General features: G+C 56.6%; 46 protein-coding genes and 3 pseudogenes. 18 read left to right on the top strand and 31 right to left on the bottom strand.

What is annotated here, in order from left to right:
• A pseudogene (locus A1355_RS26170) lies at positions 1 to 216 on the bottom strand (hypothetical protein); the annotation flags it as partial.
• A 344-nt stretch (positions 217 to 560) separates the two neighbouring features.
• On the opposite strand from A1355_RS26170, the gene A1355_RS14010 reads away from it, so the two are divergent.
• Entirely contained in the window at positions 561 to 1727 is a 1167-nt protein-coding gene (locus tag A1355_RS14010) for a sigma-54 interaction domain-containing protein (RefSeq protein WP_269454758.1), read from the top strand.
• On the opposite strand, the gene A1355_RS14005 is transcribed toward A1355_RS14010, so the two are convergent.
• The 8 genes from A1355_RS14005 to A1355_RS13970 form a co-directional block, all read right to left on the bottom strand.
• On the bottom strand, positions 1724 to 2569 hold the full coding sequence (locus A1355_RS14005) for an amidohydrolase family protein (RefSeq protein ID WP_231883671.1): 846 nt from the start codon (positions 2567 to 2569) through the stop codon (positions 1724 to 1726). The genes A1355_RS14010 and A1355_RS14005 overlap by 4 nt on opposite strands.
• A gap of 42 nt (positions 2570 to 2611) precedes the next feature.
• Positions 2612 to 3751 carry an FMNH2-dependent alkanesulfonate monooxygenase gene (ssuD, locus tag A1355_RS14000; RefSeq protein WP_064029157.1) on the bottom strand — a complete coding sequence of 380 codons (1140 nt, stop codon included), beginning with the start codon at positions 3749 to 3751 and terminating at the stop codon, positions 2612 to 2614.
• Positions 3748 to 4977, bottom strand: coding sequence for a bifunctional 3,4-dihydroxy-2-butanone-4-phosphate synthase/GTP cyclohydrolase II (locus A1355_RS13995; protein ID WP_064029156.1), 1230 nt, complete (start codon positions 4975 to 4977; stop codon positions 3748 to 3750). Before A1355_RS13995 ends, ssuD begins: the two co-directional genes overlap by 4 nt.
• 8 nt (positions 4978 to 4985) lie before the next feature.
• Complete coding sequence (locus tag A1355_RS13990) at positions 4986 to 6167, bottom strand: acyl-CoA dehydrogenase family protein (protein ID WP_064029155.1); 1182 nt, start codon at positions 6165 to 6167, stop codon at positions 4986 to 4988.
• Positions 6167 to 7270: a dimethylsulfone monooxygenase SfnG gene (sfnG, locus tag A1355_RS13985; RefSeq protein ID WP_231883670.1), complete on the bottom strand. Its 1104-nt coding sequence runs from the start codon at positions 7268 to 7270 to the stop codon at positions 6167 to 6169. Before sfnG ends, A1355_RS13990 begins: the two co-directional genes overlap by 1 nt.
• 84 nt (positions 7271 to 7354) lie before the next feature.
• Positions 7355 to 8536: an acyl-CoA dehydrogenase family protein gene (locus A1355_RS13980; RefSeq protein WP_064029154.1), complete on the bottom strand. Its 1182-nt coding sequence runs from the start codon at positions 8534 to 8536 to the stop codon at positions 7355 to 7357.
• Between the two features lie 12 nt (positions 8537 to 8548).
• The gene (gene msuE / locus A1355_RS13975; RefSeq protein ID WP_064029153.1) at positions 8549 to 9118 is read right to left on the bottom strand and encodes an FMN reductase; all 570 of its coding nucleotides are present in this window, start codon (positions 9116 to 9118) and stop codon (positions 8549 to 8551) included.
• 52 nt (positions 9119 to 9170) lie between these two features.
• A complete protein-coding gene (locus tag A1355_RS13970) occupies positions 9171 to 10454 on the bottom strand; it encodes an OmpP1/FadL family transporter (protein ID WP_231883669.1) in 1284 nt (427 codons plus the stop codon).
• A gap of 857 nt (positions 10455 to 11311) precedes the next feature.
• Between A1355_RS13970 and A1355_RS26165 the strand changes: the two are divergent.
• Positions 11312 to 11740: pseudogene (locus tag A1355_RS26165) on the top strand (transposase); the annotation flags it as partial.
• Positions 11741 to 11743: 3 nt separating this feature from the next.
• Here A1355_RS26165 and A1355_RS13960 read toward each other — a convergent pair.
• Positions 11744 to 13633, bottom strand: coding sequence for a twin-arginine translocation signal domain-containing protein (locus A1355_RS13960; RefSeq protein WP_064029149.1), 1890 nt, complete (start codon positions 13631 to 13633; stop codon positions 11744 to 11746).
• A 423-nt stretch (positions 13634 to 14056) separates the two neighbouring features.
• Between A1355_RS13960 and A1355_RS13955 the strand changes: the two genes are divergently transcribed.
• Both A1355_RS13955 and A1355_RS13950 read left to right on the top strand, forming a co-directional pair.
• Positions 14057 to 14566 (top strand): GNAT family N-acetyltransferase, encoded by a 510-nt coding sequence (locus A1355_RS13955; RefSeq protein WP_082885546.1) that lies wholly within the window; start codon positions 14057 to 14059, stop codon positions 14564 to 14566.
• Between the two features lie 87 nt (positions 14567 to 14653).
• Positions 14654 to 15127, top strand: coding sequence for a 2TM domain-containing protein (locus tag A1355_RS13950; RefSeq protein WP_064029145.1), 474 nt, complete (start codon positions 14654 to 14656; stop codon positions 15125 to 15127).
• Positions 15128 to 15549: 422 nt separating this feature from the next.
• Here the strand turns inward: A1355_RS13950 and A1355_RS13945 are convergent, their stop codons facing one another.
• From A1355_RS13945 to A1355_RS13890, 13 genes are all read right to left on the bottom strand, one after another.
• Positions 15550 to 16254, bottom strand: coding sequence for a transglycosylase domain-containing protein (locus tag A1355_RS13945; RefSeq protein ID WP_064029143.1), 705 nt, complete (start codon positions 16252 to 16254; stop codon positions 15550 to 15552).
• A gap of 76 nt (positions 16255 to 16330) precedes the next feature.
• Positions 16331 to 16546: a hypothetical protein gene (locus A1355_RS25265; protein WP_157197888.1), complete on the bottom strand. Its 216-nt coding sequence runs from the start codon at positions 16544 to 16546 to the stop codon at positions 16331 to 16333.
• A 54-nt stretch (positions 16547 to 16600) separates the two neighbouring features.
• Complete coding sequence (locus A1355_RS13940; protein WP_064029141.1) at positions 16601 to 17689, bottom strand: glycosyltransferase family 4 protein; 1089 nt, start codon at positions 17687 to 17689, stop codon at positions 16601 to 16603.
• A gap of 7 nt (positions 17690 to 17696) precedes the next feature.
• Positions 17697 to 18074 carry a 6-pyruvoyl trahydropterin synthase family protein gene (locus A1355_RS13935; RefSeq protein WP_064029139.1) on the bottom strand — a complete coding sequence of 126 codons (378 nt, stop codon included), beginning with the start codon at positions 18072 to 18074 and terminating at the stop codon, positions 17697 to 17699.
• Positions 18075 to 18154: 80 nt separating this feature from the next.
• Positions 18155 to 19195, bottom strand: coding sequence for a zinc-dependent alcohol dehydrogenase (locus tag A1355_RS13930; protein WP_064029137.1), 1041 nt, complete (start codon positions 19193 to 19195; stop codon positions 18155 to 18157).
• Positions 19192 to 19905 (bottom strand): RibD family protein, encoded by a 714-nt coding sequence (locus tag A1355_RS13925; protein ID WP_064029135.1) that lies wholly within the window; start codon positions 19903 to 19905, stop codon positions 19192 to 19194. Before A1355_RS13925 ends, A1355_RS13930 begins: the two co-directional genes overlap by 4 nt.
• A complete protein-coding gene (gene ribA, locus A1355_RS24635; protein ID WP_082885548.1) occupies positions 19883 to 20539 on the bottom strand; it encodes a GTP cyclohydrolase II in 657 nt (218 codons plus the stop codon). Before ribA ends, A1355_RS13925 begins: the two co-directional genes overlap by 23 nt.
• A 410-nt stretch (positions 20540 to 20949) precedes the next feature.
• Positions 20950 to 21540: a cytochrome c gene (locus tag A1355_RS13915; RefSeq protein ID WP_157197887.1), complete on the bottom strand. Its 591-nt coding sequence runs from the start codon at positions 21538 to 21540 to the stop codon at positions 20950 to 20952.
• A gap of 68 nt (positions 21541 to 21608) precedes the next feature.
• A complete protein-coding gene (locus A1355_RS13910) occupies positions 21609 to 22082 on the bottom strand; it encodes a DUF6644 family protein (RefSeq protein WP_064029129.1) in 474 nt (157 codons plus the stop codon).
• A gap of 2 nt (positions 22083 to 22084) precedes the next feature.
• The gene (locus tag A1355_RS13905) at positions 22085 to 22582 is read right to left on the bottom strand and encodes a DUF6644 family protein (protein WP_064029127.1); all 498 of its coding nucleotides are present in this window, start codon (positions 22580 to 22582) and stop codon (positions 22085 to 22087) included.
• Positions 22583 to 22587: 5 nt separating this feature from the next.
• Complete coding sequence (locus A1355_RS13900; RefSeq protein WP_064029125.1) at positions 22588 to 23655, bottom strand: hypothetical protein; 1068 nt, start codon at positions 23653 to 23655, stop codon at positions 22588 to 22590.
• Between the two features lie 21 nt (positions 23656 to 23676).
• On the bottom strand, positions 23677 to 24474 hold the full coding sequence (locus tag A1355_RS13895) for a hypothetical protein (RefSeq protein WP_064029123.1): 798 nt from the start codon (positions 24472 to 24474) through the stop codon (positions 23677 to 23679).
• Between the two features lie 25 nt (positions 24475 to 24499).
• Complete coding sequence (locus A1355_RS13890; RefSeq protein WP_064029121.1) at positions 24500 to 24940, bottom strand: DUF6152 family protein; 441 nt, start codon at positions 24938 to 24940, stop codon at positions 24500 to 24502.
• Between the two features lie 409 nt (positions 24941 to 25349).
• On the opposite strand from A1355_RS13890, the gene A1355_RS13885 reads away from it, so the two are divergent.
• The 3 genes from A1355_RS13885 to A1355_RS13870 all read left to right on the top strand — a co-directional run bounded on the left by A1355_RS13885 (position 25350) and on the right by A1355_RS13870 (position 29739).
• A complete protein-coding gene (locus A1355_RS13885) occupies positions 25350 to 26612 on the top strand; it encodes an OmpP1/FadL family transporter (protein WP_064029119.1) in 1263 nt (420 codons plus the stop codon).
• A 73-nt stretch (positions 26613 to 26685) separates the two neighbouring features.
• Positions 26686 to 27840, top strand: a complete 1155-nt coding sequence (locus A1355_RS13880; RefSeq protein ID WP_064029117.1) for a pyridoxal phosphate-dependent aminotransferase — start codon at positions 26686 to 26688, stop codon at positions 27838 to 27840.
• A 558-nt stretch (positions 27841 to 28398) separates the two neighbouring features.
• Positions 28399 to 29739: a glycoside hydrolase family 5 protein gene (locus A1355_RS13870; RefSeq protein WP_064029113.1), complete on the top strand. Its 1341-nt coding sequence runs from the start codon at positions 28399 to 28401 to the stop codon at positions 29737 to 29739.
• A 102-nt stretch (positions 29740 to 29841) separates the two neighbouring features.
• Here the strand turns inward: A1355_RS13870 and A1355_RS13865 are convergent, their stop codons facing one another.
• Both A1355_RS13865 and A1355_RS13860 read right to left on the bottom strand, forming a co-directional pair.
• Positions 29842 to 30840 (bottom strand): lysylphosphatidylglycerol synthase domain-containing protein, encoded by a 999-nt coding sequence (locus A1355_RS13865; protein WP_064029111.1) that lies wholly within the window; start codon positions 30838 to 30840, stop codon positions 29842 to 29844.
• Complete coding sequence (locus A1355_RS13860) at positions 30840 to 31958, bottom strand: CDP-alcohol phosphatidyltransferase family protein (RefSeq protein WP_064029108.1); 1119 nt, start codon at positions 31956 to 31958, stop codon at positions 30840 to 30842. Before A1355_RS13860 ends, A1355_RS13865 begins: the two co-directional genes overlap by 1 nt.
• Positions 31959 to 32120: 162 nt before the next feature.
• On the opposite strand from A1355_RS13860, the gene A1355_RS13855 reads away from it, so the two are divergent.
• Positions 32121 to 33755: a sulfatase-like hydrolase/transferase gene (locus tag A1355_RS13855; RefSeq protein ID WP_064029106.1), complete on the top strand. Its 1635-nt coding sequence runs from the start codon at positions 32121 to 32123 to the stop codon at positions 33753 to 33755.
• A gap of 170 nt (positions 33756 to 33925) precedes the next feature.
• On the opposite strand, the gene A1355_RS13850 is transcribed toward A1355_RS13855, so the two are convergent.
• Both A1355_RS13850 and A1355_RS13845 read right to left on the bottom strand, forming a co-directional pair.
• Positions 33926 to 34597, bottom strand: coding sequence for a class II glutamine amidotransferase (locus tag A1355_RS13850; protein WP_157197886.1), 672 nt, complete (start codon positions 34595 to 34597; stop codon positions 33926 to 33928).
• Positions 34598 to 34646: 49 nt separating this feature from the next.
• Positions 34647 to 34844 (bottom strand): DUF6316 family protein, encoded by a 198-nt coding sequence (locus A1355_RS13845; RefSeq protein ID WP_064029101.1) that lies wholly within the window; start codon positions 34842 to 34844, stop codon positions 34647 to 34649.
• Between the two features lie 486 nt (positions 34845 to 35330).
• On the opposite strand from A1355_RS13845, the gene A1355_RS13840 reads away from it, so the two are divergent.
• The 9 genes from A1355_RS13840 to A1355_RS13800 all read left to right on the top strand — a co-directional run bounded on the left by A1355_RS13840 (position 35331) and on the right by A1355_RS13800 (position 44648).
• Positions 35331 to 35948 carry an ATP-binding cassette domain-containing protein gene (locus A1355_RS13840; protein ID WP_064029098.1) on the top strand — a complete coding sequence of 206 codons (618 nt, stop codon included), beginning with the start codon at positions 35331 to 35333 and terminating at the stop codon, positions 35946 to 35948.
• Entirely contained in the window at positions 35945 to 37204 is a 1260-nt protein-coding gene (locus A1355_RS13835) for a hypothetical protein (RefSeq protein ID WP_064029096.1), read from the top strand. Before A1355_RS13840 ends, A1355_RS13835 begins: the two co-directional genes overlap by 4 nt.
• Positions 37205 to 37233: 29 nt before the next feature.
• Positions 37234 to 37704, top strand: a complete 471-nt coding sequence (locus A1355_RS13830; protein WP_064029174.1) for an HAD family hydrolase — start codon at positions 37234 to 37236, stop codon at positions 37702 to 37704.
• Positions 37705 to 37993: 289 nt separating this feature from the next.
• Positions 37994 to 38467: a (2Fe-2S)-binding protein gene (locus A1355_RS13825; RefSeq protein ID WP_064029094.1), complete on the top strand. Its 474-nt coding sequence runs from the start codon at positions 37994 to 37996 to the stop codon at positions 38465 to 38467.
• Positions 38464 to 40716 (top strand): xanthine dehydrogenase family protein molybdopterin-binding subunit, encoded by a 2253-nt coding sequence (locus tag A1355_RS13820; protein WP_064029092.1) that lies wholly within the window; start codon positions 38464 to 38466, stop codon positions 40714 to 40716. The genes A1355_RS13825 and A1355_RS13820 overlap by 4 nt, the downstream gene beginning before the upstream one ends.
• Positions 40717 to 40722: 6 nt before the next feature.
• Entirely contained in the window at positions 40723 to 41856 is a 1134-nt protein-coding gene (locus tag A1355_RS13815) for an XdhC family protein (protein ID WP_064029090.1), read from the top strand.
• Positions 41857 to 42015: 159 nt separating this feature from the next.
• Positions 42016 to 43089 carry a sigma-54 interaction domain-containing protein gene (locus tag A1355_RS13810; RefSeq protein WP_064029172.1) on the top strand — a complete coding sequence of 358 codons (1074 nt, stop codon included), beginning with the start codon at positions 42016 to 42018 and terminating at the stop codon, positions 43087 to 43089.
• Positions 43090 to 43268: 179 nt separating this feature from the next.
• Complete coding sequence (locus tag A1355_RS25740) at positions 43269 to 44282, top strand: RHS repeat-associated core domain-containing protein (protein ID WP_064029088.1); 1014 nt, start codon at positions 43269 to 43271, stop codon at positions 44280 to 44282.
• 96 nt (positions 44283 to 44378) lie between these two features.
• Positions 44379 to 44648, top strand: a complete 270-nt coding sequence (locus A1355_RS13800; RefSeq protein ID WP_157197885.1) for a hypothetical protein — start codon at positions 44379 to 44381, stop codon at positions 44646 to 44648.
• A 428-nt stretch (positions 44649 to 45076) separates the two neighbouring features.
• On the opposite strand, the gene A1355_RS13795 is transcribed toward A1355_RS13800, so the two are convergent.
• Both A1355_RS13795 and A1355_RS13790 read right to left on the bottom strand, forming a co-directional pair.
• Positions 45077 to 45391 carry a hypothetical protein gene (locus A1355_RS13795; protein WP_064029083.1) on the bottom strand — a complete coding sequence of 105 codons (315 nt, stop codon included), beginning with the start codon at positions 45389 to 45391 and terminating at the stop codon, positions 45077 to 45079.
• A complete protein-coding gene (locus tag A1355_RS13790) occupies positions 45388 to 45723 on the bottom strand; it encodes a type II toxin-antitoxin system RelE/ParE family toxin (RefSeq protein ID WP_197471810.1) in 336 nt (111 codons plus the stop codon). The genes A1355_RS13795 and A1355_RS13790 overlap by 4 nt, the downstream gene beginning before the upstream one ends.
• A gap of 33 nt (positions 45724 to 45756) precedes the next feature.
• On the opposite strand from A1355_RS13790, the gene A1355_RS13785 reads away from it, so the two are divergent.
• Positions 45757 to 46359 carry an RHS repeat protein gene (locus A1355_RS13785; RefSeq protein WP_064029081.1) on the top strand — a complete coding sequence of 201 codons (603 nt, stop codon included), beginning with the start codon at positions 45757 to 45759 and terminating at the stop codon, positions 46357 to 46359.
• A 35-nt stretch (positions 46360 to 46394) separates the two neighbouring features.
• Here the strand turns inward: A1355_RS13785 and A1355_RS26620 are convergent.
• Both A1355_RS26620 and A1355_RS13775 read right to left on the bottom strand, forming a co-directional pair.
• Positions 46395 to 46721: pseudogene (locus A1355_RS26620) on the bottom strand (type II toxin-antitoxin system RelE/ParE family toxin).
• A gap of 461 nt (positions 46722 to 47182) precedes the next feature.
• Entirely contained in the window at positions 47183 to 47641 is a 459-nt protein-coding gene (locus A1355_RS13775; protein ID WP_064029077.1) for a cupin domain-containing protein, read from the bottom strand.
• Between the last annotated feature and the right edge of the window lie 55 nt (positions 47642 to 47696).

Genomic DNA, 47696 nt, shown 5'->3' with positions numbered 1-47696 from the left:
GGCAAATCCTTCCTTCGACCGCCGTCTTCGCTGAGCTGGATGACAACAGATGTGCTGGTAAGTTAAGTCCGACAGGCTCCTAGGATCGGAATAGTTGTAGACAATCTGCGCGACATGCACGTGCAGCATGGCATTCAACGGAAACGGCTTGCGCCCGCGTCCTTTACCAGACGCATAATGTGGCTCGATCACCGCCAGAATGATGGACCACGGCAATAAGGCTTCGATCTGGCCGAGAAACTTTCGCGCCGGGTCACTTTGCCTTTGTTAGCGTATTCGGCATCGGCAAAACTGAGTTGTTGGGGCTGGTCCATGGGCGTCGTCTCTACCGCGATTTCGTTGGAATATTATACCACTTGCTGTTTTGGGGAATTAATCAGAGGTTCCCTTATCCGAACGCTATCACGAGAGTGAGCGACATTCCCTCTGTTATACGCATTCAAGATAAACAAATCAGATAATGTCAATTTACCGGATGATTTGCTTTTTCTATTCTACCTGTAAGACCACTACTTTCAAATACGCTAATGACTTTACTCGCATTCAACAACCCAGAGGACATGGCTATTTCAATAAAAGCCTCTGCCTTGGTATTCGAAGATCCACAATCGAAGAAACTGCTTAAGCGTATCAAACAAGTAGCGCCATCCGAAGCGAATATACTAATCATTGGCGAAACCGGAACCGGTAAGGAATTAATTGCGCGGCATATTCACAGTATCAGTCATCGTAGGAATGAGCAGTTTGTTGCAATAAATTGCGGTTCGTTATCTGAGTCGCTCGTGGAAAGTGAGCTGTTCGGCCATGAAAAAGGCGCATTCACCGGGGCACATACGTTTAAACAAGGTTGGTTTGAAGCTGCGTCGGGCGGTACGCTATTTCTGGACGAAATCGGTGACTTACCGTTGTCAATGCAAGTGAAGTTACTGCGAGTTCTTCAGGAGCGTGAAGTGGTTCGGGTCGGCTCTCGCCAACCTATTCCGATCAATGTGCGCTTGATTGCCGCGACGAATGTAAATCTGGAAGAAGCGGTTATTGCCGGACGATTTCGAGAAGATCTATATTATCGATTAAGCGTGGCGGTTTTAAATTTGCAGCCATTACGTTTGAGGCCTGGTGATATATTGCCGCTTGCTCGCCATTTTCTGGCATCCTATGGCAAGCGACTAGGCTGTCCCGATAAGATATTCTCATTAGATGCGGAAGCGCTGATGTTTCGTCATTATTGGCCAGGTAATATCAGGGAATTGGAAAACGCGGTGCATCATGCGGTTTTAGTGTCAGCGGCTCGGGAAATAGCAGCCGACGACTTTAAATTGTTAACGCTCAATTTACGTCCGGCGTCGAACGATATTCAGAAATCCAGTCTTGATGATTTATACCCATTTTTTGCAAATTTGTGTGAGCAACAGCCGGAACAGCTTGCCGAGCGGGTTGAAAAGGCACTATTCGCGGCAGCCTACGATGCTTGCAACCACAATCAACTCGCCGTGGCCCGTTTATTGGGCCTCAGTCGCCATGTTGTAAGAGCAAAACTAATCGGGTACGAAATTATCCCGCCTAACCGTAAAGCTCTCGCCAATGCATCGGAAAACCAAGCAAAAGTATCGGAAAACACCGAAAAACCATTGTTTTTCCCTTTCAAAATGTATATCAAGGAGACTAGCGGAATACGAATAAGTAGTGCTCAAGAAACTGAAACTTCCGCCGAAGTCTGGGGGTATTAAATATTGAGAATCGCTTGCGCGTTTTTGAAAAATATGTTATCTAAAACTGTCGATTTAAAGCCTAATGACCGATAATCTTTTATGGTTTGAGACAGGGCTCTAAATGGATACGAAGAACCAAATAGTAACTGATCCTGTAAAAATCCATTGGCTGCCTCAACGTAGAGCTGAGCGCCGGGCTGAAAAATATACATATCCGGTACTAAATAGATGTTTTGGTAACGAAATGCCGCACCTAGTATCTCATTAACGAACGGATAGTAACCGTGATAGCAGATAATTTTTAAGTCCGAATAACGCCGTGCCAAGCGAGCCACCGCATTGGGGTGCGCGAAATCAAAGTCCGGCGTGGTGGGGCCGGTCATCAGACAAACCGGGACACCCAACTCTAAGCAGGTCTGATATACCGGATCAAGGAGAGGATCGTCGGCATGATGTGCCGGAAGGCCAAATCCTGGTTCGATATTGATGGCCTTAAAGCCGAGTTCGCGCACAGCCCGATGGATTTCGCTGATCGCCGAATCGGCTCCGCGCGTTTGAATATCCACCGAACCGATACCGACCAAACGTGAGCTTTGGCTAACCAAGGCCGATATTTGATCGTTATCGATCGTTAGATCCGGCGTTTCCCGACCAACCACCACAGCCTTGTCGACACCGGCTTGCTCCAACTCGCTTAAGTAACCCGATAGCGTTGATGAGCGTTCCAAGTGCCCGACGTCCAAGGAACCAACCCGGTGATTTAACCAGACTGCTGTTTCGTAAGCGGCCGTTCCTGGGCTTGCGCCGAAAAAGTCGTGCAAAAATGCCGGACGATTACGCATATCGATGATGGTAGACAAATTGACCTCGCTTTATTCAGAAAAGAAACTTGGCTTGCGCGGCTATTGAGCCTTTTTCAGGGCAACCCGACCGGTATCGCCGACTGGGCTCAAATGCACCACCGGTTGCGCCTTGCCTTCATCGCGCCGCTTCACCAAGGGTAGTAACGGAAACAGCAACTCAGCCACCCGATAGGCTTCTTCAAGATGCGGATAACCGGACACTACAAAGGTATCGATCCCAAGGTCCGCGTATTCTTTTAAGCGTAACGCAACGGTTTCGGGATCGCCGACCAATGCTGTTCCTGCTCCACCGCGCACCAGCCCGACACCGGCCCACAGATTGGGGGCAATTTCCAGATGATCGCGCGAACCGCCGTGAAGTTCGGACATGCGTCGTTGTCCTTCAGAATCGGAGCGGGCATAGGCTTTTTGCGCTTGGGCGATCGCCTCGCTATCGACATCGCGAATCAATTCATGAGCGGCTTGCCAAGCGTGTTCATCGGTTTCTCTGACGATAACGTGGATGCGCAAGCCAAAGCGGACAGTTCTGCCCAATTGCGCTGCTTGCGCTTTAACGTCGCGAATTTTTTCAGCGACCGCAGCTAAAGGTTCTCCCCAACTCAGGTAGTAATCGATGTGTTGTGCGGTCAAGCGATGACCTGCTGGCGATGAGGCGCCGATAAACAACGGTGGATAGGGACTTTGCACCGGCGGAAACGCCAGTTTCGCTTGCTCAACCCGTAGATGCTTGCCTCGGTAACTAACCGTTTCTCCTTGCATGAGGCGTTTCCAGATTGTCAGAAACTCTTCGGTTAGTTCGTAACGGCTGTCATGGTCATGAAACAGGCCGTCGCCTGCTAATTCCACCGGATCACCGCCGGCCACAACGTTGACCAATAGCCGACCGCCTGACAATCGATCTAATGATGATGCCATTCGTGCGGCCACGGTGGGCGAGGTTAAGCCCGGCCTCACCGCGACTAAGAATTTCAAATGCTCAGTCACCGGTATCAACGACGACGCTACAATCCATGGGTCTTCGCAGGTTACCCCGGTCGGGACCAATACACCGCTATAGCCGAGTCGGTCGGCGGCCATCGAGATTTGCTGCAAGTAGCTGTAATCGACTGCTCTTAGTCCTTGTTGGGAATTCAGGTAGCGTCCGTCGCCATTGGTCGGTAAGAACCAGAAAATCTTCATACGCTATTCACCTCCAGCAAGCTGTCTATGTCCCGTAAATGCCCCATCTTTTCAGTCTTGGTGCGCAGATAACGCAGATTCTCGGGATTCGGCCTGGGTTCCAACGGCACCCGACCAGCGATTTTCAGTGGATACCCCATCAGTTCGGTGAATTTGGCGGGATTGTTGCTCATCAGTAATAAGCTGTTAACCCCGAGATGCGTGAGGATTTGTGCGCCGATGTCGTATTGGCGGGCATCGGCTGGCAGGCCGAGATCCAGATTAGCCTGCAAGGTATCGCGCCCCAAGTCTTGCAGGCCGTAAGCCTGGATTTTATGGGCTAATCCGATGCCTCGGCCTTCGTGGCCGCGCAAATACACTAACACGCCGGCTCCAGCTTGGGCGATTTGCATTAGCGCCATTTTCAGTTGATTGCCGCAATCGCAACGCAACGATCCGAGTACATCGCCGGTCAGACACTCGGAATGCACCCGGACCAGCACGTTTTCGCGGCCGGCAATCTCGCCTTTGACCAGGGCAAGATGTTCCGAGCCGTCCAAAATTGAACGGTAGACATGTACTCCGAAGATGCCGGCTTCCGTGGGCATTCGGGCTTGGGCAACCCATTCAATCAACTTTTCGCTACGTCGCCGGTAGGCGATGAGTTCCGCTATCGAGAGTAGCGGCAAATCATAATGTCGGGCAAATTCAATAAGGGCTTCACCTCGCAAGATACTTCCGGCATCATTGACCAGCTCGCACAATACGCCGGACGGTTGCAAACCGGCCAAGCGCGTCAGGTCGCAAGCGGCTTCAGTATGACCCGGTCGTTGCAGTACGCCTTGAGGCTTAGCGATCAACGGAAACACGTGACCGGGTCTGGAAAAATCGTCCGGCTTGCTCGCGGGGTCGGCCAATGCCTTAACCGTGGCGCTACGGTCATTCGCAGAAATACCGGTTGTGGTGCCGAGTTTCAGATCGACCGAGACGGTGAACGCGGTATGATGAGCATCGCTATTCCGGGCCACCATCGGCGGCAGTTGTAAGGCCTGAGCGCGTTCCTCGGTTAAAGCTACGCAGACTATGCCGCTGGTATGACGCACCATGAATGCCATTTTTTCCGGCGTCATTGCTTCGGCGGCGATGATTAAATCGCCTTCATTCTCGCGATCCAAATCGTCGACCACCACGACAAACTGACCCGTATGTATAGCGTTCAGCGCCTTTTCGATGTTGTTATCGTTCATAGCGTGTCTCATGAGTAAAAGCTGGGTTTAGGGGCTTGGCCGTTCAATACCCACGCCCCCAAATCCGCCAATTTGTAATCAACCGGATCGTGCAACGAATGGGTGCGCAGATTACGCCAGAAGCGATCGAAGCCGGCTTGAGCGGTGGTTGCTCTCGCACCGGTTACTTCGAACAAGCGCTGCGTCACATCCAATCCGGAGCGGGTTGCCAACACTTTGGCAGTGGCGGCGGCAATCGCAGTATCGGCGCGCTCCTGCACGGTCAAAGCGTCCTCTTTGCTCCACGCCAGATCCAAGGCTTGCGCGGCATAGTCTGTCGCCAACGCCGCGGCATTGATATCCACCCAAAACTCGCCATATTTCTTTAAGGTATAAGGGTCTTGCGTGGCACTTTCCACGCCGGATAGAAACCATGCCCGACTTTGCGAGCGGGTATATTGCCTCGCCTCGGCCAACGCACCTTCGGCTATACCTAGGTAAATATTGGTTAGGACAAGCTGCGCGATCAACGGCCTAAGAGTCGCGAAGACACTTCCCAACGGTCCTGGGTTACGCAGGATTTCGTGATCGTAGACACGCACATGGTCGAACGCGACACTGCCGCTGTCAGTCTGGCGCTGCCCCATGTTGTTCCAATCGGCAAAGCGGGTAATGCCTGGGCGGTTCGGCGGTAACGCGGCTATAAAAAGCTTGCCGTCGGGCTCGCGTAATGCCGAAACGATCAGATAATCGGCATCCAAGGCGCCAGAGCAAAAGCTCTTATGGCCGTCTATCAACCAATCGGCGCCATCCGCAATCAATTTCGCGCGGGTATCCAACGGATTTAAGGTATTCCCCCAAAACCAATTGTGTTCGGCCGTTTCTTGGTAAAAGTGCCGCCATTGGTCGCCGAACAGTCTCACGGTCGCCAGTAGTAAATGCTGAAAGCCAAACAAGTGGCCCAATGAACTGTCTGCTCGGGAAATAATCCGAACGACACGCAAGGTGTCATGCCAATTAAAACCAAAGCCTCCAAATTCTCCGGGAATGATGAGTTTCAACAGCCCGCTGGCGCGCAGCTGGTCGCGCTCCGCCTTTGCCGTACCGCCCAAACGATCTCTTTCGATCGCGGTTTTGGCGAAATCGGCGGCAAGCCGCTCGGCCTGCTCGAACACGGCTTGTACTTGGCAATTCGCCACCTTAGTGCCCATCAGGCAGCCACCGATTGTTCGTTTTCCAATTGTCTGACCAGCGGCAGCACATGTTTGCCAAAATAGGCCACTTCTTCTTGAAAGTGCAGAAAGCCGGTCAGCACCAAATCAACTCCGATATGTTTCAATGCCACGATACGCTCGGCAATTTGCTCGGGGGTACCGATCAAGTTAGTCTTAAAACCGTCGTTGTATTGCACCAAGTCTTCTAAAGTGGATTTAGCCCAATTACCTTCCCCCTCCGGAGACGCTTTACCGGCTTGCTGCACTTCATGGCTGAAAGCCTTCACGGCCTCCGGATTGGCTTTGTCGATAATTTCGTGCAACACGGCCTTGGCTTCCGCTTCGGTATCGCGAGCGATGACAAAGGCGTTGACGCCAATTTTGACCGAATGCCCGTTTGCCGAGGCCTTGGCGCGAATATCGTCCACTTGGGCTTTGATGCCTTCCACAGTATTGCCGTTAGTGAAATACCAATCCGATACTCGCGATGCCATATCCCGGGCCGCGCGCGAACTGCCGCCCTGGAAAATCTCGGGATGTGGCTGTTGTAGCGGTTTTGGCTTCAACGAGTAATCGTGAAAGCGGTAAAAATCGCCTTGGAAATTAAAGTTATCCGCGGTCCAAATGCCTTTAATGGCTCTGATAAATTCTTCCGAGCGCCGATAGCGCTCATCGTGCTCCAGCCAGTGTTCGCCGATGGCCGTAAATTCGCCTCGAAACCAGCCGCTGACAATATTCACGGCAACACGTCCCCCGCTTAAGTGATCGATGGTGGCAATTTGTTTGGCTAGCACTGCCGGGTGCCAAGGGCCGGGCAAAACCGCCGCGATCACTTTCAGCGTTGAGGTGGACTCCAATAACGCATGACTGAACGAGATCGACTCGTGCTGGTACTCGGCGCCGTAACCGGCCGTAAAGCGAATTTGACTGAGCGCGTATTCAAAGCCGGCTTCTTCGGCAATCCTTGCCAGCTTGCGGTTATAGTCAATATCCCAACTGGTGCGCTGTTCGATATTACTGATGATTAATCCACCACTGACGTTGGGTACCCAGTAGGCAAACTTAATCGGAGAGAGTTGATTTGAAGATGGCAGACTCACAATAGTGGCTCCTTTATCGCGCAAAAAGAGTCCGGACGCCCCGCATGGGCTGCATCCGGGCAGATAAGATGGATGGTTGGCCGGTTATTCGCCACCAGCCTCGAACAATTCCAGCGGTAACCCGACCAGAACTTTGCCTATCCATTCGCGCGCGATATTGTTGGACGGCCCCATACCGATACCGGCGCGGGCGTCGCGGAAAATGCGTTCGATGGGACCTTTTTTGTAGCCGTAACCGCCACTGACATCCAGCGCGTTGCGCGCCGAGATATTCGCCACTTCGGCGGCATGTACCTTGAATTCGGTCAGCGGAATCAAGATTTGGCCTTGTGGTTCTCCATTAGCCTGTAAATCGTCCAGTTTCCGTGCCAGTTCGCGTTGCCACGGACCAAGGCTCTCGATCAACACTTTGGATTCGCCCAATTGTTGTCTCAGCACTTGGTAGTCCGAAAGTTTGCGATTAAAGTCGCGATGTATGTTGGCGGATAAATGTTCCGATGCTCTTTCCAGGGCAGCACGTGCCACGCCGTGCCACACCGCTCCCAAGCCGATCAGATAAACCGGAGATACGCCGTGGTAGACGATGTCCTTGCCTTGGCCTTCTTCGCCCAAACGGTTGCGCGTTTCCACCCGCACGTCCTTATAGGTAATCGGGCCGCTGTGATTCCCCCGGACACCCAAGGCCTCCCAGATACCGTGGCTAATGCCGGGCAACTTGGAATCGACGATAAAAAAGCTGATGTCGGTCGGCCCCTTGGCACCCGGCGATCGCGTTTGAAAAATGTAATAGTCCGCCTGGCCGGCACTGGTGGTGAAGGATTTTTCCGCGTTTAACAAGTAGTGGCTGTCGCCGTCTCGAGATGCTTCGCTGAAATTGAACCACCAGTGTCCGCCAGACGCTTTTTCGCTGGTTGAGTAAGTGCCGACCAGACCGTCGCGCGCCGGTTTCAGCCAACGTTCCTTCTGATCGTGATTTCCGAACAGATTGATGGTTTGCGCGGCACCGGTGTGCATCACGTATACCAGTCCGGTGGAAGCGCAGGCACGGCCAATTTCCTCGGCAACTATCGAGAAAGCCACGTGGTCCAAGCCCAACCCGCCGTATTCCTTTGAAATTAGCACACCGTTCCAACCTTCCTTGGCCAAGGCATTCAGATTTTCCCGTGGGAATACGCCTTCATCGGTTTTTTCAGCGTTGGGTCGTATCACCTCATCGACCAGTTTGCGAATGTCGGTGCGAATTTTTTCGTAATCATGTTGAGCCATGGTGGAATTTCCTTATGCGATTTTCTGAGTGGTTTGAAGAGAGTGAATGCGGGTTTGGGCGGCATCAACGGCCTGTTTTGCCGCCGCCGAGATGCGTTCCAGTACGACGGGTTCGGCAAAACGTTGGCCATCGTAATCCTGCTCCGCCGCATAAATGCCAACCGGCAAGGCGTTTGCGCCAAAGAATGCAAACAATGGACGCAGTTGATGCTCGATGACCAACGCGTGTTTGTAGCCCCCGCCAGTAGCGGCCAAAATCACCGGCACGCCGACCAAAGCATTAGGATCGATAAAGTCGATTAAATGCTTGAAAGCGCCGGTATAGGAACCTTTATAAACCGGACTAACTGCAATCAGCAGATCGGCCGAGGCTATGGTTTGCAATACCTTGCGGGCTTCATCGTTCAATTCTCCTGGGTGTCGAGCCGGACCGAATATAGCCGCCCATTCCGCAAGCTGAAAAATCGTGGATTTTATCGGCGTAAGTAATTCCAATTCGGCCAATATCTGTTCAGCTAATACCAGGGTTTTTGACGGGGATCCCAGGTTGCCGGAAACCACCACTACATTTAATTTGCTCATGAATATTTAAAACCAGTAAATAAGTTAAAGAAAGCCTAGTAAACTAAATCACTTAAAAATGGAAATTCGCCCCGGCGCCTATCGACCATTCACTGCCATTTACCGAATAACTGCCCAGCGCCAGCGTTTCGCGATGCGCCGAACCCTCAAAGGCGTACGCACCAAATGCGTCCAAGCGGAATTTGGGATTGAATTGATATCCGAGACCGGCGGTTACGGTGTGTTGCCAGACCACGGGGCCCAGGGTGGTTTGCACGACTTTGATTAAGTCGTTCTGATTGAGGACACCGGGAACTGGGGTGTCGAGCGGTAGTGTGCCGAGGCCGGAAGCACCGGAAACCGTGCCGTTCGGTTTATCGCGCAAGACATCGCTGGCATAGCTATAGCCGCCACGAAATTGCCAATTGCCTTGGCTCCACTGTCCACCCAGCAATGCCAGGAACTGGTCTTGATAAATGTCTTGATACAGCGAGGATTCGGACCAACGTTTCCAAAGCACATCGGCTTCAAGCAACAAATTCCGAGTCGGATTGCCAGCCAGTCCCCAAGTAACTTCAAAGGGTTGTTCGACATGCAGCGTCTGGTATCGATCGTTGCCACCCACGGTAGTGGATAAGACGTTGCGATAGCTATATTTCAGCGGGCTCTTAACTGAAACGCCAACGGAAAGCTCGGGTAATAACTGGTAGGTCGCGCCTAGCGAGCCGCGAGTTGAGATATTGTGCGAACTGGCGGTGGTGCCGCCAAAATTGCCCGTCAAGCTTTGTAAGCCGCTGCTGTTGCCGCCGGTACCCAGCTGACCGATGCCGTAGCCCACCGTCAATGCGGCCCCCACCGATAACTTGGGGGTAATTTCATAGGCTGCCGCCAAGTTGGCGCTAAAGGATAGCAATTCGACTTGTAACGGCAGCGTTGCCGCACCGGCGACACCGTTGCCTTGCAAACCCAGACCCGCGCCGGCATTGATCGGCTGCGTTCTGTAATCGGCACCCAAACCCGAATCCACGCCAATACCGGCGCCGATGACCAAGCCCTGCGCTACTTCCCCGCTTAATGCGACATCGGGGGCAATATAATTTGCTGCTTGACTGTGCGATTCGTTGCTGAAACCGGCATTGCTTTGTTGGCTATAGACTTCGGGTTCCAAAATCGCCGCGCCCAAGCCAAAATTAAACCCTTTAAATTGCGTCAAGGTGGCCGGATTGCCAAACACAGCAGCGGACACTTCTTGAGGGCGAACAAAAGCGGCGCCAGCCATGCCGCCGGCGATGGGCTTTAAACTCAAATCCAGATCCGTGCCGGAATTTAATGCCCACACGCAACTGGAAATATTCATCAGCGTTCCAGTTACTGTGAATACATACAGTCCTTTTAAACCTGAAATAGATTTAAGCTGAGAATTAAAACTTATTTTCATTGATTGGTACTCACAGTTGTAAAAAAGCTCTTCTAGCGAGCTTTATCAATCCGATCTTTCGGATCATCATTAGGCTTACATCGCCTATTTCCGAATACGCTAAAACCGTGCCAAATAAATATCTTTTAAAAACATATAGATAATTTATAGGAGGCCTTTTTGGGCTGCCGCTACAGCAGCAAAGCCTGATCAGTTAGCCGCCTGTGCGGCAATGATTACTTAAAGGAACCTGCGATTAATGGCTGCGAGTGAATTAAGCCGCTGTTCGAGAAACCCGCCATGAAGCCCTCCTAACAAATCCGCTTCGCCGGTGTCGACTATGCCTACCCAGGCAAGCTCACCTAGCGTGAAATTCCTCGATCAATTCAATGCGTTTTGGGATCGAGCCGCATTACGCACCCGGCCAAGGGCACGGCCGTAAGCCGTTTACCTTCCGCTGGGTGAACGCGAGTTGTTTGTAAGAGTCGGCATGCAGAGCCGACCTCGTCCAAAAATTAAAGCAAGGTACGCGACCCAAGCCGCCTCCCAGCAAAATGGGCGGCCAGTGGTTCTTCGGCAGTCAGTTTCGCAAGGGCGTCGATCACGAAACCGGCCAGGTGGATACGCTTAAAGTCACCGCCGGGAACATCAGCGACGACCGAAGCGGCGTTCCTATTGCACGGCGAGGAACCTTTCGTCCAACGCGACGCCGGGTATCAATCCTGGGCTAGCGTCCTAAGATGTCGGCCGAAAATCCACCGTTTTGCTGGATCGCGATACGTCCCGGCAAACCGGCCAAGTTAGCGAAAGACGAGAGCAAAGACGGCTCGACCCCGCCGCCGGAAGACGGCGGCCGTAATCCCACGGTCAACTTCAAGGGCGAGCAGCGCAGCAACGAGACTCACGTATCACGCACCGATCCCGACGCGCGGCTGTAAAAAAAGAGCGAGGGCGACAAATCGCAGTTGGCATTTCTTGGTCATGCTTTGATGGAAAACCGTAACGGCCTGGTGGTCGACGTCGAAGTCACTCAGGCCAAGGGAACAGCGGAACGCGAAGCGGCTCAAGCTATGGTCAAGCGTACGATCCACAAGCCGGGCGCGACCTTGGGTGCCGATAAAAACTATGACACCCAAGACTTTGTCGCCAATCTACGCCAGCGCAAGGTGACCCCGCATGTGGCGAGCAAGGAAAAAGGCTCGGCCATTGACGGCCGCTCTCCGCGAGTTCTAAACGGTGACCTTACTGCCATCGAACTTGGTGAAGGTATACCCGGTGAATGGTTCGTTGTAGGTAAAGCGTTGATTCCGCAACAGACTGATCGCCAAGGCCTCGCCCAGAGAGTGAGACGCTGAAATATCCGAGCGCACATGGAAGTTATTGAAGTTTCGACCAAAACCGATGTTGTTGACCAGTTTGTTCAGTTCCCCGCCGACCGTCAGTATATCCTTGCCGCTATAAGGCCGGAGTTTGCTCGGGTCGTTGGGATCGACTTCCAAAGGATTCGGGATCACGTGGTTTTCGTCGAAGAACGCTTTCAACAAGGTGATAGGCACCGCAGCGCCTATCGTAGCACCGCTGGGGTAACCCGGATGAGTTGGCGCGCCGACATTGCTGGCGCTGGGAAGCAGATAAGTGCCGAATTGCTTGTAAATCCGCTGCACCGCCTCTGAATTCAATACGTCCGGGTGCAAGGGATAATTCGCGCCGTTGGTTAGGACTTTGTGCACCAGGCCGCCGTAGTCTTCCGGGCGCAACCGGCGGTTGACATACCAGTTTTGGTAATAAGAGGTACGGGTGGCGTAGGTGGCTGCCAGCGCCAGTAAGCCCTGGGCAAAACCGGTGGTAAACGACGATGCGGTGGCTTCCTGGGTTTTGGAGTTTCGGTACGGGTTGGCCGGGTTCAATGGTGCGCCGACCCCGCCCAGCAACGGATTGTCGGCATTGGGCGCGGCACTCAGGATTTGCAGGACGTGAAGATAGGTCGGTCCGGTTCCACGCGCCAACGTGGCCAGATCTCGGCCGTTGATGATGTGGCGCCGGCCGGATTCCAGCGTGATGCCGCGGCCAAGATCTTTTCCGTTGCGCAGGGCTAGCCATTCCTCCCAGGTGGCGCCGAAGGCCTCGCCGGCTTTTTGGATCGGTCGGGTTTGCGGTTGGCTGGCTATCGTGCCCCAGGCCGGAATCGCCCTGAGTAAAAACTGGGAAATGTAAGGACCGTCCAGGGCGCCGTCGGGGACGAGGTATTTGGCCTTTTTGCCGGAGGGGTCGGACCTATAGTCAACATAGGCGGCCGTCGCTCGGAATAAGGACTCGGGCGTGACTTTGCCGTCGACCTTGGGGCCGTTAAAGGCTTTCAGGTCGTTCAGCTCGGTGACTGCGGCCAGTACCAGCTCGTTGTCGGTGTCGTCGCGGTATTCGGTAAACGGCACGTCGCGCAGCAACGCCTGCCAATAAACTTCGATATGGTCGGCGGCCAGTTCCGCACTGGCCAACTCCGCCGGTGCCGGAATGGCCAGCTGGCTGTTGGCCAAGCCTTCGAGGCTCGCGGTCAATGGGCCCTGAATACCGGCCAGTTTGGCGGTGCCGCCCAACTGGATGTTTTCGAAATCCTCGTGTTTGCCCGAGCGTAGCGCCGTTAAATAGGATTCGTAGGATACGGGCAATACATGGCCTTGGTCGTCATGTTGCAAACCCTTGGTCGCGGCACCTATGTAATTGGGATAACGTAATTCGTCACCGTTATTGGGCTGAGGCGGAATGTCGACTTTGTAATCAATTTCAGCCGCATCCAAACGGGCTTTGAAGGCGCGTTTACGCAATTTTTTGGCATGGAGGGTACCCAGCGTGTCGTTCTGGTACTTTTTGCTAAAGTCCTGACCCACCGATTCGGGAATTTGACTATCGTCGGTGGAATAACCTTCGCCGACCGCGGCTTGTACCGCGCCCGGCAAGGTTGGTCCTAACACGCTAGCAGCGGTGATCGCGGCCGCGCGGCCGATGAACGAGCGGCGGCTAATGCCGTTTTGTTCGTCGATGTCGGTGGTTGAAGTGTGGTCATCCGCGGATGCGGATAGGTCGGATGCCGGAGTTTTACCGGCGCGAGTTGCGGTCGACATGAGATTTTGCTCCTTAAAATAGAGTGCATTCAAAATGTTTAAGTTGTCCAACCAGACTTCCGACGGAAAAATGGCAACGGTTAGATATTCGTTAACCGTTCCGCTCGGAAAGTTTGAGACTTTTGGTCTCGAACGGTATTTCACAAAATTTATGCCATCTATAAAGCCACGGAAACTGTTAACTAGCAGGTATAAATTGCTGTAAAAACCGCAGTTTCTGAACCATTGCTGTTGATTTTCAAGCTTTCCGGATAAATGCGAGAAAAATTCTCTTGGTTTATCGGTTTGCGCGGTTATTCAATCGAGTCTTTTAAAGGATTCTGGATTAACCAGGGTTTTTTATCTGGATGTAGTATGGTAGATTGGTCGCGAGAATAACTCTTTATAAAATGTACTTTGAAGTTAAAATGTCGCACCATTTATATGATTGTTACTGAACGCCTAAAAATTCGAAACTTTGTAGAGTCCGATTGCGAAGTATTAGTATCAATGCTTCAGGATAGTGTTTTCATGGCATATTCCGAGGCCGGTGCTTTAGCAACAGACCGTGCGGTTGCTAGATATAGAGAAATTCTGGAATACTCCAAGTCGGGACTGGGTAAAAAGGCCTTGATTCTAAAGGATACCAACCAAATTATCGGTTATTGCGGAATTGAACCCTTCGAGCTCGATGGCAAACGGGAGTTGGAGCTTGGTTATCGATTGATTGCATCTTATCGCGGCCACGGCCACGGCTACGCGACCGAGGCCGCGCGAGCCGTGATTTCGGCCTTCGCAGGGCCTAAGTTGTTCGCCTATGTCGAATCCGAAAATACGAAATCCCTAAACGTTTTAGTCAAACTGGGTTTTGAGGAATTGGGGTTGAGACAAATTAAGGAGAAATCGTATTTGCTTTTTCTCCGTGCCGAAAACTGCCGTGGACTTGGCGGTTAAATGTCGGGTCGTTGACGGGTAAATGGCGTCACGGCGCTCGCGAATTAAGCGCTAGACTGCAGGCCAGTGATACAACAGGAGTTTCCAATGCTAATACAAAAACTGAGATTGCAACACGGCTGGTCGCAACAACAATTAGCCGAATTGAGCGGCATCAGCGTCCGCACTATTCAACGAATCGAACGCGGACAAACGGCAAGTTTGGAATCCCTGAAATCACTGGCGGCGGTCTTTGAGATCGATTTTTCACAGTTAAATTCGGAGTTTGATATGAGTGGCGCTTTAAATCAGAATATTAGTAAAGACGAAATCCTTACCTTCGAGCATGTACGTAAACTCAGACGGTTTTACACGCATTTAATTCAATACATCGTTATTATTGGCGCTTTAGCCATTCTCAATTTGCTGCAAACGCCCCGCCATCTCTGGGTGATTTGGCCGGCGCTTGGTTGGAGTGTCGGGCTTTTGATACACGCATCTTCAGTATTCGATATACTGCCTTTCTTTGGAGCGGAGTGGGAAAGAAAACAAGTCGAAAAGCGCTTGGGACGTCCGTTGTAAATTAAAAAATCAGATCAATAATCTCGGCAATCGGTTTTATTACTAACGTTTTCAATAGTCAAATGGTTATTCGATTTTGAATCGCGCGGCTCATGTTGTCGCGGCTGTATGAGTAACTATTGTCCTAGCTGTTTACCAGGATTTTGACGGATATTAGTCAAGGGTTCCGCTGTCAGAACCCGATTACCGAACGAGAGCGGCTTTTTGCCTTAAAGAGCGGAAAGTCGCTTTCTCCACGGTGTAAAAAAATGCTTGGGCGGTTAACAGCGGTCAGGTTGCCGAAAATCTTAAGAAGGATCGGATAGCGGAGAAGTTCAGGCCGGCAAAAACGAATGGTGGCGAGAGGAAGCCCTGTGACTCGGGAGTTTTGGCGATCAGTCCTTTCAAATCTATTTAGACCGATTATTGATTATCCGGATCAGTTAGGTAATCAATCGAAGAAAGGCCATCAAACCCCGTTGTCCGACGCTCTGTTGATTATTTCCATCGTACTCGACATCCAGCACGCCGGTTGGTTGATATTTTCCGGTTAAGTAATCGTCTATTCGACGCATCCGTTGCGCGTGATCCGGGGTTCCGGGGATTAAGCGGTCGGGGGCGACCAGCATCGCAACCAGCGATTGAAATTCGGTCTCCGACAACGCCTTGAAAGGCTTATTAAAATACGCCGAGGCGGCAGTCTCAAAGCCGCGAATAGCCTGCCCGTCCTGACTGCCGAGATAGGCGACGTTCAACAGCAATTCCAGTTGCTCGTTTTTGGGAATCAGCGGATCTAACGCGTAACGGGCGATGAGCGTTTGACGGATCTTGGCCACCCCTTTATTAAAGCCGCCTGGAAAATACAACAATTTGACTAAAGCTTGGGTGATTGTCGTCATTCCAGCGCCCGGCGTATTGAGATCCACGCCGTGATGGCGATAAAACGCGGGATCTTCCACCGCAATCAGCAGCAATTTCTCGTTTTTTGATAAGTCGGACAGTGCAATGCCGTGCCCGTAGCGTTGCCAAGCCAGACCGACCAAGGCCGGTGTATCGCGGCGGGCCACGTATACTTCCTTCGCATAGTGAGTTGCAATGCCAATTGAGGCCAACAGCGTCAATGCCGCGGCGATGCGCCAGGTATTCATCTAAGTTAGGCGGCGTCTAGCGCGCTTTAGGCGACCGCTGCAATCGCTTGTTGCAGGCAGCGTTTGGAGGCAGGGATTAAGGTTGGACATTTGATTCTTCACTCATCGAAAATTGATGTTGGAACAAGCCGTGGGTCATCCATACGTCGGCATTGTGCAGGGCGAACGAAAAATCTCGTTGGCCGTGACGACTTCCGCCGCGCGGATACAGCACCGTCGAAGGATGAACGGTTCTTTTTTCATGACTCAAACGGCTACTTTTCGGATCATTGACAGCATAAGCTCTCATCATCCCGGCATACCTCCGGCGTATTTTGGTGGCGCTATCGACAAATCGGATCGTGGTTCAAAACCTGCTCGCCAAGGATTCCCGCAAAAACCGCCGGACGGTCGCGCCGCATTCGTGCCAACTCGGTAGCTGGGCGGAGGCGGTTAGGGCGTTATGGCTCAGCTTGGTCAGCCGGTCGCGGTCGCGATGCAGGTTTTGCAGCAGCGCGGCCAGTTCGGCAGAGTCCCCCGGTGCGATCAGGAAGCCGGTTTCGCCGGGGCGAATGATTTCCCGGGCCGCGCCGCCGGTGGTGGCAACGGCCGGCAGGCCGAAGCGCAAGGCTTCGGCGTAGACGATGCCGTAGCTTTCGTAGGCCGACGGCAGCACCATCAACTGATGCGTTCGGTAAAGCTCGGCCAAGTCGGCGCCGACCACCGCGCCGGCCAGTTCGATTCGGTCGTTCAACGCATGGCGGCGGATGGTTTGCCGCAGCTGGTTCACGTAGGCCGGTTCCATGTCCAAGCGGCCGACCAGCGTGGCGCGGTAATCGTGGCGCGGCAAGCGGCCGAGGGCTTCCACCAACACCTGCAGGCCCTTGCGTTCGATGACGTTGCCGACCGCCAGGATGCGCAACGGCCCGGCTTGTCGCGCGCGTTCGGTTAAGGTATCGGCGGCAACCGTGGCGATATGGTCGGCGGCCGGCGGCGCAATGCAATGCGGCGGCAAGCGGCCGTCCAGCATTCGGCTGATTTGCGCCAAAGTGGTCCGGCTGTTGGCGATGATGCCGGATACCGATTGCAAATAGCGGCGCTCGACCGCGCGGTATAGCCAAGCCAAGGGTTTGCCGGCGTTTTCGACGCCGCTCAGCAAATGCACCAGCGCGATCAGCGGCAGATTCAGCCGCCGCGCCAGCCGCCGGTTCAGCCAAAATAGCGACGGATGGGTCATGGCATCTTGGATTAACAGGTCCAATTCGGCAGCGGCGATGCGTTTCAGCAGTGCATCGGCGACATTGTCGGCCAAGTGGCTGGCATAGCGGCGATAGGGCAAGCTGACGATTTCGATGCTGTCGCCTTGGCCGCGCAGATAATCCAGCAATTGCCGATTGTAGAAATAGCCGCCGCTCAGGGTTTGGATATCGCCGTAAATCAGCAGGCCGATCCGCATCGTCCGCTCAAAATGTCCGGCTGAAAGCGGCCCAGCATTGCGGATTTTCCCAAAGCTTGACGCGTAGCCGGCCGTTGCCGGGTAGCTGGATTTCGGCGAACAGGCGCTGGCAGAGGATTCGGCTGAAATGCTCGATGCTCGGATTCAGGCCGGCGAACTCGGGGCAATCGTTGAGCAGGCGGTCGCGAAAGTCGGCGACCGCCGCGTCCAAGGCCGCTTCGATAGCGACGATATCGACCAGATAGCCGTGGCGATCCAAGGTCTCGCCGTCGATCCGCACTTCGGCGATGTAATGATGGGCATGCGCTTGATTTTCGCTGCCCCAATCGCCGCCGATCAAATAGTGGTTGGCGATGAAGTCGCGGCTGACGGCTACGCTGTACATAATGGGTTCTCCGATGAGGCGGTTAGGGTCAAGGTTCGAAACGCGACAAGTGGACCAAATACGGTTTTCCGGTGCCGCGCTCAGTAGCGGAACACGGCCTGCAACACGCCGCCAGGCGTTTGGTCGAGATTGCGGTACAGCGTGGCGGCTTGCTCCAGCGGCATCCGATGGCTAATCCAGGCTTGCGGTTGCAGACGGCGAATCGCGGTCCAGGCCGTTTCGAAGCGGCGAGCCTTGTCCCAGCGGCCGCTCAATTCCGGCGTGATCGTGCTGACTTGGCTGGTCATTATCCGCAAACGGTGGCGGTGCGCGCCGCCGCCCAGTTGCAGCGGCGCCGGTTGGCTGCCGTACCAACTGCCGACCACGATGCGCCCGGCGTAACCGGCCAATTCAAGCGCACCGTTCAACGCGGCCGGCGCGCCGCTGACTTCGAAAATCAAATCGGCGCCGGATTCGGCGGGCCGGCTTAAATCGACCGGCAAATTCAGATCGGCGCGCAGCGCCCGCCAATCGGCGTCCCGCGATGGGTCGTAGCTGGCGTGCATGCCCAAGGCCGAGGCCTTGGCGCGCCGGGCGGCAATGCCGTCCAGACCGACCAGGAGGCCCAGCGGAAATTGCGCCAAAATCCCGGTCAGCAGTAGACCGACCACGCCCAAGCCGCACACCGCGACTCGCTCGCCCAGCGCCGGAGCGCCGTCGTGAATCAGGTTAACGGCGGTTTCGGCGTTGGCGAGAAAGACCGCCGCCTCGCTGCAGACGTCGTCCGGGATCGCCAACAGTTGCGAGGTTTCGGCGACGAAGTGGCTAGCGTGCGGTTGAAACGAAAACACCCGCCGATCCAGCCAGTCCGGCGAAACGCCATTGCCGATCCGCTCGACGCGGCCGACGCAGGCATAGCCGTATGGCAACGGATAAGCGGTAGAACGTTGCAACGAAGCCAGGGTAGCGTCCAGCGCCAAATCCCCAGGCAACCGGCCGCGATAGACCAACAATTCGCTGCCGGCGCTGATCGCCGAACACTCGGCTTTGACCAACACTTGCCCGGCGGCCAAAACCGGCAATGGCGTTTCCCGCACTTGGACTTCGCCGGGCGCGACGAACCACAATTGGCGCAAGCTCATCCGGCCAACGCGTCGCGATATTGCAACGAGCCCCACATCACCAGGTCGTCGCCGAGCATTTGCGAGTGCCAGGGTTTGATACGGGGTAATCGACCCACGCAAGGATTCAGATCGCCGACGCCTTTCAGGCCGCCGACCAAGGTCGGCGCGACGGTCAACACCAACGCGTCGGCCAATTGCGCCCGCAAGAACGCGGTGATAATCCGGCTTCCGCCCTCGACCATCAGCGTGCGGATGCCTTTTTGCCACAATACCTGCAGTGCTTCGGCCAAATCCACCCGGCCGTCGTCGTCGCGCTCCATCGCGATGATTTCGGCGTTTCCGGCAAACGGCCGCGGGCCGCTGCGGCGGGTCAACACCCAACAGGTTTTGTCGGCGCGTTGGCACAACCGGGCAGCGGGCGGCATGCGTAATTGGCTGTCCAAGACGATGGGCTGCGGATTGGCGCCGCGCCATTCGCGCACGGTTAGTTGCGGGTCGTCGGCCAACACGGTGCCGATGCCGACCAAGATGCCGTCGTGCAAACTACGTAACTGATGGGTCAAGCGCAAGGATTCGCTGCCGCTCAAGCCCAGCGATTCGCCCCGGCGGGTGGTAATGCTGCCGTCCCAGCTTTGCGCGTAGCTCAAGGTGACGAACGGCCGCTGGGCCGGCTTAGTCACCGCGCTTTGCAGCGCTAGCCAGCGCTCAATCCGTTGATTCAGCGGCATGATCGGCCCGGATTAGGCTGGCGTCGGCCGGCAAGTCCAATTCCAGCAAATGATCCATGCGCCGCGCCTTGGTCAGTAAATAACCGGCGTTGTCCGGGTGTACCGGCGTTTGCAGCGGCTGGCGGCCGCTGACGGTCAGCCCGGCGGCGCGCAGCGCCTGGATTTTTAGCGGATTGTTGGTGATCAGCCGGAGCGATTGGACGCCCAGGTCTTCCAGTATCCGCGCCGCCAACGAGTAATCGCGCTCGTCGGCGCGATGGCCTAGCAACAGATTGGCGTCGAGGGTATCGTAACCCTGGTCTTGTAAATTGTAAGCGCGCAATTTTTGCAGCAGGCCGATGCCGCGGCCTTCCTGGCGCAGGTACAGCAGGATGCCGGTTCCCTGCTCCGCCAGCAATTGCAGCGATCGATCCAATTGTTCGCCGCAGTCGCAGCGCCGCGAACCCAGCACGTCGCCGGTAAAGCATTCCGAATGCAAGCGGACCAACACGTCGTCCCGCCCGGCCGGATCGCCAATCACCAAGGCCAGATGCTCCTTATCGTCTTGGTTGTTGCTGTAATAGTGCAGCTGAAACTCGCCGTATGCGGTAGGAATGCGGGTGCGGGTAAGTAGTGTGACGCTGGGATGGCTCATGCTGGTATCGGTCGAATTACGGCGGTTATTGAATCCGGCGCAAACGGCAAGGATACTGAAAACCCACTCGCCTTTTAAACGATAAGATCAGATAAACATATTCCCTAGCGTCAATTAGCGGTGTCCTGGCTCGGCTACCGAATGGCGATTTCCGGATGCCTGGATTTTTTATAGCGGCTTACGGTTTTCGAACAACCAGCCATAGAATCGGAATCGCCAACGGCCCCAATCCCAAACCCAGGGCCGTCCAAAACACCACATGTCCGGATCCCCTAGCCTTCGCCAAATAATGACCGGCGACGGCGCTGATTAGGCTTATCGATAGCAAGATGAGCATGTTCCGCTCCCTTCACGGCCGAGGTAAATTTTGGAGCCAGGTATCGCGCCAACCGATAGCGCGGCCGTCTCGATTACTTGGGCCGATTATCGCCCGGATACCAAAACTGGCTATGGCATTGTTCGCAAGCGTGTTCGACTTCGCCGCCGGCTTTTTCCAGCGCGTCGGCATTTTTGGCGTCTATCGCGCGAATTAAACCCAACGCGGCAACTTGGAACTCGTGGCCGCGGGTAACGAAATCGTCGCGATGTTCGGCGACCAGCGTCTTAATCGCCGACGGCGTCAATTCGGCATCGCCGCTGGAGGTCGTGGCGTTGGCGGCGGCAACCGGCCGGTTTTCGACCAATAACAAGTTGGCCGCCTCGGCGACTATCAATGCGTGCTGGCGCAAGGCCAGCCAGTCCTGGTCGGTTTGCGGCCGACGTTCCTCGGTGCCGCTGGCGGTGCTGACCGTCGAAACCGAGTTCCAAACGAAATCGATGTTCGGGTCGATCACCGAGGTCATGATGTCTTGCAGGGTCGCGACCGGAACGAATGCGGTTGGCGGCGCGCTCGGAGGTTGCCGAGCGGAATCGTCGCAAGCGCCAACGAGCAATACGAGCAGCCAGGCCCAGCCCATGGCTCTCGGGCGTTGTAACATTTTAGGTAACAATGGATGATGCATCGGAAAAATCCAAAAAAGACGCGCGCCGCTACCGGCAATTCGGAACGGCACGCGTTAGGAGCGGAGACTCAAAGAAAACCGATAAACCGGCCGGCGAAAGCCACGCCCAGCCACAAGCTCAACAACAAACCGCCCGTAGCGTTGGCGAGCAGCCGGTTGAGCGATGCCGCCGCGACGGCCTTACGGTACAGCGTCAAATAAGCCAGCAGCGCCAGCGGCAACAACACGAATTTGGCCCAGAAAAAATCGTTTTCGTAATAGCTGGTCGCGGCCGGGATGAAGATCAGCAGTCCGGAAACCACGAGCAACGCCAACCCGGTCCAGAACAATTTGCCGGTACTTTGCCGAAGTTGGGCCGGCGACAATCCAGCCAAGCCGAGTCCGAACAAGTTCAGACTAACCAGCAAGACCGACGCCAGCAGCAAAATCATCCCGGCAATATGCGCCAGTTCCATCACCGCGCAAAACAAGTGATCCAGGCCGCCGACAAACCGGCCGAAGTCGCTGGCTTGCAAGCTTTTGAACAGTTCCAGGGTAGTCATGGCTATTGGTAGCTCAAATAAGGAATCAAACGCCCGGCGATCACCACCAAGCTCCACAAGGTTAGCGAGGCCGCACCGGCAAAACGCACCGGGCTTGGCGGCACTTCGGCGTTGCCCCAGACGACGACATCGCGCCCCCAGCGCCGTTCGAACCACAGCGCGTTCAGGCCCGCCAGAGCGATGAAGCCCAGCTTGTAAAAAAACACCGGCAACACCACAATCTTCGAGGCCGTCGCGACGAACAGCAGCAGGCCGCTGACGAAGGTCACCGCGAAACCGCCCAACAGCCAAGGGCGTAACGAATGCAGCAACTGGACAACCGGCAGTTGCGGCAGAAACCAGCCAAGCAAGCGTAAATCCACGAAAAACAGCAAACCGATCGATACGGCCAGACCGATCAAATGCAGGCCTTCGATCAGCGGAAACAGGTAAACCGACTCGCGCAGCGCGGTGCCGAATTCGGAGTCGTATAACAGCTGCGAAAATTCCAATAAGGTCATGGCGGCTATTTCTTTGGGCTTTCCGGCGCGGGCGCATCGGCGGCCACCAGACCGAAGCCGCCGTTGTTTTCGGCGCAAACCCGTTCGTATTGGTCCAGGATAGGCTCCTTGAGCTTTTCGTTGCCGACGTAATTGGCCGGTTCCACTTCGAAATGCCAGCCGTTCGGTTGGTCCTTGGCGGTCCACTTGCGGGCCGGCACGGTCACCGTAAACGGCCGGGTGTAGACGGTGGGATCGGTCAGGGTCGCTTCATAGGTATAGCGGTCGCCGTCGTTGCTGAAGATATAGCGTTCGGTGATATGGCCATTTTCGCTGATAAATTCGCCTGAGCGGCCGAACAGCGCCTTGCCGTTTTGGTTGGTCACGTCCACCACCAAGGTATTGCCTTCCCAATGGCCGCGCGAATCGCCGTTCCACAATTTGATGTTGTCGGGCAGATGCGGCTTGCCGTCCAGATGAATGATGCGGGTGCCGGAATTGAATTGGAACAGCACGTAACCCGGATATTGGCCGATCTCGTATCCGTGCCAATACAGCGATTTCGGAATGCCGGCCGGCGCGCAACGGGCCAGCGGCTCTATATATTCGGGTTTGACCGGATCGTGGAAGTGAGCTTGAAAATCCTTGACCTTTTCCAGCGCCCAAGGCTGAAACGGCACCTGGCCGTCGGCCGGGTCGCTGACCCGGCTCGGCGCCCGTTCCTCGCGCGGACTCTTGGCGACCCGGTTCGGATTCGGATCGTTAAGGATGCCGCCTTGCGGATCGGTGAAATTGTTGTGGTTGGCAATGGTGTTGGACCAATGGCCTTGCACATCCGGCTGGCCGTCGGCGGTTTTCGGGCCGGTCCATTTGCCGGAGACGATTTTAGGGAAACTTCTTTCCTGTTCGATGCCGGGGCCGCCCAGTTTTAGCGCTTTAGTCGCCGTTTGCACGGGTTTCGCCGCGGTCGTATCCGACTTGGTTTCGGGCTTGCCGGCCTGATCGGCGGCGCGCGCGGTTGGCGCGGCGACGATGATCGCGCCTATCGCCAGTCCGGAAATCAGCGCCGAGCGGCGGGGATTCATCTGTTGCATAAGGTCCTCGTCTGGCGGCGGTTAGGGTTTATTCGGCTTGGGCGGATAGGCATCGTCGTAGTCCAGCGTAAAACGGTAGTCTTCGATCAACTGAAAATCCTTCTCCCGGTGTCGGTACAAAATCACCGATAGCTGCCATGGCTTGCTGAACACGTTGGGGTCTTCGACAGTCGCCCGGTATTCGATCGTATTCGGATCGAGATAAGTCCAGCGTTCGACGACATGCAGCGCGTCGCTGTGAAAATTGCCGGCCCGGTCGAGCCAGGTCTTGTCGTTGAAGTGCTTGACGTCGACCACCAGCGTGTCGCCGTCCCAACGGCCGCGCGAATCGCCCAGCCACCAGTCGTAAGGGTCTTTCGGATGGTCGGTGCCGTCGGTGTGGATGGTTCTGACCGAATGGCCGAACTGAAACACCTGAGTCAAGTCCTGCTTGCGTTGAAAGATCTGGAACGGCTCCGGGTAATAAATGCCGCGCGGCACGCCCAGCGTGTAACCTTTCAAGGCCGGATCGTTGGTGGCGCGGGCCTCGAAGTTTTGCTGCTTTTGCGTCAGCGCCTTGGGTAAATACGGCAAATAGTGGCCTTCGACGATGCCGGCGCCGGGCGGCGCATCCTTGCGGTTACTATGAGGTTCCAGGTCGTAATCGGCGGCGCTGGTGGTTTGCCAGATACCGGAGAAATCCGGCTTGCCGTTGGCCAGCCGGGGGATTTTGGCGCTAGCCGCCCCGGCGTCGCTGACCGCCATGAATAATAAAATCAGACCGCTGACCAGCATCACGCCGATGCTGAGCGAGGACGGGCCGTTGTGTGGGTTGGGCATCGATTTCACTCCTGATCGTCGGCGCTTATTGCGCTTGCGGCTTGGCCTGATTCGCTTGCGCGTCCGGCGCATCCTGAGCGCCGCCGGTTTTCACAGCGCGACCGTCGGATAACAGCGTGGTCACCGCGTAACCGAAGTCCTTGCCGTTTTTGGCGCGAAAACCTTGTATCGTCACCTCGCTGCCGACCGGCAGGCTGGCCTTGGTTATGCCTTTTTGTTTCAAGCTGAACGGCGCGCCGAATTCTAGCCCCCAGTTTTTACTGCTGCCGTCGGCTTGTTTGACGTCCAGATACAGCCAGCTATGCGGATTCACCAATTCCAGCTTGGTCACGGTGCCCTTCAATTCGATCGGCTTTTCGGCGTCGAATTCGGCGGAAAAGGCGTGGTGGGCATGGGCGACCGGTGCGGTCGCGGTCAATAAGCAGTGAGTTAAAACGGTCAAAACAATCGTTGATCTGCGGGCCATGAGGTTTCCTGCGTAGTTCGTTAGGGCGTTTGCGGACAGCGTGTCCGCGACGATCAGCGGTATCGCAATAAGCGGGCCGGAATCGGCCGAGGTATGCGCTGGAAAGTTAGGTGGAAGGCAAGCTATTGTTTTCGTTAGGAATAGCCGCTACCCGATTCGCTAGGCAGCGTTTGTCGGCCCGGATTTGGCGGGCGGTGGCTGTTGGCCGAAGGACAGCCGCGAAACACGGGCTGTTGCCGACGCAACTGTGCGTGGCCGGACGCTGTCCGGGCAATTGCCGAAATCCAAATTTTTATAGCCGGGCGTTGCCGCTATGTCATTTTTCGAAATACAAATCGAAACTTATCGTTTTTGATGGATAACAAGCGTCGTTAGAATCGAGGCACATTCAACTCGGGCAGGATTGCGGATGGCTTGGTATACACATCGATACGTGCTAGCGGGCTTGCTGGCCGGATTCGCGCCGGCGGCTTTGGCCACCAACGGTTATTTCGCGCACGGCTACGGCGCGCGCGGCAAAGCCCTGGCCGGGGCCACGACCGCGCTGGCGCAAGACGCGATCGTCGCGGCGATCAATCCGGCTGGATTGGCCTATGTCGGCGATCGTCTAGATCTGGAGTTCGAATTATTCAGCCCGCATCGCGAATACCGGGTGAACGGCGGCGGCATGCTGGCGACCGGCTCGGTGGAAAGTGACAGCGAATATTTTCCGATTCCGACCCTGGGCTGGAGTTACCGATTGGACGACAGCCAGACCGTCGGCTTGGCGATGTACGGTAACGGCGGCATGAATACCGACTACAAGCCGCTGGTCAATGGCAACGGCTTGTTTGCCGGCGCGCCCGGCACTTTCGGCGCGGGCCGCACCGGCATCGATATGGCGCAGGCCTTCATCGTCGGCACCTACGCCCGTTCGTTCGACCACGGACGTTATGCGCTCGGCATTTCGCCGATATTCGCCGCGCAGACTTTCAAGGCGCGCGGCCTGTCCACGTTCGGCGCGTTCGGTTTTTCCGCCGATCCGGATCATTTGTCCGATAACGGCCGCGATTATTCGTTCGGCGCCGGTTTCCGAATCGGCGGCTTGGCCGAATTGCTGCCCGGCTTGCGTTTGGGCGCCTCATATAAAAGCCGGGTTTTCATGAGCAAGTTCGACCGCTACGCCGGTTTATTCGCTCAGGACGGCGGTTTCGACATCCCGGACAGTTTCAACGTCGGTTTGTCTTGGGATGTGAACGCGGCGCTGACCGCCAATTTCGACGTCGAACACATTCGATATAGCGAAATCAAATCGGTCGGTAATCCCTTTCGGGGCAATTTGCTCGGTTACGCCGACGGCCGCGGTTTTGGCTGGAACGATATGACGATATACAAATTCGGCGCGCAATGGAAACCCGATCCGCTGTGGACGCTACGCGGAGGTGTCAGCTACGGCCAGCAACCTATCGAAGGCTCCGAAGTGTTGTTCAACATTCTGGCGCCGGGCGTGCAGGAATGGCATTTGACCGGTGGCTTCAGCCGCGCGCTGGGCCAGCGGGTCGAACTGAGTTTCGCGGTGATGTATTCGCCGCAAAAGACCGTCAGCGGTCCGAATCCGCTGAGCCCCGGACAATCGATCGACTTGTCGATGAGCCAGTTTTCTTTGCAGTTCGCGTGGTCGCGGCGATTTTGAGTGGCTTGTGCTCTCCTCCCTTAAAGCGCCGTCCAGGCGCTTCTTTTTATAATCTTTTCAGCGAAATCTTCCGATGACTTTTCCCGCCGCCAACCGTATCGCCAAACTGCAACCGTCCGATATCCGGCTGATGACTCGCGAATGCGAGCGAGTCGGCGGCATCAATCTCGGCCAGGGCCTGGGCGATCTGCCGGCGCCGGAGCTGGTGCGCGACGGCGCGATTCAAGCCATCCGCGCCGGACTGAATACCTATACCGCGTCCGAGGGCGTGCCGCCGCTGCGTCGGGCGATCGCGGCCAAGCTCCGCCGCGATAACGGTTTGACGGTCGATCCGGACGGCCAGATCGTGATCAGCGGCGGCACCACCGGCGCGTTCGCGGCAACGTTGACCGCATTGTTGAATCCGGGCGACGGTATCGTATTGCTGGAGCCTTACTACGGCTATCACCTGAACACGATCTTGCTGAACGACCTGGAGCCGCAATTTCTGACGCTGACTCCGCCCGATTTCGCCCTGGCCGAGGCCGCGCTGCAAGCCGTAATCAAGCCGAATACCCGCGCGATCGTGGTGTGTACGCCCAGCAATCCCAGCGGCAAACTTTTTAGCGCCGAAGAATTGGCGATCATCGCCCGCGTGGCCGACCGCCATAATCTGCTGGTGATTTCCGACGAGATTTACGAATACATCACCTACGACGGCTTGCCGCATATTTCGCCGGCCAGCATTGATGGCTTGGCCGAGCGCACCGTCAGTATCATGGGCTTTTCGAAAACCTTCAGCATTACCGGCTGGCGTCTGGGCTACGCGGTAGCCGCGCCGGAGTTGGCGCGCGCGATCAATCTGGTCAACGATTTGCTGTACGTCTGCGCGCCGTCTCCGCTGCAGTACGGCGCCGCCGCCGGCTTGCAGGCGTCGCAGGACTATTTCGCCAAACTGCGCGGCGAATATCAGCGCAAGCGCGACATTCTTTGCACCGGATTGACGGCGGCTGGCTTGACGCCGATCGTGCCGAAGGGCGCTTACTACGTGCTGGCCGACATTTCTCACTTGGGTTATCCCAGCGCTAAAGCCGCCGCGCTGGGTTTGCTGATAACTACCGGCGTCGCCGGGATTCCGGGCAGTTCGTTTTACCAGGGTCGGGAAGGCGAGAGCTTGATCCGCTTTTGTTTTGCCAAGGATGACGAGACCTTGCACGAAGCGATCGAGCGGCTTGCCGGGTTGCGTTAATGCGCGACTAGCCCTTCGAAGCAACTTCGTTTCCGGCCTTGACCTAGACCACCGGACGGACCGTCTAGCGTATTCGGCAAATCGGCCGCGAAGCAATTGAAATAGCCGGCGCCGTTTAAGCCCGTCGTTTTGCCCTCCTGACGATCAACGATCAACGCCGCCCCGGACAGCGACATCAATTAAATTTGCGATGACAGACAAAGGCCAATAAGCTGTCAGGCAAAAACAAAAAATGTTCCCTTATTCCCCGTTCGGCGAGTTTCCCCTTGAGTATTGAATTTGCCCAAGGGTGCGCAAGGTCAAGCTTCGACAAGCTTGTCTCGAATGCTTCCGAAGACTATGGCCTAAATCTAAACGCCCGCGATAACAGGACCGATTTCAAACGTTCCTACCCGCCTAGCGCCCTGGAATTGTCATGGTCAGTCCAACGGCGCCATCGCACCGTCTCACACCCAACACTTCAAATCGGTTGGCCTACCGACGAAACCGACTCGGCGTCTGCAATATGTCTGTCGCTGGTAGGCGGCGACGAAATCGGCACTTCCGAGGAAGCCAAACTTGCAAAAACCTAGTATCAAAACGAAATTAATTTTTCGTCAAGTGTTGATTAATTTATTCATTTTATTCACTACGCTGACGGCTTTTTTGCCATTATGTTATTCCGCGTCGGATTTCCTGAAAGTGGATGGCAGATATATCAGGGATAATCACGGCAAAGGTAAAAAAGTTTTTCTGTACGGCACCAATCTGGGTGGCTGGAAAATGCATGAACCCTGGATGTCGCCGTTAGCCGGCGCGGAAAATGAATGGGATGCGCGCAATATATTGGCCAGTCGTTTTGGCAAGGATGCGGTTTGGGACTTATACAACGCTTATTGGGATTCCTGGATTACCGAAATTGATTTTAATAATATCGCCAAAGCCGGCCTGAATTGTATTCGTCTGCCAATCTATGTACTTAACCATATGGACGACAAAGGCAACTGGCGGCGGGATCGTTCAGGCGCGATCGATTTATCGCGGATCGAATGGACCGTAAACAAGGCGCTGGAGCATGGGCTTTACACCATCCTCGATTTGCATGGCGCGCCGGGCTCGCAAAATGGAACCCATCATTCCGGCCGGCAAAACGGCTCTCTACTTTATTCCAGTCCTCTCTATCAAAAGCAATTGCTTGAATTTTGGAGAACCCTGGCCAAGCGTTTTAAAGGCAATGCCGCCGTCGCCGGATACGATCTGCTGAACGAGCCCTCCGAGACCTTTCCCGGCCCGATGGGCTCCGGGGTAATTCACATTTACGACCGCCTGTACCACGCTATCCGCAAGATCGATCCCGACCATATCATCATTATGGAGGCTATCTGGTGGTGGAATACGCTTCCCAATCCCCGCGAGAAACATTGGCGTAACGTTGTATATTCTCTGCATTATTACCAGTGGCAAAATAATGATGATTTCTCGGTAATGAAAAAATCGGTGGATGGTTGGATTAAGGATGCCAATATCTGGGGCGCCAAATATAACGTGCCGCATTTTATCGGCGAATTCACGCTGTTCGGCAATGCCGAATCCTGGAGTTACGGACTTAAAAAATTTACTGAATCCCGCGCCCACTGGACAACTTGGTCTTATAAGGTGTTGGGCCGTAATAACTGGGGCATGTACAATACAGTCATGCAAAACGGCAATATCGCCAATATTGATACCGATGATTTAAATACTATCAAGTACAAATGGAGTCAATGGAATACGCCGGAATTTTTTTCGCCAAACCCGATCGTTATCGACGCGATGAAAAAAGTCACCAAGGGCCGACACCTGAAGCATCCCACTAAAGCCTTTTCGACTAAATTCAAACACAGCCAACCTTCAAAACGAAAACGTATCGTCGAGAATTAAAATCTTGAGATATCAGCGTAATTCAAATCGTTTGATCGCAACTATCCACCGTGTTGAAACGCCAGCGTTGCCGGCACCACTCGAGCCACCTCAAGCAGACCGCTAAAATTGATCCATCTTCCCAGCATCGCCACCCGGTTTGCCGCCGGATCCCAGCTTTAAGCAGCAGAATCCGACCGCCAAGGCGGCAAGGTCGCGCAAGCGGGTCAATGCGATCAGGCCGGCCGCGGCTTCTGCGGGCCAGCCGTTGGTTTGAAAGGCCCACAACACGCCGGCTTCCAAGGTGCCTATGCCGCCGGGCAGCGGCAACAGAATCGCCAAACGTAGCGCGGCCAGCACGGTCAGAAACGATGCGGTATCCACAGGCAGTCCCAACAGATGCAGCAACAACCGCAGTTCCGCCAGCAGCCCGGCCCAGCCGGCTAGCGACAAGATCAAAGCCGCGCTCGCGGCTGGAATATCGAAGCCGCTACCGGCGCTGACGAAACCCTCGGGTGGTGCTGGGGCGGACGCTGGCAAACGGCAGGCATGTACCAGCTTTCGCCCGATGTGACCGAGTGCGGTCCGATGACGAGTTGCCAATGTTGCCAGCAGCGGCAAAGCGAATAACGCCGCGCCAAGCAAAACCAGACCAAGTTGCCGGTGGCCGGCGAAATCTCCGGCCGGCAATTGCAAAGCCACCAGTACCGCCGCTAACACCGCGAAGTTGATCCATAACTCGAACCCGCGATCCAAGCCCAAGGCCAACACCGCCTGAGTTGCCGGCACATCACCGCGCCGGCATAGCCAGTAAAGTTGCAGCGGCTCGCCGCCGAATTGCGGGCCGGGCGTGATAAAGCTGACGGCTTGCCCAGCCTGGCGCACGATCAGCAGCGGCCAATAGCGGATCGGCACCGCGCAGCACCGGCAAAACAGCCACCAGCGGCCGGTCGCCAATAGCGCGATCACCAGATTCAGTAGTCCCCAGAGCAAGGCTTGCGACAGTGTCACTGGGCCGAATGCCCTTGCCAGCGCGGCCAGCGGCAACTGTGTTATCACCCAAGCCAGTAGCGCCAGAGCCAACGGCCAAAGCAATCGCTTGAAGCCGGAGAATCTCGGCATCAGGCGCCGACGTAACGTTGCAACCAGGCTTCGCCCCAGCGGCTCAGGCTGTAGCGGCCGGTACCGAGCAACAGCAACCAACTGGCGGCGAACAGAATGGCAAGCCCTAGCGCAGGTTGCGCTACGCTCAACCAGCCGCCGCCGAACAACAGCAGTATCGCCAACGCGCCGAGCCGCCCGGCGCAACCGACGGCGAGTAAAATCGATGCCGACCAAGCCAGCGCGACGCTAAGGCCGGCGGCCTCGGTCCGCTCGAACCCGCCGGCCAAGGTCAATGCCAAAATCAGGCCGATGCGCAAGCCCGGCAGCGCCGTCCGGTCGGCGAGTTCGCCGATTTGCGTGTAAGTCCGTGCCGTACAGCGGCCGTTGGCGACCAGCCAGTCGGCGACGAAGCCGAACAGCACCGGCAGCATGAAGGCCGTGCTGACCTGACGGCTGAACGCCGGCTCGAGCACGGGCCACAGCGTCAGCGCCACAAAGCCCATCTGAAAGCCGGCCAGCGTCCGTCGCAGTGGATTGTCGGGCAACGGAAATGTCGGCAATCCGCGCCGAACGCGGGCTTGCAGCAGCCAGCGGTATAGGTAAAACGCCAAACTCAGCAGCAAATAACCGGTAGGCAGGCGTTGCCATTGCACGGCCAGCAGCGGCGCGATCAGCAAACCCAGTGCGTCGAAGTGAAGGTCCAATTCGGCGCCGAGTAGGCTGACCCGGCCCGAGCGCCGCGCCGCATAGCCGTCGTAACGGTCCAGCAGCGCGGCCAGCGTGTAGCACAATGCCGGCAGCCACGGATTGGCCGGCGCGGTGGGATCTGAAAACAAGCAGCCACCGGTGGCCGCGATCAATGCCCCGCGCAACAGCGTCAGGCGATTACCCCAGCCGAGGTTGCGATACAGCGGCGTGCGCGGATTTAAGCGGTTCAAGGCCAAGCGTCGCCGGGCGGTCTGCCGGATCAACCACAAACCGGCGCCGGCTTGCGCCAGCCAGACGCCGGCCGCACACCAGCCGCCGGCCACCGCCAGACCGGCGAAGCCGATTAGAAAGCCGGCGACGGCGAATAGCGATAAGCGGTTTAGTTCCCGGTTTAACTTGCGGAGTATCGGTTCTGGCGAATCGGACATGATGGTACAGGGTAATAAAACGGTGGCGACGATTCGGCGCGAAGGGCAGTGCTTTCTGACCAATGGCGACTTGTCGCCAAAAGCAAGCACGTGGCGTGCCGACTTTTGGGATGGGCATCAATGTTGCTTTGCTGCTTGCCTTGCTCTGACCTTTGTTTCGACATGACCTTATTTGCCAAATCTGATTCCTCCGCCTTGTTCGGCGCGCGCAAATCCGCGCCGGTTCTCGGCGGTTTGCCGGCCTGGGCCCTGCTGTGGTGGGTTATGGTTTTGCCCAACCGGTTGGGCGACTGGTTCGCCGGCACCTGGTTCGGCTTGCCGCTGGAGCTGGTGTTGCTGGGTTTGGCGCTTTATCCGGCCGGCGCCTGGGGCCGCAGGGTCTGCCGCTTGGCGAGCCTGGTCATCGTCGCCGCGCTATGTTTAAAACTGGCCGACATCGCGACCGATCAAGCCTTCGGCCGGCCGTTCAATCCGGTGTTGGACTACCGCTTTCCAGCGGACGGCTGGCATTGGTTGGCCGGTAGTTTGGGCAGCGTGGGCGCGGCCTCGGTCGTGGCGTTACTGTTGGCGCTGCCGGTGGGTTTACTGCTGTTCGCGCATCGCTTGCTGGCGGGCGTGCAAGGCCAATTGCGGCGCGCGCCGGGACGCGGAATCGCGTTACTGGCGGCGGGTAGCGCGCTCTGGCTGGGCATGCGGCTAGTCGGCGTCCCATTCGCCACGCAACCGCTGACCGACTTATTGGCGATTCATGGTCACTCCATTTGTCATAGTCTTGCCGACGCCGAGGATTTCCAGCGCCAGTTGGCGGACGATCCGGCTAGCGGCATTCCCGACGCCGAACTGCTTGCCAAGCTGCGTGGCAGGGACGTTCTGCTGGTGTTCGTCGAATCCTACGGCCGCACGGTGCTGGACCGCGCCGACTACGCCGAACGGATACGGCCTTTGCTGGCGCGCGGCCAGAAGCGCTTGACCGAACGCGGTTGGCACACGGCCAGCGCCTATCTGACTTCGCCAACCTACGGCGGCATCAGTTGGCTGGCGCACGGCAGCCTGCTGTCGGGACTGCGGATCGACAACCAAAGCCGTTACGACCGGCTGGTGATGAGCCGGCACGTTTCGCTGAACCGCTGGTTTCGGCGCGCGGGATGGCGGACCGTCGCGGTGCAACCGGCGCACACGATGGCTTGGCCGCAAGGCGAATACTTTGGGTACGACAAAATCTACGCAGCGCAAGACTTGGGTTATCGCGGGCCGCCGTTCAATTGGATCACGATGCCGGATCAATATACCTTGGCGGCGCTGGGGCGTTTTGAACTCGGGCCGGGCCAGCGCGTGCCGCTGATGGCCGAGATCGCGCTGATTTCCTCGCACGCGCCGTGGACGCCGCTGCCGGTGCTTGTCGATTGGCAAGCGGTCGGCGACGGCGAAATCTTCGCGCAAGCGCGACGCGGCGACGCGCCGGAAACGGTCTGGCAAAGCACGGAACGCATCCGCGACCAGTATTGTCAAGCCGTCGCGTATAGTCTGGAAACCTTGATTTCGTTTGTGCTCGAATTCGGCGACGACCGTTTGGTGTTGCTGATCGTCGGCGACCACCAGCCACTGTCCTTCGTCAGCGGCGATTCGGCCAGCCGCGACGTGCCGGCGCATTTGATCAGCCGCGATCCGGTACTGGTCGCGGCAGCGAAAGACTGGCACTGGTCGCCGGGCATTTTGCCCGATCCGGCCGCGCCGGTGGAAGGGATGGAGACACTGCGCGCGCATTGGCTGAAGTCGTTTAGCGGCGAGCGCGAATAACGTTGTTGAACAACCAGCAGATGCTGCTGGCGCACTGACTGGATTTCAGTAGAGCAGGCGGCTTTGATAGTGGTTTAGCGATACGCCCCAATCCACCCGGATGGTCGGATGTGCTTCGCTGATTCGGCCTGTGCGTGTTTTGACGGTGAACGCGCCGACGGAAAAACCGCTTAGTGCGCCACGCCGCAACCCAGTTTCCGAGCGAAGCGCTCGCCGAGCAGGTTCAATTTCGCGCACGCGGCGCTGTGGTTCGGATGACAGCAGGCAACCGGCGCCGGCAAGCCGAAGCGAGCCGCGTCGAACCAGCGGGTGTTGCTTAGCCAGACATCCTGATAATCGACGCCCAGCGATTTGTTTATGATGATCGCCTTTTGTTGATCGGCATCCATGAATACCAACCGGTTATGCGTGCCGATCTTGCCGGCAACATAGTTTTGAAAATCGCGGTTGTGGATCAATTTCGGATTACGTTGCAGCAGCGGACTTAATATGTCGTGGGCCATGTGCCAACTGTCCGAGCGGCCGGGAATCCGGCAGTTGATATCCAGGGTGCCGTTGTGGGCCATGTAAATCGAATCGGTTACCCGAAACGGGTGGGTATTGATCGTGTTGACGTGTCCGCGGGTCCGCAAGCGCAGATGAATCACACATTCGTGGCGGGCAAAATGGCGGTAGGCGCGGCGCAATGCGTCGAAATCGGTGTGTTGATCTCTGACGACGCTGATTTTCTGGTGGCCGGTAAACGCCATCAGACCATAGCCATGCGGGTTATACAGGCAGGCGGAGTGTAGCAAGTCCAAGTCGATTTTTGCGTCTTTGGGTTTATGAATAATCAGGCACATCAGGTTTTTCCGGTAAAACAAAAAAGATGGTTAGATCAATTAAATGACCTCAAATTGCCCGTAAAAAGCGGGTTCGCGGTATGCGTTTTGGGTTGTTCAACTGGCGATCGATAAACGCCTCCAATTTTTGCCGCGCCTCGCCTTCCGACGAAAAGGGTCCCTCGCGGCCTTCTCGAGTCAGAAAAAACCAAACAGTCGCGCCGGTGTCTGGATTTCTGGTCGGGAAAATGCGTTCGGTTTTAAACATGGGCGATTCTCGGCAAAACACCTGGGTTGGCGCGCTGGCGCGGATAATCCGATAAAGCAGTAAGCGTGCCGGCTCGCTGTGCTGAGTCGCCTTCAGGGTTGATGCCCGAATTCAGCGGCACCCAAGGCGCGAGCGGTTGGCGTGACGCAGGTTTCCAGCCAGGACCTGGTCGCGCCGCGCCGAGGCGCTGTCTATCCGGCAGCAGGCAAGCAGCAAGGGTTGAACCGATTGCAGCGTATCCGGTCATGTAGGCGTTGCCCGCCAAGCTTGCCGGATTCAGGCGATGGCTGGCACGAATTTCGCCAGAGCGATCCGATCAGAGCCAAAAGAGTATTTCGATAAGAACCATGATTTTGAAACAGAACGTCGATCCGGGTTGGTGTCCAAGCGGATGAGTGCGAAATTCAGTCCGACACGCAGCGCGTTAGCCGATAATCAGGCTAGGGCGGAGTGCCGTCCAAGCCATTACGCGGTCGCAACGTCCCCATGCTGATCGCCGCAGGTTTGTCCAAACACTTTCCAGGCAAGCGGGTGATCGCCAATTTCCACCAGCGTTGGCCGGCCGCCGGCAGCTATTTGATAGCCGGAGCCAACGGCGTCGGTAAATCGACGCTGTTGGCGTTGCTGGCCGGCGCGTTGGAGCCGGACGGCGGTGAGGTTTGGATAGGCGGGGCCCGTTTATCCAGCGAAGCGGCGCTGGCGAAAAGCCGGCTCAGCTATTGTCCGGCTGATTGCCCGATTTTTCCGTTTCTGGACGGGCGGGAATGGTTGGATTTTTTGCGCTCGATTCGCCCCGACTGGCGGTCGCAAACGGAGCGCCGGTTATTGGCCGAGTTTGGCTTGCACGAACATCTGCATACCCGTTTCGACCACATGTCGCTCGGTACCGCGCGCAAATTCATGCTGACCGGCACACTAGCCGCCGACGCCGCACTGCTGCTGTTGGATGAGCCCAGCAACGCGCTGGACCGTGCATCGTTAGTCGCGTTGCAGGCCGAAATACGCCGGCGATCCGAGCGATGCTTGGTACTGATGACCTGCCACGACAGCGGCCAACACCGCGATTTCGGCATCCACGCCGAACATTGCCTGACGCTATCGTGAGTGAGAACACGGGCGCCGTGTCGTTTGTCGGCGGGAGTCTCGGCCCGTTTCGTCGCCTATTGGCCTGGCGTCTGCGATTTTATGCCGAGGTCACGGTAAAACTGTTGGTCCGCCGTTGGCAAATGCTGCTGTTGACCACGCTGATACTTTCCCCCGCCTCGATGCCTCTAGCCGCGCAAATCCAAGTCCTGGCATCGCCGGTTGACCGCTTGCTGGCCGGCGCCGACGCGGCAGCGATATGGATAGGTTTTGCCGGCTTGGCCTTCGCCTGGAGTTCCTTACAAGGTTCGGCCCTGTCCGGCGCGGAACACTGGCGCTATTTATCGACCCAAACCGGCATTCGGCGTTGGGAAAGCGGCGTGGATTTAGCGGTACTGACGATCGCCGATTTGCCGCTGCTGTTGCCGTTCGCGGCGCACCAGATCGAACTGCGCATATCGCCATCCGATTTGCCATTCCAGGCCGCTCTGGCGGCGGGTTTGGCGCTACAACTCCCGCTGATGCAGCAACGCCTGTTGCGCGGTCGAAATTTGGCGGCATGGTCGATCTTCGTGCTGTCGTTGGCCACGGTGCAATCGATTGCGGCGGGCCTGCCGGCGGCGGTCGGCCTGCTGAACTTAATCGCGGGACCGCTAGCCGCCGACCGTTTCGCGGCGTTTCTATCGGCCGCGTTGCGTCCGGCCCGGCGCGAAATCGGCTGGAAGCGGCCGGCGCTGAGCAGCGAATCGGCGGCTCGGAATTTGCTGAAACTCAATTTGCGCGCCTTGCTGCAACCCGGTGTATTGCTGGCCCGCCTGCCGTTGCTGGCTTACGCCGGCGCCATCGTCTGGTTTGGCGATCATTGGCGGCCACTGGGCTTGCACGACTCGGTCGCATTGTGGCTGCTACTGGCTAGCATGGTGCCGCTGCTTTGGCAATGCGCCGGATTGATGCTGATCTTGCGCCGCGCCCGCCTGCCGATGTTGCCGGTACTCACGTCGTTGGGCATCCGGCCCCGGCAACTGCTGCTGGCGGACCTGGCGGTGGTTCAGGCTGTGTTCCTGGTTCTGGAACCGGCGGCGTTGGCGATGCTGCTCCCGATTCTCGGCCCGCGCGCCGCGATCTTGCCGATACTGGGCGCGGTCGCGCTGACCGGGTTGGCCTGCCGCTATGCAAACAGCGCCGCGCACCGGCCGCCTCTGCTGTCCAAACTGTATGCCGCCGCGATCTTCCTGGCCGGCGCCCGGCTGTGGGTGATCGGCGATTCCATCATTTGATAGTTAAACCAGCCAACCAAGAGGTTATCGTGCTTGAAATCAACATCCCCGGCTTTGCCGATCTACGTATTGCTCGTATCGTTTCCGATTACAACGGCACGCTGGCGTTGGATGGCCGGCTGCTGCCCGGAGTTGCCGATGCCTTGGTTGCCTTGGCGGCCGTCGTGAAAATCCACGTCATCACCGCCGACACCTTCGGCCTGGCCCGCGCCGAACTGGCCGACTTGCCGGTTGAGCTGACAATCGCCCCGACCGAACGACAGGCAGAAACCAAATTGGCCTTGTTGCGAACACTGGGCGCCGAATCGGTCGTCGCGTTCGGCAACGGTCGCAACGACCGGAAAATGTTAGGGGCGGCGGCAGTCGGCATCGCGTTGTTACAAAAAGAAGGCCTGGACGCGGAAACGTTGGCAAACGCCGACCTGGTCGCGCCCGGCATCCTGGACGCCCTGGATTTGTTGCGCCAACCCAAACGCTTAATCGCGAGTTTGCGTTCTTAGCTGGAATCGGCCGATCCATCCGGACCGGATAGCACCGATCGCGGGTTTTGCATTGAAGTCGAAAGCGACTTTCTTGCTGCCAAGCCAACAGCGATCGAGCAATTAATGCTGAAAACCGAGCATGTCTCCACCGATTCCTGTCGAGCGTTGAAGCCGACGATGCGCCGAAAATGGCTGCGGAAACCTGACTAGTGGGGTAGAGCGCTCATTTCGGTACAAAATCTGCTTCACGCGTGCAATGCCGCCGAGTCGGCGGCGCACCGATCAAGCCAACGGCCACTTTTGAATCATGAGTCAATACCTTATCAACGTAAACGGCGCGGCGGCGACCGTGGAATCCGCCGGGAATGTGCCGCTGCTCTGGATACTGCGCGACCAGCTCCATCTGGTCGGCACCAAGTACGGCTGCGGCGTCGGCCAATGCGGCGCCTGCACCGTGCATCTGGATGGCGTGCCCACCCGTGCTTGCATCACGCCGATTGCCGAGGTCGGCCAGCGGCGGGTCACGACCATCGAAGGCTTGAGCGCGCATGGCGACCATCCGTTGCAAATCGCTTGGCAAGAACTGGACGTCCCGCAATGCGGCTATTGCCAGGCCGGGCAAATCATGACCGCCGCTGCGTTGTTAAAGAAATCGCCCCAGCCCAGCGATAGCGAAATCGATGCGGCGCTGGATGGCAATCTATGCCGTTGCGGTACTTATTTGCGCATCCGCGCGGGCATCCATCGCGCGGCCGAATTGGCGGCACAGGGGGCGGTATGACCGTCGATACGCCGATCAATCCGGCTCGCCGGGACTTCTTGAAAACCTCCGCCGTCGCCGGCACCGGCTTGGTGTTGGGTTTTTACTTTGACGCCTCCAGCGGCGCGGGCCGGGGTGTTGCCAAGCCGGGCGCGCCCGAGGCGGCGGGCGAGTTTCGCCCCAATGCCTTTATCCGCATAGCGCCGGACGGCCGGGTGACCTTGACCAGCAAGCAGCCGGAAATCGGCCAGGGTATCAAGACCTCGTTGCCGATGGTGATTGCCGAGGAACTGGAAGTGGCTTGGCAAGACGTGAATATCGTCCAGGGTGATCTCGATCCGATCTACGGCAGCCAGAGCGCCGGCGGCTCACGCTCTACGCCGACCAATTACGAAGAATTCCATAAACTCGGCGCCACCGCCAGAACCATGTTGGTCCAGGCTGCCGCGTTGACTTGGAAATTGCCGACCGACGCCTTGGTGGCCCGCGACAGCGCGGTGCATCATTTGCCCAGCGGTAAACGTTTGTCCTACGCCAAATTGGCGCCGCTCGCCGCCAAGCTGCCGGTGCCGCCGGCCGATCAGGTCAAATTAAAGGACCCTCAGGAATTTCGCTTGCTCGGCACCCGTATCGGCGGCGTCGATAACCGGGCCATCGTCACCGGTCAGCCTTTGTTCGGCATCGACGTGCAACTGCCCGGTTTGCTCTACGCGAGCTACGTCAAATCGCTGGCGTTCGCCGGTCAGGTCGCGAGCGTCAATTTGGCCGACATCAAAAAACTGCCCGGTGTTCGCGATGCTTTCGTGATCGAAGGCACCGCCAATCTGAAGGGCTTGCTGCCCGGCGTGGCGATTATCGCCGACTCGACCTGGGCCGCGATCGACGCCGGAAAACAGTTGCAGGTGGTATGGAACGAAGGTCAGGTGGCTCAACAAAGTTGGAAAGGCTTTGCCGCACAAGCTGAGTCGTTGTATCGTCAACCGGCCGGGGAAGTGCTGCGTAACGATGGCGACGTCGAAGCCGCGTTAGCCGGCGCCGCCAAAACAGTCGAGGCGAAATATGTGTACCCGTTTATTTCGCACGCCAGCATCGAGCCGCAAAACGCCACCGCCTGGTTTAAGGACGACGGTATCGAAATCTGGGCGCCGACGCAAAATCCGGAAGCCGGGCAAAGGATCATCACCGAAGTGCTCGGTATCCCCAAGGACAAAATCACGCTGCACATTACCCGTAGCGGCGGCGGTTTCGGCCGGCGCTTAATTCCTGATTACATCATCGAAGCGGCGGCGATTGCCCAGCGCGTTAACGGCCCGGTCAAACTGACCTGGACCCGCGAGGACGATCTGCGGCACGACCAATACCGGGCCGGCGGCTTTCATTTCTTGCGCGGCGGCCTGGACGACAGCGGCAAGCTCAGCGCCTGGCACAATCATTTCGTCACCTTTTCGCACCCGGTGTTCAAAGACGGCAAGCCGGTCGTCGAACTCGGCGCCGGCGCCAATTTGTCCGGCGACGAGTTTCCAGGGCGCTGGGTGCCTAACTGCCGTATCGAACACACGGCCTTGGCATGCGGCATCCCGATGGGGCCGTGGCGGGCGCCGCGCAGCAACGTATTGGCCTGGGTGTTTCATAGCTTTATCGACGAATTGGCGCATGCCGCCGCTAAGGACCCGTTGGCGTTCCGGCTGGAGTTGCTTGGCGACAAGGGCTTTCTGCCAGGCACCGGCGAGCAGGGCATTCCTTACGACGTCAACCGGATGAAGCATGTGTTGCTCCACGTCGCCGAAAAAGCCGAGTGGGGCAGGAAACAATTTCCGCGCGGCCAAGGGCAGGGCATTGCCTTTCATTTCAGCCATCGCGGTTACATTGCCCAGGTGGCCGAAGTGACGGTGTCCAAGGACGGTAAATTGAAAGTCGACCGGGTGTTGGTGTCCACCGACATCGGCGCGCAGATTGTGAATTTGAGCGGCGCGGAGAATCAGGTGCAAGGCTCGGTGGTGGACGGCTTGGGCGCATTGATGTTTCAGGAACTGGACATCGACAAGGGTCGCATCGTGCAAAGCAATTTCGGCGATTACCCGATGATCCGCATCGCCGATGCCCCGCCCAAGATCGACGTGCATTTTCTGAAAACCGACTTTCCGGTCACCGGTCTTGGCGAACCGGCCTTGCCGCCGCTGGCGCCGGCGGTTTGCAACGCGATTTTCGCCGCCACCGGCATTCGCGTCCGCGAACTGCCGCTACGCAAAACCGATTTGAGTTGGAGTTGACGGCGGATGCCCAATAAACACCAGCATTTGATCGCGGCTTACCAGCGGCTTCGGGAACGGGGCGAGGATGCGGTTCTGGCGACGGTGGTCGAAACCTTCGGCTCCACCTATCGAAAAGCCGGGGCCAGAATGGTCATCGAGCGATCCGGCGCGATGGACGGGCTGTTGGGCGGCGGTTGTTTCGAGCGCGATCTGCTGGAACAGGCGAAATCGGTGTTCGAAACCGGAATCGCCCGGTGCGTATTCTACGACATGCGCGGATTGGGCGACGACGTGTGGGGCTTGGGCATGGGCTGCGATGGCGCGGCGCGCATCCTGTTGCAGCGCTTGGCGGCTAGCGAAAACTTTCATCCGCTCGATCGGATAGCCGAAGCGGCGCATGTCCAGTCGACCGGCGTGATGTTGACGGTGTTGACATCCGACCATCCCCAATATCCGGCCGGATACTGCCAATTTCTGACGGAACCCGACGCCGGCTGGCCGCCGCTGTTGGCGGGCGTGCCAATGCCGTTCGTGACGTCGGCACTCCAAAGCTTGTTGCAACAATCACCGAGAATTACCGAGCACCGCATCGACTCGGCAAGGGTTCAAGTGTTTTACGATGCGGTCCGGCCGCCTTGGCGCTTGTTGGTGATCGGTGGCGGCGACGATGCCGCGCCGTTGGTGCAATGCGCCAAATTATTGGGCTGGCGGGTGACGGTGGTCGATTACCGGCCGGCCTACGCCAAACCGGAGCGGTTTACAAGTGCCGACGAGGTTTGCCTGTCGCCGCCCGAGCAACTCGCCGAGCATTTGGACCTCAGCCAATTCAAGGCCCTGGTATTGATGACGCATCACATCGACTACGACAGCCGGTATCTCGCCGCGTTGCGCGGCAGCCGGATTCGCTTTATCGGCTTGTTGGGACCGGCGCGGCGGCGCGACCGGCTGTTGCGGCACTTGGGCGAAGATGCCGAACATCTGGCCTATCGCGTGTTCGGGCCGGTCGGTTTGGATATCGGCGCCGAAACGCCGGCCGAAATCGCGGTATCGATCATGGCCGGGATACACGCGGAATTGACCGGCCGCCGGGGACAAGCCTTGACGCTGAAATCCGGTAAAGTCGGTTCGCCGCCGATAACCGATAGCATGGTGCATTGATTTTACGGGCACCCTGGGGCATGGCCGGTCGCGGGCGAATCAAGCCGCCGACCATCGCCGGGGGCGTCTGTTGGAAACGGTTCGAGCGTGGACCGGATACGAATTTTAGGAAACGAACTTTCCGGCGGCCGCGCCGCCGGAAAGCGCAGGGGAAAAAACATGACACTATTGGCTTTCGACGAACAACAACGCGCCAAGACCAGCGCGGTGCGCGCTACCGCGATGGTTTTCGAGGACCCATCGTCCCGCCACTTGTTGGAGCATATCGAACGCATCGCGCCCAGCGACGCGACGGTATTGATCATAGGCGAGACCGGCACCGGAAAGGAGCTGGTGGCCCGGCACATACATGCGCTAAGCAAGCGCGCGCAAGGACCGTTCGGCGCCTTGAACTGCGCCGCGTTGAGCGAGAATTTGATCGAAAGCGAATTGTTCGGTTACGAGAAAGGCGCGTTTACCGGGGCATTCGCAACCAAAACCGGCTGGTTCGAAACCGCCAATCGCGGCAGTCTGTTCCTCGACGAAGTCGGCGACTTGCCCTTATCGTTGCAAGCCAAGCTGTTGCGGGTGCTACAGGAGCGGGAAGTCGTCAAGGTCGGCGCCCGCCAGGCGTCGCCGGTGGACGTTCGCGTAATCGCGGCCACCAACGTCAATCTGGAGGACGCCGTGGCAGCCTCGCATTTTCGCGCCGATCTGTATTACCGGTTTAACGTCGCGGCCATCCAATTATTGCCGTTGCGCGAGCGGCCCGGCGACATTCTGCCGCTCGCCAGACATTTTCTGAAAGTCTACAGCGAGCGTCTGGGATACAACGAAATCAAACTGTCGCCGGCCACCGAACTGACCCTGTTGAATTACGATTGGCCCGGCAATATTCGCGAGCTGGAAAACGCCGTGCATCGGGCCTTGTTGGTTTGTCCCGGCAATCGCCTGCGGCCCGAGGATTTCAAGCTGTCCGGGATCAGAATCCCGCAGTCCGGGCCGGCGGTCTCCACCAGTTCGCTGGAAACCGCGCTGCAACGCTTGTGCGAGCAAGCGCCGCCGAAGTTGTTCGACATCATTGAGGAAACCGTGATCCGCACCGCCTTCGAGTTTTGCGAGGAAAACCAGGTGCAGGCCGCCCGCCTGCTGGACATCAGCCGCAACGTCTTGCGCCACAAACTGGGCATCTACGGCATGCTACCGAGCGGAACCCGTAAATTGTCGGCCCCCTACCCGCAGGCTCGGGAGTGAGCGTTAGGCATTGGTGCAAAGTGCTCGCCGGGCAACACGGTCCGAAATTCAAACGCATGTGATTAAAGCGCTGCCTGACCGGCACCACTGCGGGCGGCAAAACCCTGTCCTACCAAGTCGACGCCGCCGGCAACAAAACCGGCTCGACCAACAGCCTAGGCTACGACGGCGCCGGCCGCTTGAGCCAAACCAATCTGGCCGGCGTCCTGACCTACCTGATCCACGACGGCAGCGAGCTGATCGCCGAATACAACAGCGCCGGCAGCTTGCTCAGACGTTACGTGCACGGCCCCGGTGTCGATGAGCCCTTGGTCTGGTACGAAGGCAGCGGCACCGCCAACATAACCTGGCTGTACAGCGACCACCAAGGCAGCATCGTTGCCGCGGCCAACAGTACCGGCAACGCCGTCGCGATCTACAGTTACGGCCCCTTCGGCGAACCCAACGCCACCTCCGGCGTCCGCTTCCGCTACACCGGCCAACAGCTGCTCGGCCCGCTCAACCTGTATTACTACAAAGCCCGGATGTACTCGCCGGTCATCGGCCGGTTCTTGCAGACCGACCCGATTGGCTATCAGGATGGCTTGAATCTGTATGCGTATGTGGGGAATAATCCGTTTAATCGAATCGATCCTAGTGGAGAAGCCGCCAATTTAATTGCAGCAGCTGGAGGGGCTGTTATTGGGGGTATTGCGGGAGCCGGTACGGCTTATATTAAGTCTGACGGTGATTGGGATGCCACAATTAAAGGTGGGGTTATCGGCGCCGGATTTGGTGCACTTACCGGAGCAACGTTTGGTGCAAATTTGGCTGGCTCTCCATTGGCTGGTGCCGGGATGGGGGCTGTAATTGGAGGAGCCGGAAATGCCGCTGGCCAGTTTTTTGGCAACAAAGGAACGATTAATTTATCAGAGGTCGCAGTTTATAGCGCTATTAGCGCTGTCCCTGGCGCAGTTCAAAATGCCTTGATAACTGATGCTGTTGTTTCAGGAATTGGGCAAAACACAGTAAACACTTTAGGAGGCTTAGGGTTAGTTAGTCAGTTGAAAATAGCAGGTGAGGCAGCCGGTCAAGGCATATCATCAGCTATTCCTGCTTATAATGTAAATTTAGGCGGGGCTTACAATCAAGTTCAGCAATTTATTGATTCGACAAAGAATTCATTTTCTACGCCAATCAAAAGCTACAAATAGCATTTAAGATTGTAATATTATCCTGCAGTGCTTATTAATAGCGCTCAGGGTAATTTCCAAACTGCTAGGCATGCCAGACTCAATGGGTTAAAAAATATGAACCACGATCAGAAATCCACAAAAATAAAAGTTTTGATGTATTTCCAGGTATTCATACTGATTCTGGTCATCAATCCATGGTCTCTTATTGTTCGTAATATTGCCTTTATATTGGCGGCAATAGAAATCGCTATGGTTGTATTAGTTTTTTTTCCTGTTTTAATTTATCAATTGTTCATAAAAAAGGTTGGGTTAAAAAGAGGTATGGAACTTGCCATAGAGTCTTTATTTAATATATTGTCAATTTTTAATGCTGTACCATTTTAAACTTGATCCTGAATCCGTACTTCATTGGTAAAAATTAAGCCTAAGAACATGAAACATAGTTTAAATCCTGGGTTTCAACCCGCGTAAGGCGGAACGCATCGTGGTTCCGCCATATAGCCCGGTAGGGTACGCACCGCGTACCATTTTTAAAGCGTTCCAGATGGAGAAAACATCAAAAGGTACGCACCGCGTACCATTTTTAAGGCCGATCGGGTCGGGATGACTGGATTGCGCCCGTCACCTCTCCCACACCACAGGACATGCGGTTTTCCGCATCCGGCGGTTGAACCCGGCGACTTCTTATAACGTCGCAAAATCAGATGGCAGCCGCAAGGCCGTAAGTCGCAATCGGTAGGGTGCCAATAGGCTAAGCAGTATTGCGCCGCATGTTTACCGAAGCGGTGGGCTATGCGATCCGAACAACCTTATTACACCGCTCTGACTTCAAGGTGAATGCCGCTTTGGGTTTGAAGCTGAGAGATAACAGCAAAGAGATTTCTGGCTTGCGGATTGCCTTTCTGGCTAAACATGCGCATCAGGCTTTTGGGCGGAGTATTGGTGACCTCGCCAAGTCGCTCAAAGCCAATCGTTGCGTTGATATAGTCTCGTAAAACCGCCTTGCCGGTATCCACATCTCCGGACAAAAAGCATTCAATCCCTTCTCGTAATAATGCGTCGCGAAATTCCGTATCTTGCCCGATACGCGCTATCACAGTATCTTTGAAATTGCGGGTTAAAGTCATTTGTCACCTCTATGGCGTTTCCGCTGTTTGTAATCAGCCCATCTGGATTGTGCATTCTCGATGTCTTGTTGTTGCCGTTTCTTTGTGCCGCCAGCCAGCAGGATCACCAGTCGCTCGCCGTCTTTGCCGAAATAAATTCTGTACCCTGGTCCAGAATCGATGCGAAATTCTGATACGCCGGCACCGACACCTTTTGCATTCGAAAAATTCCCCTGTTCCAGCCGAATAATCGTGGTTGCTATCTTGGCGGCAACAGACGCATCAAGATCATTAAACCAATCCGCGAAAGGGCTGCGGCCATTGGTATCCGTATATTCATGAATCTGAATCATGCCTAATGGTAACCTATGAGTTACTGTTATTCAATGAATATATTCCACCAACAAATACGTCACACAAACTCGGCGACCGACTTTGAACAGGTGGCTTACGACGCCAACAGCAACGTCACCAGCCTGCGCAAACGCAGCGGTCAAGTCGTCAACCTGGGCTATGACAATCTCAACCGCCTACTGAGCCGCAGCTATCCGACCTCGGCCGACAATATCGGCTTCAGCTATGATCTGCTTGGACGGCGCACCGCCGCCAACAAAACCGGCTGGCCGGTCAGCTACAGCTGGGACAACGCCGGTCGTCTGACCGACACCACCGCGGGCGGCAAAACCCTGTCCTACCAAGTCGACGCCGCCGGCAACCGTACCCGCACCACCTGGCCGGAAACCACCCCGTTCTACGTCACCACGACCTACGACGCCCTGAACCGGCCAACCGATATATTTGAGAACGGCACCGTCAGTCTGGCCAACTACCACTACGACGACCTGTCGCGGCGCACCACCGTCACGCTGGGTAACGTACCAACGCGGCAAAGTGCGCCAAATAGGATGCTGAAACCCTATTGCACCTTAGGTTTTAACCGATCGCGGCCGGCAATCGCATGTACTAACCGTTATGCCACCATCTTCTAAATCCCAAAGACCACTTACGACTTTTGGGATTCGGTTCAACCGCGAATACCCTTTTTAGGCGTCGTCCCATGGCTTTTCTCGTGTCCAGCGGTATCACGGCGGCCGTGCACGATGGCAAGAATCAGCACGCGATTCGATTCCAAACGGTACAGAACGCGATAGCTCTGCACAATAATTTCTCGTATCGATTTATCGTCAGCTTCTGGAATCTACCTACCGCTTTCCGGAAAGGCCTTCAGTCGTCGCGTGGCAAGCACGATCTTTTGGCCGAAGCGTCGGGCATAAAAAGGCGAGTCGCGACTAATGTAACGGACTAAAACGTCAAGATCGTCTCGAGCCAGATCAGACCATTCAACTCGCATCATGTAGATAGCATTTTTCCATGTCTTCCTGCGATGTGACCTTAACCTCCGCTGCTGCTTGTAACGATTGCTCAAGCTTCTGCCGCACATAGATGGCATACTTGGCATCGTCAAAGGTAGCTGCTCGGTCAGGCGGTCGGCAATATCGTGGACAATTTGTTTAACAGTTTGCATAGTGAGTTGTCATGATGAGTCTGACTGGGTCTCGGTGATCCGCACGTAAGCTGGCATTTAGAAATTCTACCGGATGCCGTCGTTGTCGAGAAACTGGTCTCGCTGGACTTCACCGCCAAACCGCTGGATAAAATGGCGGTGGCCACGGTCGGCCAGCGCTGATTCGGCGATCAACTGCTGAGCGACACCGTGATCGTCTAACAAGGCCTGTACGGCGAAGTGTTCGTCAAATTGCCGGACGGCAGCCTGCTTAGATCGATTGGGCGGGTTTAACGGCAGGTTGATGCTTATTTCGCCGGCGTCGAAGTCGCCGGGCCGATGCCGACGATTTGCAAGACGGTGTCTTCGTCCTTGGCGCCATCGTAATGGACTTCCTTGCCGTAGTGGGTCACGAAGCTGCCGGCCGGCACCGGTTTTAATTGGTCCGGCTGGTAATCGCCGCCGGTGCCGACCCACCAGGTACCGGAGATGACGGTAATGAAGCGATCGTTGGGATGCGAATGCGGCTGGCTGTTGTGGTGGGCTTTCCATTTGGTCAACACCACGTACAGTCCCGGTTTGGCCGGATCGCCGACCAACACCGCAGTTTCCGAGCCGCCGGGGTTGGCGACCCAGTCGATTTGATCCGGTAATTTGATCGAGATGGCTTTGGGATCGAGTTCGCCGGCGTTCGCTGGGCCGGCGAACCAAAGCCCGGCGACCAGCAGCCAACCTACTCGGCAACGCGAATGATTTAACGACGGCATGCGCTTCTCCTTAGAATTGATGAATACAAATGGGCGGCGTGGGCTTTGGGGTGCC

The sequence above is a fragment of the Methylomonas koyamae genome, from assembly GCF_001644025.1.
In the GTDB taxonomy this organism is placed as follows: domain Bacteria; phylum Pseudomonadota; class Gammaproteobacteria; order Methylococcales; family Methylomonadaceae; genus Methylomonas; species Methylomonas koyamae_A.
Note: the sequence above shows the minus strand (reverse complement) of the source record. Positions and strands in the feature narration are given on the sequence as shown.

Bases quoted from the DNA above. Each gene is read 5' to 3' on its own strand.
- A1355_RS14010 (WP_269454758.1), top strand. From the start codon at position 561: ATGGCTATTTCAATAAAAGCCTCTGCCTTGGTATTCGAAGATCCACAA.
- ssuD (WP_064029157.1), bottom strand. From the start codon at position 3,751: ATGAAGATTTTCTGGTTCTTACCGACCAATGGCGACGGACGCTACCTG.
- A1355_RS13995 (WP_064029156.1), bottom strand. From the start codon at position 4,977: ATGAACGATAACAACATCGAAAAGGCGCTGAACGCTATACATACGGGT.
- A1355_RS13990 (WP_064029155.1), bottom strand. From the start codon at position 6,167: ATGGGCACTAAGGTGGCGAATTGCCAAGTACAAGCCGTGTTCGAGCAG.
- A1355_RS13980 (WP_064029154.1), bottom strand. From the start codon at position 8,536: ATGGCTCAACATGATTACGAAAAAATTCGCACCGACATTCGCAAACTG.
- msuE (WP_064029153.1), bottom strand. From the start codon at position 9,118: ATGAGCAAATTAAATGTAGTGGTGGTTTCCGGCAACCTGGGATCCCCG.
- A1355_RS13970 (WP_231883669.1), bottom strand. From the start codon at position 10,454: ATGAATATTTCCAGTTGCGTGTGGGCATTAAATTCCGGCACGGATCTG.
- A1355_RS13960 (WP_064029149.1), bottom strand. From the start codon at position 13,633: ATGTCGACCGCAACTCGCGCCGGTAAAACTCCGGCATCCGACCTATCC.
- A1355_RS13955 (WP_082885546.1), top strand. From the start codon at position 14,057: ATGATTGTTACTGAACGCCTAAAAATTCGAAACTTTGTAGAGTCCGAT.
- A1355_RS13950 (WP_064029145.1), top strand. From the start codon at position 14,654: ATGCTAATACAAAAACTGAGATTGCAACACGGCTGGTCGCAACAACAA.
- A1355_RS13945 (WP_064029143.1), bottom strand. From the start codon at position 16,254: ATGAATACCTGGCGCATCGCCGCGGCATTGACGCTGTTGGCCTCAATT.
- A1355_RS25265 (WP_157197888.1), bottom strand. From the start codon at position 16,546: ATGATGAGAGCTTATGCTGTCAATGATCCGAAAAGTAGCCGTTTGAGT.
- A1355_RS13940 (WP_064029141.1), bottom strand. From the start codon at position 17,689: ATGCGGATCGGCCTGCTGATTTACGGCGATATCCAAACCCTGAGCGGC.
- A1355_RS13935 (WP_064029139.1), bottom strand. From the start codon at position 18,074: ATGTACAGCGTAGCCGTCAGCCGCGACTTCATCGCCAACCACTATTTG.
- A1355_RS13930 (WP_064029137.1), bottom strand. From the start codon at position 19,195: ATGAGCTTGCGCCAATTGTGGTTCGTCGCGCCCGGCGAAGTCCAAGTG.
- A1355_RS13925 (WP_064029135.1), bottom strand. From the start codon at position 19,905: ATGCCGCTGAATCAACGGATTGAGCGCTGGCTAGCGCTGCAAAGCGCG.
- ribA (WP_082885548.1), bottom strand. From the start codon at position 20,539: ATGAGCCATCCCAGCGTCACACTACTTACCCGCACCCGCATTCCTACC.
- A1355_RS13915 (WP_157197887.1), bottom strand. From the start codon at position 21,540: ATGCATCATCCATTGTTACCTAAAATGTTACAACGCCCGAGAGCCATG.
- A1355_RS13910 (WP_064029129.1), bottom strand. From the start codon at position 22,082: ATGACTACCCTGGAACTGTTCAAAAGCTTGCAAGCCAGCGACTTCGGC.
- A1355_RS13905 (WP_064029127.1), bottom strand. From the start codon at position 22,582: ATGACCTTATTGGAATTTTCGCAGCTGTTATACGACTCCGAATTCGGC.
- A1355_RS13900 (WP_064029125.1), bottom strand. From the start codon at position 23,655: ATGCAACAGATGAATCCCCGCCGCTCGGCGCTGATTTCCGGACTGGCG.
- A1355_RS13895 (WP_064029123.1), bottom strand. From the start codon at position 24,474: ATGCCCAACCCACACAACGGCCCGTCCTCGCTCAGCATCGGCGTGATG.
- A1355_RS13890 (WP_064029121.1), bottom strand. From the start codon at position 24,940: ATGGCCCGCAGATCAACGATTGTTTTGACCGTTTTAACTCACTGCTTA.
- A1355_RS13885 (WP_064029119.1), top strand. From the start codon at position 25,350: ATGGCTTGGTATACACATCGATACGTGCTAGCGGGCTTGCTGGCCGGA.
- A1355_RS13880 (WP_064029117.1), top strand. From the start codon at position 26,686: ATGACTTTTCCCGCCGCCAACCGTATCGCCAAACTGCAACCGTCCGAT.
- A1355_RS13865 (WP_064029111.1), bottom strand. From the start codon at position 30,840: ATGCCGAGATTCTCCGGCTTCAAGCGATTGCTTTGGCCGTTGGCTCTG.
- A1355_RS13860 (WP_064029108.1), bottom strand. From the start codon at position 31,958: ATGTCCGATTCGCCAGAACCGATACTCCGCAAGTTAAACCGGGAACTA.
- A1355_RS13855 (WP_064029106.1), top strand. From the start codon at position 32,121: ATGACCTTATTTGCCAAATCTGATTCCTCCGCCTTGTTCGGCGCGCGC.
- A1355_RS13850 (WP_157197886.1), bottom strand. From the start codon at position 34,597: ATGTGCCTGATTATTCATAAACCCAAAGACGCAAAAATCGACTTGGAC.
- A1355_RS13845 (WP_064029101.1), bottom strand. From the start codon at position 34,844: ATGTTTAAAACCGAACGCATTTTCCCGACCAGAAATCCAGACACCGGC.
- A1355_RS13840 (WP_064029098.1), top strand. From the start codon at position 35,331: ATGCTGATCGCCGCAGGTTTGTCCAAACACTTTCCAGGCAAGCGGGTG.
- A1355_RS13825 (WP_064029094.1), top strand. From the start codon at position 37,994: ATGAGTCAATACCTTATCAACGTAAACGGCGCGGCGGCGACCGTGGAA.
- A1355_RS13820 (WP_064029092.1), top strand. From the start codon at position 38,464: ATGACCGTCGATACGCCGATCAATCCGGCTCGCCGGGACTTCTTGAAA.
- A1355_RS13815 (WP_064029090.1), top strand. From the start codon at position 40,723: ATGCCCAATAAACACCAGCATTTGATCGCGGCTTACCAGCGGCTTCGG.
- A1355_RS13810 (WP_064029172.1), top strand. From the start codon at position 42,016: ATGACACTATTGGCTTTCGACGAACAACAACGCGCCAAGACCAGCGCG.
- A1355_RS13800 (WP_157197885.1), top strand. From the start codon at position 44,379: ATGAACCACGATCAGAAATCCACAAAAATAAAAGTTTTGATGTATTTC.
- A1355_RS13795 (WP_064029083.1), bottom strand. From the start codon at position 45,391: ATGACTTTAACCCGCAATTTCAAAGATACTGTGATAGCGCGTATCGGG.
- A1355_RS13790 (WP_197471810.1), bottom strand. From the start codon at position 45,723: ATGATTCAGATTCATGAATATACGGATACCAATGGCCGCAGCCCTTTC.
- A1355_RS13785 (WP_064029081.1), top strand. From the start codon at position 45,757: ATGAATATATTCCACCAACAAATACGTCACACAAACTCGGCGACCGAC.
- A1355_RS13775 (WP_064029077.1), bottom strand. From the start codon at position 47,641: ATGCCGTCGTTAAATCATTCGCGTTGCCGAGTAGGTTGGCTGCTGGTC.